General features: G+C 63.2%; 28 protein-coding genes and 1 pseudogene (1 of these 29 only partly in view). 11 read left to right on the top strand and 18 right to left on the bottom strand.

The annotated features are described in order from the left end of the window. The 3 genes in view from BMW76_RS28960 to BMW76_RS28970 are tightly spaced (at most 30 nt apart) and all read left to right on the top strand, a layout consistent with a single transcriptional unit that may run on beyond the window. Positions 1-226, top strand: partial view of an ABC transporter permease gene (locus BMW76_RS28960; protein ID WP_090871501.1) — the 3' end only. It extends 764 nt beyond the left edge of the window; the window shows 226 of its 990 coding nt (coding positions 765-990); the start codon falls outside the window, past its left edge; the stop codon is at positions 224-226. 22 nt (positions 227-248) lie between these two features. After that, a complete protein-coding gene (locus tag BMW76_RS28965; RefSeq protein WP_090871503.1) occupies positions 249-1070 on the top strand; it encodes an ATP-binding cassette domain-containing protein in 822 nt (273 codons plus the stop codon). Between the two features lie 30 nt (positions 1071-1100). Beyond that, positions 1101-2324 (top strand): ROK family transcriptional regulator, encoded by a 1224-nt coding sequence (locus tag BMW76_RS28970; protein WP_090871505.1) that lies wholly within the window; start codon positions 1101-1103, stop codon positions 2322-2324. Here the strand turns inward: BMW76_RS28970 and BMW76_RS28975 are convergent. Then, a complete protein-coding gene (locus BMW76_RS28975) occupies positions 2318-5419 on the bottom strand; it encodes a transglycosylase domain-containing protein (protein ID WP_090871507.1) in 3102 nt (1033 codons plus the stop codon). The genes BMW76_RS28970 and BMW76_RS28975 overlap by 7 nt on opposite strands. Positions 5420-5761: 342 nt before the next feature. Between BMW76_RS28975 and BMW76_RS28980 the strand changes: the two genes are divergently transcribed. Together BMW76_RS28980 and BMW76_RS28985 are read left to right on the top strand one after the other, a co-directional pair. Continuing rightward, positions 5762-7039, top strand: coding sequence for an NAD(P)/FAD-dependent oxidoreductase (locus tag BMW76_RS28980; RefSeq protein ID WP_090871508.1), 1278 nt, complete (start codon positions 5762-5764; stop codon positions 7037-7039). Between the two features lie 116 nt (positions 7040-7155). Further along, on the top strand, positions 7156-7848 hold the full coding sequence (locus BMW76_RS28985; RefSeq protein WP_090871510.1) for a TetR family transcriptional regulator: 693 nt from the start codon (positions 7156-7158) through the stop codon (positions 7846-7848). 734 nt (positions 7849-8582) lie between these two features. Here BMW76_RS28985 and BMW76_RS28990 read toward each other — a convergent pair. The 3 genes from BMW76_RS28990 to aroQ all read right to left on the bottom strand — a co-directional run bounded on the left by BMW76_RS28990 (position 8583) and on the right by aroQ (position 11314). Continuing rightward, complete coding sequence (locus BMW76_RS28990; RefSeq protein ID WP_090871512.1) at positions 8583-9941, bottom strand: MFS transporter; 1359 nt, start codon at positions 9939-9941, stop codon at positions 8583-8585. Positions 9942-10004: 63 nt separating this feature from the next. Beyond that, on the bottom strand, positions 10005-10859 hold the full coding sequence (locus tag BMW76_RS28995) for a shikimate dehydrogenase (protein ID WP_090871515.1): 855 nt from the start codon (positions 10857-10859) through the stop codon (positions 10005-10007). Continuing rightward, on the bottom strand, positions 10859-11314 hold the full coding sequence (gene aroQ / locus BMW76_RS29000) for a type II 3-dehydroquinate dehydratase (RefSeq protein ID WP_090871517.1): 456 nt from the start codon (positions 11312-11314) through the stop codon (positions 10859-10861). The genes BMW76_RS28995 and aroQ overlap by 1 nt, the downstream gene beginning before the upstream one ends. A gap of 448 nt (positions 11315-11762) precedes the next feature. On the opposite strand from aroQ, the gene BMW76_RS29005 reads away from it, so the two are divergent. Further along, a complete protein-coding gene (locus BMW76_RS29005) occupies positions 11763-12101 on the top strand; it encodes a hypothetical protein (protein ID WP_090871519.1) in 339 nt (112 codons plus the stop codon). 160 nt (positions 12102-12261) lie between these two features. Continuing rightward, positions 12262-12573: a hypothetical protein gene (locus tag BMW76_RS42045; protein ID WP_090871520.1), complete on the top strand. Its 312-nt coding sequence runs from the start codon at positions 12262-12264 to the stop codon at positions 12571-12573. A 49-nt stretch (positions 12574-12622) separates the two neighbouring features. Here the strand turns inward: BMW76_RS42045 and BMW76_RS29015 are convergent, their stop codons facing one another. From BMW76_RS29015 to BMW76_RS29040, 6 genes are all read right to left on the bottom strand, one after another. Further along, complete coding sequence (locus BMW76_RS29015) at positions 12623-12958, bottom strand: hypothetical protein (RefSeq protein ID WP_090871522.1); 336 nt, start codon at positions 12956-12958, stop codon at positions 12623-12625. Between the two features lie 83 nt (positions 12959-13041). Continuing rightward, the gene (locus BMW76_RS29020) at positions 13042-13818 is read right to left on the bottom strand and encodes an AraC family transcriptional regulator (protein WP_090871524.1); all 777 of its coding nucleotides are present in this window, start codon (positions 13816-13818) and stop codon (positions 13042-13044) included. A 205-nt stretch (positions 13819-14023) separates the two neighbouring features. Further along, the gene (locus BMW76_RS29025; protein WP_090871525.1) at positions 14024-15352 is read right to left on the bottom strand and encodes an FAD-dependent oxidoreductase; all 1329 of its coding nucleotides are present in this window, start codon (positions 15350-15352) and stop codon (positions 14024-14026) included. Then, the gene (locus BMW76_RS29030; RefSeq protein ID WP_090871527.1) at positions 15349-15621 is read right to left on the bottom strand and encodes a 2Fe-2S iron-sulfur cluster-binding protein; all 273 of its coding nucleotides are present in this window, start codon (positions 15619-15621) and stop codon (positions 15349-15351) included. The genes BMW76_RS29025 and BMW76_RS29030 overlap by 4 nt, the downstream gene beginning before the upstream one ends. After that, positions 15614-16735, bottom strand: a complete 1122-nt coding sequence (locus BMW76_RS29035; protein ID WP_090871529.1) for an NAD(P)/FAD-dependent oxidoreductase — start codon at positions 16733-16735, stop codon at positions 15614-15616. The genes BMW76_RS29030 and BMW76_RS29035 overlap by 8 nt, the downstream gene beginning before the upstream one ends. After that, a complete protein-coding gene (locus BMW76_RS29040; protein WP_090871531.1) occupies positions 16732-17709 on the bottom strand; it encodes a 4-hydroxyproline epimerase in 978 nt (325 codons plus the stop codon). Before BMW76_RS29040 ends, BMW76_RS29035 begins: the two co-directional genes overlap by 4 nt. Positions 17710-18056: 347 nt before the next feature. Between BMW76_RS29040 and BMW76_RS29045 the strand changes: the two genes are divergently transcribed. Then, on the top strand, positions 18057-18962 hold the full coding sequence (locus BMW76_RS29045) for a dihydrodipicolinate synthase family protein (protein ID WP_090871532.1): 906 nt from the start codon (positions 18057-18059) through the stop codon (positions 18960-18962). Positions 18963-19090: 128 nt separating this feature from the next. Here the strand turns inward: BMW76_RS29045 and BMW76_RS29050 are convergent, their stop codons facing one another. After that, positions 19091-19813, bottom strand: a complete 723-nt coding sequence (locus BMW76_RS29050; RefSeq protein ID WP_090871534.1) for a response regulator transcription factor — start codon at positions 19811-19813, stop codon at positions 19091-19093. 263 nt (positions 19814-20076) lie between these two features. Here BMW76_RS29050 and BMW76_RS29055 point away from each other — a divergent pair, with 263 nt between their 5' ends. Beyond that, positions 20077-21384 carry an MFS transporter gene (locus BMW76_RS29055; protein ID WP_090871536.1) on the top strand — a complete coding sequence of 436 codons (1308 nt, stop codon included), beginning with the start codon at positions 20077-20079 and terminating at the stop codon, positions 21382-21384. A 182-nt stretch (positions 21385-21566) separates the two neighbouring features. Next, the gene (locus tag BMW76_RS29060) at positions 21567-23063 is read left to right on the top strand and encodes an MFS transporter (RefSeq protein WP_090871538.1); all 1497 of its coding nucleotides are present in this window, start codon (positions 21567-21569) and stop codon (positions 23061-23063) included. Between the two features lie 138 nt (positions 23064-23201). On the opposite strand, the gene BMW76_RS29065 is transcribed toward BMW76_RS29060, so the two are convergent. Together BMW76_RS29065 and BMW76_RS29070 are read right to left on the bottom strand one after the other, a co-directional pair. Further along, positions 23202-23474, bottom strand: coding sequence for a hypothetical protein (locus BMW76_RS29065; protein ID WP_090871540.1), 273 nt, complete (start codon positions 23472-23474; stop codon positions 23202-23204). Between the two features lie 148 nt (positions 23475-23622). After that, on the bottom strand, positions 23623-24060 hold the full coding sequence (locus BMW76_RS29070) for a DoxX family protein (RefSeq protein ID WP_090871542.1): 438 nt from the start codon (positions 24058-24060) through the stop codon (positions 23623-23625). A gap of 311 nt (positions 24061-24371) precedes the next feature. On the opposite strand from BMW76_RS29070, the gene BMW76_RS29075 reads away from it, so the two are divergent. Further along, positions 24372-25094 (top strand): DeoR/GlpR family DNA-binding transcription regulator, encoded by a 723-nt coding sequence (locus tag BMW76_RS29075; RefSeq protein ID WP_090871544.1) that lies wholly within the window; start codon positions 24372-24374, stop codon positions 25092-25094. 777 nt (positions 25095-25871) lie between these two features. Here BMW76_RS29075 and BMW76_RS29080 read toward each other — a convergent pair. The 5 genes and pseudogenes from BMW76_RS29080 to BMW76_RS42630 all read right to left on the bottom strand — a co-directional run bounded on the left by BMW76_RS29080 (position 25872) and on the right by BMW76_RS42630 (position 40033). Next, entirely contained in the window at positions 25872-27623 is a 1752-nt protein-coding gene (locus BMW76_RS29080) for a ShlB/FhaC/HecB family hemolysin secretion/activation protein (RefSeq protein WP_090871546.1), read from the bottom strand. A gap of 103 nt (positions 27624-27726) precedes the next feature. Next, positions 27727-29751 (bottom strand): acyltransferase family protein, encoded by a 2025-nt coding sequence (locus BMW76_RS29085; protein ID WP_090871548.1) that lies wholly within the window; start codon positions 29749-29751, stop codon positions 27727-27729. A 1459-nt stretch (positions 29752-31210) separates the two neighbouring features. Next, on the bottom strand, positions 31211-31540 hold the full coding sequence (locus BMW76_RS42620; RefSeq protein ID WP_322789310.1) for a hypothetical protein: 330 nt from the start codon (positions 31538-31540) through the stop codon (positions 31211-31213). Beyond that, positions 31537-35121 (bottom strand): annotated as a pseudogene (locus BMW76_RS42625) (hemagglutinin repeat-containing protein). The gene BMW76_RS42620 and the pseudogene BMW76_RS42625 overlap by 4 nt, the downstream one beginning before the upstream one ends. Continuing rightward, positions 35057-40033: a two-partner secretion domain-containing protein gene (locus BMW76_RS42630; RefSeq protein ID WP_322789311.1), complete on the bottom strand. Its 4977-nt coding sequence runs from the start codon at positions 40031-40033 to the stop codon at positions 35057-35059. Before BMW76_RS42630 ends, BMW76_RS42625 begins: the two are co-directional and overlap by 65 nt. Positions 40034-41117: the final 1084 nt, after the last annotated feature.

Raw genomic sequence — 41117 nt, forward strand, 5'->3', positions numbered from 1 at the left:
GACGGAGAACCTCGACAGCATCACGGCCGTCGTGCTGGGCGGCACGAGCCTCTTCGGCGGACGCGGCTCGATTGCGGGCACGCTGCTGGGCGCGCTGATCGTCGGCGTGTTCCGCAATGGCTTGACGCTGATGGGCGTGTCGTCGGTGTACCAGGTGCTGATCACCGGCATTCTCGTGATTCTCGCCGTCGCCGCCGACAAGCTGTCGCGCCGTGGCGCACGTTGATCGTTATCTGAAGGAGACTGTCATGTCGGCAACCCCCTCATCCGCCAACACCACCACCCGCGCCGCCAACGGCAAGACCCCCGTTTTGCAGGCGCGCGGCCTGATCAAGCGCTACGGTCACGTTACCGCGCTCGACGGCTGCGACTTCGAAGTGATGCCCGGCGAAATCATGGCCGTGATCGGCGATAACGGCGCAGGCAAGTCGTCGCTGATCAAGGCGCTCTCGGGCGCACTCGTGCCCGACGAAGGCGAACTGCTGCTCGACGGCAATCCCGTCAATTTCCGCAGCCCGATCGACGCGCGCCAGCAAGGCATCGAAACGGTCTACCAGGATCTCGCCGTCGCGCCGGCGATGAGCATCGCCGAGAACCTGTTTCTCGCGCGCGAACTGGTGAAACCGGGCTGGCGCGGCAAGCTCTTCAAGATGATCGACAAGCGGCGCATGCTCGACGAAGCGACCAACGCGATGAAGGATCTGCAGATCGGCATCCGTTCGATGCGCCAGGCCGTCGAGACGCTCTCGGGCGGTCAGCGCCAGGGCGTCGCGGTGGCGCGCAGCGCGGCGTTCGCGCGCCACGTCGTGATTCTCGACGAGCCGACGGCCGCGCTCGGCGTGAAGGAAGGCAACATGGTGCTCGAGCTGATTCGTCGTGTGCGCGAGCGGGGCCTGCCCGTGATCCTGATCAGTCACAACATGCCGCATGTGTTCGAGATCGCGGATCGCATCCATATCCAGCGGCTCGGACGGCGCGCCGCGCTCGTCAACAAGAACGACATCCACATGTCGGATGCCGTCGCGATCATGACGGGCGCGAAGCAGGCCGACGTGCGCGCGATCGCATGACGAATGAGCACGAGTAACCAGATACCGTCGATGGATACGGGCACCCGTTCACCGCTGAAGCGCACGGTCGGATCGAACCAGGTCGGCATGCGGCAGTTCAACGAGCGGATCGTGTTGCAGGCGATCCGCTTGCATGGGCCGCTGCCGAAAGCCGACGTGGGCCGGCTCACGCGTCTGTCGATGCAGACCGTGTCGATGATCGTCGAGCGTCTGATCGACGACGGCCTGCTCGAAAAACAGGCGCGCGTGCGAGGGCGCATCGGGCAGCCGTCGGTGCCCATCGCGTTGCGCGCGGAAGGCGCGTACACGATCGGTGTGAAGGTCGGGCGGCGCAGCCTCGACGTGCTCGCGATGGATTTTCTCGGACGCGTGTGCTGCCGCGAAGTACAGGAGTACGCGTATCCCGATCCGCGCACGCTCTTCCCCGCGCTCGAGAGCAAGCTCGCGCGCGTGAACGACGTGCTCGGTGCGCGGCGCGAGAAAGTGGTCGGCATGGGCGTCGCGGCGCCGCTGTGGCTCGGCGGCTGGCGCGACTTTCTCGGCGCGCCACACGAGGCGCTCGACGCATGGAACGAGATCGACATCCGTGCGCGCATCGCATCGATGACAGGCCTGCCCGTCGAATTCGCGAAAGACACGACGGCCGCCTGCGCCGCCGAACTCGTGATGGGCCAAGGCCGTGGCATCCACAACTTTCTGTATCTGTTCGTCGGCACGTTCATCGGCGGCGGGCTCGTGATCGACGGACGTCTGCACGGCGGTCCGCACGACAACGCGGGCGCTGTCGGGTCGATTCCGATCATGGGTGGCAGCGCGCGTCAGCCGGCGCGGCAACTTCTGCATGCGGCATCGGGCTTCGTGCTCGAAAAGCTGTTCGTCGATGCGGGCGCGCCCGCGACGGCCGCGCACGATCATCGCGCGTTGTCGGCGGACCTGTGGCGCCTCACCGAGCAGTGGCTCGACACCGCGTGCCCCGCGATCGCCGGCGCGTTGACGAATGCGGCGGCGCTGCTCGATCTCGAAGCGGTCGTGATCGACGGCGAAGTGGACCGGCAACTGGTGCGCGAAATCATCCGGCGCACGGAACGCGTGCTCGACCGGTTCGAATGGGAAGGCATCGTGCGTCCGCAGTTGCTCGAGGGCACGATCGGCTCGGACGCGCGCGCGATGGGCGGCGCGATCCTGCCGCTCTACGCGCACTTCGCGCCGATGCACGAACTCTTTTTGAAGCCGGCCACCGACGTCGGCTATTGAGCAAGCGGCGCGGCGCCCTCATCCGGCGACGCGCCGCCCGCGACTTTCGGCGCTGTGCTGTCTTTCGATGCAGGCTCGTCGAGCAACGGCTGCAGCGCGGGCGCCATCGACTTCAGCAACTGCACGGCGAGCGCGCTCGTGAAGTCATAGCGCTTCGCATACGGCTCGTGCACGACGGCCGTCAGCGTGCCGAAGAAGCGGTCGCCGATCGCGAACACGAAGGTCGCCGTGCGGTTGACCTTGCGCGACTCGATCAGCCTGCGGCCCTTCGCGTAGATATTGAGGCGCTGGTCGCCCGTGCCCGTCTTGCCGTAGACCTCCATCGTCTTGCCGTCGGGGAACGTCATGCCGCCCGCGAGACGCCTCGCCGTGCCGCCCGTGACGACATCGCGCAACATGCCCTGCACGACGCGCGCGATATCCGGCGACACCGCTTCGTTCGGCTGCGGCGCCGCGTGCACGAAGCGCGTTTCATACGGCGTGCCCTTCGCGAACTCGAGATCCGCGATGCTATGCGTCGGCGCCTGCTCGCCCCGGTTCGCGATCACGCCGATCAGTTGCGCGAGCGCCGCCGGCCTGTCGCCCGACGCGCCGATGGCAGCCGCATACGACGGCGTCAGATGCGCGAACGGATAGCCGAGCGCCTGCCACGACTTGCCGATCGCGTCGTATGCATGCTGCTCGACCATGCGGCGGATGCGACGGTCCTGCGTCGCGTGATAGCGCGTCTTGAAGAGCCACTTGTACGCGTCGGCGCGCACATCGCGGCTCGCGTCCATCACTTCGTTCGCGCTCGCAGCGGGATGCACGCGCAGATAGTCGACGAGCCACAGCTCCAGCGGATGCACGCTCGAAATATACGCGCGGTCGTTCAGATTGAACTTGTCGATGCCGTACTTCACGTAGAGTTGCGCGAGCGCGTCGTCGGGCGGATTGGCCTTCGGCGTGTTCTTCAGCTGCGCGCGCATCTGCTCGTTGAACCACGCCTGCGGCGCATCGGGCCGCACGCTGCGCAACACGGTCGCGAGCTTGGGCGGCGACTTGCGCACGCCGCGCAGCAGGATCGCGACCATCTCGTCCTGCGTCTTGCCGTGATACTTCGTGTAGAAACGATTCATGTACACACGGCTTTCCTGATCGGCGAAACGCGTCAGGTACATCTTGCGCGTATCGGGATCGTCGAGCCATTGCGACGACGGGCCGGATGTCCTGATCGTTTCGTAGTGGACGATGTCGCGCATCAGCCGCACGAACACGAGATTCACCGAATGCTGGAAGGCCTGGTGCACGGTGAGGATGCGCGAGTTTTCCTCGGCCTCGAAGTTCGTGAACGCCTGCGCGCCGCCGCCCGTGTAGAACAGCTCGCCCGCGTTCGCCGAGTACTTGCGCTCGACGGACGCATCGAGCATCGCGGAAAGCGAGCGGTCCTTTGTGTGCATCAGGTAATCGACGGCCCAGCGCGTCAACGCGTCTTCGCGTTCGGGCTTCACGGCGCGCAATTCGTCGACGCTCATCTGCCCATAACGCTGATTCAATTCCGTCACGATCTGCAGATACGTGATCAGCGTGCGCAGCTTCGCCGTCGAGCCCAGGTTAAGGCGCGCGCCCGAGTTGATGTCGAACGGACGGTTGACGCTGTCCGTCTGCACGCGCAGCAGGTTCTCGCCATCACGCTTTTCGAACAGCGTGAAGCTGAACGCAATCTTGGACGGATCGTCCTTCGGCTGCAGCATGTTGAAGCCGTACAGGCCCGCTGCCTGCGCGCCGTCGCGTGTCGCCGCGTCGGCGAGCCGGTCGCTGACGTCCTGCTGAACCTTGTCGTTCATCGTCGACGTGACGCGCACATCGAGGCGGTCGAGGTCATACAGATTCGACACGCCGAGCGACGACATCAGATGCGTGCGCAAGGACGTGACGGCCTTGCGCGCAACGTACGAATCCAGGGACGTCGCGAGCTTGCCGCGCGTCAGCACGAGTTGCTGCGAGAGCGCCGCGTCGCGCAGTTGCGCGCCGATCACGCCGTTCGCGGCCAGCAGGCGCAGGTAACTTTCCGTCAGCGCATTGAGTTCGGCGTTGTTGCGCAGCAGGAAGTGCGACGGCCCGCGCTGCGCGATCATCAGCGACAGCACCTGACGGAATGCGAGGCCCTGCCCGGCGAGATTGTCGGGCGTCGATGGCGCTTTCAGCACGCGGTTCACCTCGTCGAAATCGCGGCCGTACCACGCGGCGAGCCCGTCGCCGATCCCGTTGATCTCGCCGATGCCCGGCTGCGCCGCGAGCGGCACCGAGTTCAGATAGCGCACGACGATCTGCTCGCGCGCGGGCATCGTGCGCGGACCGTCGAGATACGCGCGCACCGACGCCGATGCGATCTGCCGCAGCTTTTCCTGCGGCGTCGCCGTGCGGCCGCCCGGCGAGTGGCGGAATTTCTCGATCTGCGTGGCGAGCGTGCTGCCGCCGGGCTGCGCCTGATGCCGGTTGAAGAACCGCATGCCCTGATCCATCAGCGCGCGGCTAAAACGCGTCCAGTCGATCGCGGGATTGCGGTTCGGCTGGTCGGCGTCGAGCAGATGCCGGTCTTCGATGAAAAGCAGCGCCGACACGACGACGGGCGGCACCGACGCGAAATCGTCATAGACGCGCGTCGGATACGACGAGCCGAACAGGTGCGCGCCCGTCGAGTCATAGAGCATCAGCCCTGCCTGATCCTTTTCTTCGTAAGGAATGAAAAGGCCGTCGTCCGCGAGCGAAGCCATGCGTTCCGAATCGCGCGCCTGTGACGCGACCGAGAAACCGCGCTCTTTCAGGCGGCGTTCGAACGCCGGCAGCAGCGCGTAGCCGAGGCGGATGTCGTAGGGGCCGTCGGTGGGAAAACGGATGGTGTCGCTCGGGCCTTCCGAAACGGTAAAACCGACGTCGCGGGTGAGCTCGGAGAGGTAGCGCGCCTGCAATCTTGACGTGTCCATTTCGATCTGGACAAAGCGCACGCCGATCGCGACGGCCACGAGAAACGCGGCGAAAAAGAGCCACTTGAACCACTTCCAGACGGACGTGGTGCCGATTACGCGTAGCGGAAACCGTAGTGGCCGGTTCATGGCGGCGTCTCCTTGCAGATGCCTGACCACAATAACCTCGACTGATATCAGTCTACCCGTAAAGCGCTCTTGCGAGGGGTCGGCAGTGCGACGACTTCGTGAAGTGAGTACGCCGCGCAACATAGCTGTCATGGGCGCGCAATGCAGCCGCCGTTTTCGGCGCGCGGAAATGGCGACGCGGGATTCACGAAACATCGCGTGCGATCCTTGCGGGCCGATGCCGGCGCAACATCCGCTGCTTGCGACAGCGCACAACCGCCCGCGTCGACCGCTTCGGTATACCGAATATGACGCGCGGACGAATTTGAGTAACATAGCCGCGCACCTGACTCTCAACGCCCTATGCAGAGCTACTACGAAGCAACCGTCGAGCGGCCCGCGCGCCCCGCATCGGCCGGCAATCTGAGCGCGAACGTGTGCATCGTCGGCGGCGGACTGGCGGGGCTGTCGACGGCACTCGGGCTCGCTGAGCGCGGCGTGCGCGATGTCGTCGTGGTCGAGGCGAACCAGGTCGGCTATGGCGCTTCCGGACGCAACGGCGGCTTCGTGTTCGGCGGCTACAGCCTCGATTGCGCGGATCTGCTGAAAATCCTCGGACCGGCGCGGGCGCGCGAACTCTACGCGTTGACGATCGATGCCGTCGAGCTGATGCGCGCGCGCATCCGGCGTTACGCGATCGCCTGCGACGCGACGGATGCGGGCGTAATCCTCGCGAACTGGTTCGACGATGCGGCGCGGCTCGACAGCCAGCGCCGTCTGATGAAGGAATCGTTCGGCGTCGAATGGGAGACGCTGAGCGCCGCCGAACTCGCCGCGCGACTGAAGACGTCGCGCTATCACGGCGGCCTTTTCGAACGCAACGCGTTCCACTTTCATCCGCTGAAGTACGTGCTGGGCGTCGCGCGCGCGGCGGAACTGGCGGGCGTGCGCATCTACGAGAAGTCGCCCGTGAGCGCGCTGCGCAGGCAAGGCGCGGGCTTCGTCGTCGAGACGGCGCAAGCGTCCATCGACGCGCGGCATGTCGTGATGGCGGGCGGCGGCTATGCGCGCAACGTCTATCGGCGCGTCGAGCGCGCCGTCCTCCCGATCGCGACCTACGTGATGGCCACGGAGCCGCTCGGCGCGCGTCTGTCCGAGGCGATCGCCTGCCCTTCCGCCGTCTACGACACGCGCTTCGCGTTCGACTACTACCGGCCGCTGCCCGACGCGCGCATCCTGTGGGGCGGGCGTATTTCGATTCTCGAGCGCGAGCCCGACGAAATCGCGCGCCTGCTGCGCCGCGATTTGCTGAGGGTCTATCCGCAACTGCGCGACGTTCGCATCGAACACGCGTGGGGCGGCCTGATGAGCTATGCGCGGCACAAGATGCCGCAGATCGGCCAGAGCACGGATGGCGTCTGGTACGCCGTCGGCTTCGGCGGACATGGCATGGCGCCGACGACCGTTTCCGGCGAGTTGCTCGCGGCCGCCATCGCGGGCGAGCGCCCCGTGCCTGAAGCGTTCGCGACGTTCGGCCTCACGCGCACATTCGGTGCGCTGGGGCTCGCCGCCGCGCAGCTGACCTACACGGCGATGCAGACGCGCGATGCGCTCGCGGACCGTCCTCGGCGTGCGTTATGACATGCGCGGCGCGGCTCGCGCGCATGCGCGGCAATGATGTTGCACATGCCGCCAGGCCGCGCCGGACGGCATTTTCGACATGCTAGAATGAATCGTCATCGCCGCCGGAATACACAATGAAAAAGGGAAGCCGAGCTATTGCGCCCGAGCCAGTCGACACCCCCAAAGAAATCTCCGAACCACGGCGCAAATATGATCCCGAAGAGACGAAGCGCAACATCCTCGAGGTAGCGACGCAGGAGTTCTCGTCGATGGGACTCGCGGGCGCACGCGTCGACGCGATCGCCGAGCGCACCAACACCACGAAGCGCATGCTCTACTACTACTTCGGCAGCAAGGAAGGGTTGTACGAGGCCGTGCTCGAAAAAGTGTATGGCGACATCCGCTCGCTCGAGCAGGATCTGCACGTGAGCGATATGAGCCCTGTCGAAGGCTTGCGCAGCCTCGTCGAATTCACGTTCGACTATCACGACAAGCACCGCGACTTCGTGCGCCTCGTGACGATCGAGAACATTCACGGCGCTAAGTACATCGAGCAGGTGAAGACCTTCAAGAGCCGCAACGCGAGCGTGATTCGCACGATCGAAGATCTGCTCGCGCGCGGTGTCGCGTCGGGCGACTTCCGAGATGACATCGATGCGATCGATCTGCACTTGCTGATCAGCTCGCTGTGCTTTCACCGGATCGCGAACCGGCATACGTTCGGCACGGCGTTCGGGCGCGATCCCTCGCATGCGAGGCTGCGGGCGCGGCATCGCGCGATGATCGTCGATGCGACGTTGAGGTTTGTGAAGCGGAATGACGCTTAGGGTCTTTTTGGTCTGCGGCGTTGATTGGTTCTTTTTGGCGTGCCGCTGGCATCCGCGATGCGCCTCGCGGCGCGGGGGTTGCCCCTGTGCGGGGCGGCACTCACTTTCTTTGCCGCCGCAAAGAAAGTAAGCAAAGAAAGCGGGCTCACACCGCCAGTGCTTGACCTTTACCCACGGGCTCTCAACGTCCCGTGTTTCGAGCGACGGCATGCTGGCCAATGCGCGTTGCCAACGCACGGGTTAAATGCCTCACCCGCTTCATGCACTCGTGGCATGGCCAAGGGTATCGAACGTTCCAGCGCCGCATGCCGGTAGTGAATCAGGTTGCTGTGTCGTAAAGGGCAACGCCCGCACTATGCGGGTGTGTCGCATAGCGAGGGTGTCCTGTGCGGCGCGAATGCCTACACACAGTTTGCCGCATAGGGGCGTGCGAATATTCGATATCGCGTGCTTCAGCACGGGTACATGAAGCAGGTGAGGCGCTTAAACAGAACGCTGGCAACACTCATGGGCCAGGATGCTGTCGTGCGAACGATGGGGACGTTGAGAGCCCGTGGGTAAAGGTCAAGGACTGGCGGTGTGAGCGGCTTTCTTCTGCCTACTCTTCTTTGCCGCGGCAAAGAAGAGTAGGTGCCGCCCCGCACAGGGGCAACCTACGCGCCGCCAGGCGCATCGCGGATGCCAGCGCAAAGGCAAATCAACGAAAAGCGTCGCAGACGAAAAACAAAAGAACATCAGTCGTGCAGGACGATCCGCTTGATATCCCCAACGATAAAGATATACGACAGCGCCCCAACCAGCGCGACCACGCCGATAAACACCAGCGCGCCCACGAAAGAACCCGTCGCCGACACGATGAAACCCACCACCAGCGGCGTCACGATGCCCGCCAGGTTCGCGGCGAAGTTGAAGATCCCGCCCGTCACGCCGAGCAGGCCGTCGGGCGCGATATCCGACACCAGCGTCCAGCCGAGCGCCGCCATGCCCTGCGCGAAGAACGCCACCGACAGGATCACGATCACCGTCACGTTGCTCTCGACGTAGTTCGCGAGAATGATCGTCGACGCGAGCAGAAGACCGGCGATGATCGGAAGCTTGCGCGCCACGTTCGCCGACACGCCACGGCGCAGCAGCCAGTCCGAGAACGTGCCGCCGAACATCACGCCGATCGAAGCCGCGATGAACGGCATGATCGCGAAGAAGCCGATCTTGAGCCAACCCATGTGACGCTCGGTAGCGAGGTAAGTCGGGAACCAGGTCAGGAAGAATACGAGCGTCGAGTTGCCCGCGAACTGGCCGAGACAGATGCCCGTCAGTTGACGATGCTTCAGCAACTGCCCGATCGTGCGCCAGCTGAAGCCGCCGTTGTTACCGGTAGCAGCCGTTGCTTCCTTCGATGCCCTGCGATGCGTCAGACCGCCGCCCGCTTCGATGTACTCCAGCTCGGCCGCGTTCGCACCCGGATGATCGCGCGGCTCGCGATAGAAGCGCCACCACACGAGACCGAACACAACACCCACACCGCCGACGACCCAGAAGAGCGAGCGCCAGCCGAACGCGCCCATCAGCGCGAACAGGAACGGGCTGAAGAACGCGAGTCCGATGTATTCGCCGACGGTGTAGGTGCCCGTCGCCATCGCGCGCTCGCTTTGCGGAAACCACGTCGCGACGATGCGGCTGTTGGTCGGAAAGCACGGCGCTTCCGTGACACCAAGCCCGAGTCGGCACGCGAGCAGCGCGCCGACGTTGTGCACAAAACCTTGCGCGAGCGTGAAGCACGACCACAGCGTCATCGACAGGTAGTACGTGATCTTGCTGCCGAAGCGATCGAGAAACAGTCCGCCCGGAATCTGCGACGCGACATAGCTCCACGAGAACGCCGAGAACATCACGCCCATCAGCGCGGCGCTGATGCCGAGTTCCTTCGTCAGTTGCGGTGCGGCGATGCCGAGCACCGTGCGGTCCAGGTAGTTGATCATCGTACCGATCGCGAGCAGCGCGAGGATGCCGTAGCGCGCCTTCGAGCGGCGCGCGGTGGCCACGCTCTTCGGCGGGGCGGCCGATGCGTCGGGATGTTGAATCGATTGCGGCATGGTTGTCTCCGTGTCCAGGGCAGGACCTGTCGTGGTGCGTAGTAGTAGTGCGCGTGGCGCGTGTCAGCGGTTCAGCAGCGACTGCAGGTGCGCGTACATCCGTTCCGGGTCCGGCTCGCGGCCCGTGAAGATACGGAAGGCGTCGACGGCCTGATAGACGGCCATGCCGCCGCCGCTCAACGTGCGGCAGCCCACTTCTTCAGCGGCTTGCAGCAGCGCCGTGCGAATCGGGAAATAGACGATGTCGGCGACCCACAGCGCGCGATGCAGCAGCTCGGCGGGCAACGGCATGCCGGGCAGCTTCGCCATGCCCGTCGGCGTTGCGTGAATGAGGCCCGTGGCCTGTTCCATCGCGCCCTGAAGGAACTCGCCAGCGCTCACCGTCGCGGCGGGGAAGCGCTCCTGCAATTCGGCGGCGAGCGACTTCGCACGCGCGCTGTCGACGTCGAACACGGTCAGTGCGCGCGTGCCCATCATCAACGCCGCGTGCGCGACGGCCGCGCCCGCGCCGCCCGCGCCCAGTTGCACGACGCGGTCGAGATTCGCGCCCGGCAGCCCGCGCTGAAACGCGCGCGCGAAACCGGACCAGTCGGTGTTGTGGCCGATGCGCTTGCCGTCGCGCAACAGCACCGTGTTGACGGCGCCGAGCGCGCGGGCGTCGTCGGAGAGTTCGTCGAGCAGTGGAATGATCTGCTGCTTGCACGGATACGTGACGTTGAAGCCGTTGAAGCCCATCCGCTCGGCGGCGACGATCAGCTCCGGCAGCGCGGACGCGTCGAGCTTCAGCGCTTCGAGATCGATGCGCCGGTAGACGTATTGCAGGCCGAGCTGACGGCCCTCTTCTTCGTGCATCGCGGGGCTCAGCGACCCGCCGATGCCCGAACCGATCAGACCCACCAGATACGATTGCGTGCTCATTACTTCACCTTCTTCGACTTCAGGATTTCTGCCATGCGCTCGAGCGCGAGCACATAGCCTTGCGTGCCGCAGCCGCAAATCACGGCTTCCGCGACGGCCGACACATACGAGTGATGCCGGAACGACTCGCGCTTGTGGATGTTGGAGATATGCACTTCGATCACGGGCTTCGCAATTGCAGACAGCGCATCCGCGATCGCTACCGACGTATGCGTATAAGCGGCGGGATTGATCACGATGCCGTGCTGCGTCTCGCGCGCTTCATGGAGCCAGTCGATCAGCTGATGCTCCGCGTTCGACTGACGGAAATCGATCGCGAGATCGAGCCGTTCGCCCGCCTCGCGGCAACGGCGCGCGACATCGTCGAGCGTTTCTGCGCCGTAGATAGTCGGCTCTCGCGTGCCGAGCAGGTTGAGATTGGGTCCGTTCAGGACCAGCACCGACGCAAAGCTCATGACTGACCGCTCCACAAAATTGACTCTCCGTGCGGAAAACTCAAACCGCCCTCAACGACGTTGTTCCGCAACGTGAACCGAAGTTTGCACCTGTATCCGGTGCGCGTCTTTTGGGGTTTTTACTAAATTTGTACGATCTAGTTAGTTTTAAATTTAGTCGCATAACACGTTATTTTTCATGTGTTTCTCGTGAAGCAGACGGCGAATAGTAGTAACCAAGTGGTGCGAAAGTGATAGAACTCGGATAGCTGGAACGCGCTCGAAACGGCGTTTGCGGCCGGCACGGCGAGCGCTTTCGCACAAGGTCCGCATCACCGCCGCAGCCGACGGAAAGCCTGGCATGGGGCTTGCACCGATATAATTTCCCGAATGTTTCGCGGCATTTCGCCGACGGGCGCGACAGTCACGCCGTGCATCGGACACGCAGCCGCCAACGCGAAGGAGAGTTATGAGGAAGCTAGCCGTCACCCTGTCCATTCCGCTGTGTCTCGCCGCCTGCGCGGCATATCAGGCGTCGCACAACCCGGATGCCGGCGATCCGATGAAAGACACGATGACGGACCGCTCGACCGACGACGTCATCCGATGCATGACCCAGGCGGCGGCAAAGCACGACACGCCCGTCAAGGCCACGCCGATTCCGCAAGGCCAGATGCTCGATTTCGGCGATTCCAACATCGTCAAGGTCCGCACCGATAACGGCGGCACGACGTTCCGCTATTACGCGGGCAAGCGCAACACGTCGAATCTGTGGATCGAAGACGCGAGCAAGGAATGCGCGCCTTAAAGGCGCCTTACGGCGTTGAGTGGCCGCCACGATGTAACCCGATGAAACAACTTCGCCCGCCCGGCAAAGGCCGCCCGGCGGGGACTTTAAGAATCGTTTAAGTCTTGGCGGTCACGATTCGTCTTCGACACTGACCCGCGTTTCGCACAAGGTGCCCTGGATGGATTACTTCAACGACCGTAACGACCTGACCAAGCGCCGCGCAGCCGGATCATCGGCCGCGCCGGCGCACGCCGCCAACACGACGACTGCGCCGAAAAAGTCGACGCTTCTGCGCCGGCTTTTGAGCCCACACGAGATCGCCACGCTGCTGTTGTTGCTGCACGCGCCCGTCGCCGCGTTCGCGAAACCGGAGCTTCCGGTGCTGCAGGAAGCAGGTCTTGTCGAGACCGTCTCCACCGATGCGGGCGAATCGCATGTCCGTCTGACACCCGAAGGCAACGCGATCCTGCGCGGACTCGGTTTCCGCTAATCGTCTATTGCAGCGCGCCGCGCCACTCGCGCCTCTCGCGCCGCGTGATTCACGCCTGCCATACGGCATAACCCGTTTCACGCAATCCGATCGCCAGTTCGACTTCCATGTCGCGCGCGCCTTCGTATGGCATCGGGTTGAACACTTCATACAATTCCGGCATCAGCCTCAAGCCGTAATCGCGTACGTAGCGATTCGACTGGATGCCCGCCTTGTGCCGGTCGAAGCGCAGGTCCGGGTCCAGCCCCGTCATTCCCACATACACGCACGGACGTTCGAAACGATAGTCGGGATTCGCGCGACGAAAGCGCGCGTCGTTCCAGACGGTATCGTCGAGCGCCACCACGTACACGTAGTAGCGAAGCTTTTGACGGCGAACAGGCATCGTTTGCTGAATCTTTCTTCTGAGCGCGCGCTCCACTAGACGCGCATGCGGCCGTTCGTGGCAGGCGTTGGCGCGATTGACTGCTAGTTGCGTGAAGTGCCGTGCAACAGCATCCGGTATTCGGTCGGTGTCACGCCGACCGTCGCCTTGAACTGACGCGTGAACGCGCTGTGATCGGTGTAGCCGCACAACGCCGCGACATCCGTCACCTTGTCGTGTGAGACAAGCAGCGACGTCGCCGCATCGAGACGCGTCTTCAGCAGCACCTGACGCGGCGTCAGATGAAACACCTTGTGGAAATACCGTTCGAGCTGCGCCACCGACATATCCGCCATCGCCGCCAGATGCTTCAGGTTCAGCGGCTGCACGTAGTTCTCTTGCAGATACTGGACGACCGTCGCGAGCCGGCTGTACGCCGGGTGGCTGCTTTCGTCGGCGCGCAGGTCGCGCGAGATACCGGCCAGACCGACCACGCGCCCCGCCGCATCGCGCAACGGCTGCTTGCAGGTCAGGCACCAGCCTGGCTGCCGGCCCGGATACAGATGCAACTCCAGCTGATCGACCATCTGACTGCCGACATGAATCACGGCCTTGTCCTGCGCCGTATAGATGCGGCCGAAGCGGCTCGGGAACACTTCTTCCGCCGTCTTGCCGAGGAGCGCCTCTTTCTCCTTGAATCCGCAGCGCGACACGAGCGTGCGATTGACGAGCGCGTAGCGCGCCTGCGCGTCCTTCACGAAGAACACGATGTCGGGCATCGCGTCGAAGACGGGTCCGAGCAGCGCGAAATGCGAAAGCATCCCGGCGAGCGACGCGTCGCCCGGATCGAGCGCGTCGAGCGTATATGCGAGCGTGTTCATCGTGCGGGTTCCGTGCATGAACTGCGGTGAACGGTGGATGTCGGACGTCGGCCCCGGCAAACGCTCGCGGGGCTGGTCGATTATAGGGCGGCGCGATGCGCGTGAAGAAATTCGCTTTGCGGGTTTGCAGGCGGTTCGTAGTCTGATGTGTGCCCGATATGTGCGTACGGAGCTTCCGCTCAGCGCGGTCGATGATGGCGGCTTGTCAGTCGGCGGGCGTATGTGTGTCGGCGGCCAGCATCAACGTGCCGATCTGCGCGGGACTGATGGGCGGACGCGTCTGCGCGACCTGCCAGCCGAACAGCGTTTGCGCGGCCGCGCCGCACACGCGCCCCTGACACGCGCCCATGCCGCAGCGCGTATGCAGCTTCGCATCGCGCCAGTTCGCATGCACGCGGATTTCTCCAATCGATACGTCTTCGCAGCGGCACAGCAGCGTCTCGTCGCTGGGCATCGCGCGCGCGAATTCGCGCAACGCGAATGCCGTCTCGACGCGCCGCGCGAAATCACGCCAACGCTTGCGCTCTTTCACGAGCGCGTCGACGAGCTTCTGTTCGCCGACACCCGTCGCATGCAATCCCGCGAGCCGCCCTTCGACGTGCGCAAGTTCCATCCCGCCGACACCCGTGCATTCGCCTGCCGCGAATACGTCATCGACGGATGCGCGCTGCGAATCGTCGACGATGATCGCTGCGTCGCCTTCCGTCGCACAGCCCAACGACTGAGCGAGCGACGTGTTCGGCACGAGCCCGTAGCCGCAGGCGATGCGATCGCAATCGACCGATATGATCCGCCCATTGGCTCGCTCGATGATCGCGCGCTCGACGCGTCCGTCACCTTGCGCGGCACGCACGGCGCCCGACGTCAGATAGCGCAGACCCGCGAAGCCGCGCGTCAATTGCGCCGCCTGCCAGAGCTTCGCGGGCGTGGCCGCAAGCGACGCGCCGAAGCGCATCACGGAGGCCCACGACGCCTGCTCCACGACGGCGACGATCCGCCCGCCCGCCGCGCGCGCGGTGGCCAGCGACGCGAGCAACAATGGACCGCTGCCCGCGATCACGATGCGTTCGCCGCGCACGGGCACGCCGCCTTTGATCAGCGCCTGCAGGCCGCCCGCGCCCGTCACGCCGGGCAGCGTCCAGCCGTCGAACGGCAGCAGCCGTTCGCGCGCGCCCGTCGCGAGAATCAACCGCTCGTAGCCGATGCGCGCGCCGCCGTGTTCCGCCGATTCGATCAGCAGACAGCGTTCGTCGAGCGGCGCGACGACGCGCGTCGATTGCAACAGCGTCATGCGCGCGTTCGAATCGCTCGAATCGTTTGTATCGGCAGCGCGCATCGCACCTATCGCCTGCAAATGAGCGGTCAGCGCCTTTGACGGCGGATGCATCGGCCCATTGCGCCACACCTGCCCGCCCGCGCGCGGATTGTCGTCGAGCACGGCGACGCGCGCACCCGAGTTCGCGGCCTCGCGCGCAGCAGCGAGACCCGCAGGCCCCGCGCCGATGACGACGACATCGAAGTGCGCGTCGCTCATCGCCGCCTCGCCGTCTGAATGATCTGGCCGTCGCGGCACAGCGTCTGACACGCGAGCACATGCGCGCGCCCGTCGACCGTCACGCGGCACTCGTGGCAGATGCCCATGCCGCACAACGCGGCGCGCAACTCGCCCGTCACCGATGCGCGCGTCCCGTTCATGCTCGCGCCGCAGACCGCGAGCGCCGCAGCGACGGTGACGCCCTGTTCGACATCGACAGACTCGCCGTCGATCACCACACGGATGCGTGGATGTTGTGCATCAGACATGACAAGCCTCGAAGCGCGCGGGCAGGAATGGATCGGCGGCAATCGCGGCGGGCGTCTGCGTGATCTGCGCGGCCAGCAGTTGCGCCGTGCCGAGCGACGTCGTCACGCCGAGCCCTTCGTGTCCGACGGCGAGCCACACGCCAGGCGCGGCACTTCCGGCGGGCCCGATCAACGGCAAGCCATCCGGCGACGCCGCGCGAAATCCCGTCCATGCGCGCAAGCCGTTGAGCGCGGGCAATTCGGGCAGATAACGCGCGGCGCGCTTGAGCATCTGCGCGAGCACGGGCATGTCGACAGCTGGATCGGTCGTGTCGAACTGGCGCGACGAGCCGATCAGCAATTGCCCCGTCGGACGCGGCTGCGCATTGAACGCGACCGACGTGCCCGTCGCGTGATGCGCGCTCTTGATGTAGCCAAGTTCGAGCAGTTGATGTCGAATGAAAACGGGGTAGCGGTCCGTGATCAGCAGATGGCCCTTCTTCGGCTGCAACGGCAGCCCCGGCACAAGCGCCGCCGCCTGCAATCCGTTCGCGACGACGACATGCGCGCACACGACGCGCTCGCCATTGGCAAGCGTGACTTGATGACCGTCGAGCGCTGTCACGCGCGTATCGAGCCGCACGTCGATCAATGCTGCTGCCGGCGACTGCGTGAGCAGCCATTGCGCGGCGGAAGGCGCATACACGATGCTGTCGTCCGCGATGAGAAGGCCGCCTGCCATGCCCGGTGCAAGCGATGGCTCGCAGTCGTACAGCGCGCGCGCATCGAGAAGATCGGCCGCAACCTGTTGCGCGGCGAACGCCGCTTGCATCACGCGCGCGGCATCGAGTTCTTCGGCATCGGCGGCGACCCAGAGCGTGCCGCAACGCGCGAACGCATCGCGTGCGCGCAACCGCGGCGCGAGAGCGAGCCACAGCTCGCGCGAATAACGGCTCAACGCGCATTCAGCGGGCGAGTCGTTCATCACGACGATGTGCCCCATGCCCGCCGCCGTCGCGCCGCCGCCGATGCCTTGCGCGTCGAGCACCGTCACGCGCAGACCGCGCGCCGCGAACTCCGCCGCGCACGCTGCGCCGACGATGCCCGCGCCGACGATCACCACGTCGGCCGTCATACCGTGCGGATGCCCCACGCGAACGGATCGTGCTCGTCGAAACACAGACGGCTTTCGGCCATGATGTGCGCGTGCCCCGTGATGGTCGGAATGACGGCGTGGATGTCGTTCTGCGCGCCGCCGTCGACGCCAGCCTCGGCGTAGCTCGCTTCGAACACGCTGCCGATGATGCTTTCCTGCCGCCACACCGCGCCGGCCGCGAGCTTGCCGTCGGCGGCGAGGCACGCGACCTTCGCGCTCGTTCCCGTCCCGCACGGCGAGCGGTCGTACGCGTTGCCGGGGCACAGTACGAAACTGCGGCTGTCGATACCTTCACGCGAGCCCGGACCGAACAGTTCGATATGGTCGATCAGCGCGCCGTTCGCTCCGGTGATGCCCGACGCGGTGAGCGCATCGCGGATCGCCGAGCTGAAGCGCGTGAGTTCGGGAATGTTCGACGCGTCGAGCGCGCGGCCATGATCGGCGACGAGGAAGAACCAGTTGCCGCCCCACGCGACGTCGCCCATCAGCGCACCGAAGCCCGGCACGTCGACGCGCACATCCTTGCAATGCCGGTAAGCGGGTACGTTGCGCACCGACACGCTGAGATCATCATTGAGCGTCGCCTCGACGATGCCGACGGGCGTGTCGATCAGATGCCGTCCCGGCCCGATGCGCCCCATATGCGCGAGCGACACGACGAGCCCGATCGTCCCATGTCCGCACATGCCCAGATAGCCGACGTTGTTGAAGAAGATCACGCCCGCCGCGCACTCCTTGTGATCCGGCTCGCAAAGCAGCGCGCCGACAACCACATCGGAACCGCGCGGCTCGGTGACGATGCCCGCGCGCCAGTCGTCGAAGCGCGCGCGAAACACGTCGAGCCGTTGCGCAAGCGTGCCGCCGCCGAGATCGGGGCCACCGGACACGACGAGGCGGGTTGGCTCACCGCCCGTGTGCGAATCGATTACGTTCAGGGTTTTCATGACGCTCATGGTAGGAATGCGGCACCGTGCAGTCTTGAAACGGCTGCGCGTGGATTGTGACGATTTCGGCATAGCCCGCGAAATGCCGGTCGCGTGTTTGACGCGTAGTCGGCTGATCCGTTGAACGGTTATCGGCATGTGCTCGCGCCGCGTTCCGAAGCGGCATCGTTTGCATGTGATGCTTTGGCGGTGCGATGTGGATCACAATCATGACGCGACAGATGCGCCCTAAATCACGGATCGCTGTCGCACAACCATTGTGCTGAAATCGTCACGCACGACGCGCGATTCGCGCAAGACACCCGGATATTTGCTGCTTACACTGCACTGGACTCATCACTTTCAGGAGAGCAGTCGTGGCGCACATCTGGGAAGGCGTATTGCCCGCAGTCACCACCAAATTCAACGCGGATTTCAGCATAGATCGCGCAGCGACCCGCAAGAACATCGAGGCGCAAATCGATGCGGGCGTCGACGGCATCATCGTGTGCGGGTCGCTTGGCGAGGCGTCAACGCTCTCGCTCGACGAGAAGCTGCAAGTGCTCGACGTGGCCGTCGAGGCATCGCGCGGCCGCGTGCCCGTGCTGCTGACGATCGCCGAAAACAGCACGCTCGACGGCTGCCGTCAGGCCGAAGCGGGCGCCAAACACGGCGCAGCGGGCTATATGGTGCTGCCCGGCCTGCGCTATCTGTCCGACCGCCACGAGACGCTGAACCACTTCCGCATGGTCGCCGACGCGAGCCCGCTGCCGCTGATGATCTACAACAATCCGCTCGCCTATGGCGTCGACATGACGCCGGAGATGTTCGCCGAAATCGCCGACGAGAAGAAGATCGTCGCCATCAAGGAATCGTGCGGCGACGTGCGGCGCGTGACGGACCTGATCAATGCAGTCGGCGACCGCTATGCGATTCTGTGCGGCGTCGACAATCTGGCGATGGAAGCGATGCTGATGGGCGCGCACGGCTGGGTCGCGGGGCTCGTCTGCGCGTTCCCGCACGAGACGGTCGCGATCTATCGGCTGCTGAAAGCGGGACGGCTGGAGGAAGCGCGCGCGATTTATCGCTGGTTCGCACCGCTGCTGGCACTCGACGTGTCGGCGAAGCTCGTGCAGAACATCAAGCTCGCGGAAGCGATCGTCGGCCTGGGCACGGAGCCGGTACGCCCGCCGCGCCTGCCGCTCGCGGGCGATGAACGCAAGGCCGTCGAAGCGCTGATCCGTCATTCGATCGAAACGCGGCCGGCGCTTCCGAAACTATAAGCGAGAGCGTCTGTAACGACGTAAGCGGCGCGCGAAGTCGACACGCACAGACATCACGCAAAAGCCGCGCACAAAAAAATGCAGCGGCCGAAGCCGCCGCATGAACCACGTGCAATGCCCGCGTGCGATCAGGCCGCTTCGGCGTGCTGCACGACGGCTTCTTCGTTGCGCAGATGCAGCAGCCGATAGCCGCTCTTGTACACGGGCTGCAAACGGAAATCGTTGTGCTGGTCGATTTGCAGCAGCAGGCGCAGACGCGACACATGGCTGTCGATCGTGCGCGTCACTTCGCGAAACTCGCGTCCCCAGACCATCGCGAAGATGTGATCGCGCGACAGCACGCGGCCGATGTTCGAAAAGAACAGCGACGCCAGCCGGTATTGCGTGCCCGACAGCTGCACGGGCGTGCCGCGCAGCGTGACGAGCTGGCGACGGGTGTCGAAGTGATAGTGCCCGACATCGAAGCTGTCCTTGCCGTACCGTTCCGGATAAGCGCGGCGCAGCAGCGCGGAAATCCGCTCGCGGAATTCCGCGTGACGTGTGGGCAACGTGACGTAGTCGTCGGCGCCGAGCATGAACGCGCGCACGACGCTTTCTTCCGAGTCGTCCTTCGACGCGAACACCACCGGCATCCTCTCGCCGCCGACCGAGCGGACCGCCTTCAGCACGTCCGTGCCCGACAGACGCAGCGCGTGCCAGTCGAGCACGAGCACGTCGATCGTCGAACGGGCCAGCACTTTGGACAGCGCGAGGCCGTCGTCGTAAAGCATGCAGCTGTGACCGGCCTGCACGATGATCTTTTCCAGCATTTTGCCCTGCACAGGGTCACGCTGAAGAATGGCGATACGCATGGTGGTTCCCCGACAATTGATCACGGATCGCGATTCTCATCAGGCGCTGCCATTAAGCCCATAAGACTTGTCCGAATTTGCAAAGATTCTGCGACAAATTACATGTTGTAAAATCGCGCGCTGGCCAGATTCGTCATCACGCCGCCTTATCCGGGCCGGCGTGCCGTGTCCCGTGCGCTATCCCGCACCGTCGCACTCCCCGCCTGACGACCGCCGTACTCCGCGCGCAACGCGCGGCTTTTCTCTTTCCATTACGACAGGCAATGCAAGCAACACAACTGGGTAGCCCACACGCCAGGGATATCGCGCACGCGCGTCCCTTGACCCGCCACGACTACAAGACGCTCGGCCTCGCCGCGCTCGGCGGCGCGCTCGAGTTCTACGACTTCATCATCTTCGTGTTCTTCGCCCCGGCGATCGGACAACTGTTCTTCCCGCAATCGATTCCCGACTGGCTGCGCCAGTTGCAGACGTTCGGCATCTTCGCCGCCGGCTATCTCGCCCGGCCGCTCGGCGGCATCGTGATGGCGCACTTCGGCGACCTGCTCGGGCGCAAGCGCATGTTCACGCTGAGCGTGCTGCTGATGTCGCTGCCGACGCTGCTGATGGGCGTGCTGCCCACTTACGCCAGCATCGGCATCATGGCGCCCGTGCTGCTGCTCGCGTTCCGCGTGATGCAGGGCGCGGCCGTCGGCGGCGAAGTGCCGGGCGCATGGGTGTTCGTCTCCGAGCACGTGCCGCAGCGTCACGTCGGCTATGCATGCGGCACGCTGACGGCGGGTCTCACGGCAGGCATCCTGCTCGGATCGCTGGTCGCGTCGGCCGTGAACCGCCATTTTGCGCCCGCCGATATCGCCGCTTTCGGATGGCGCATTCCGTTCCTGCTCGGCGGTGTGTTCGGCCTGTTCTCGGTCTATCTGCGCCGCTGGCTGCACGAGACGCCCGTGTTCGCCGAGATGAAGCAGCGCAAGTCGCTCGCCGGGGAAATTCCGCTGAAGGCTGTGCTGCGCGATCATGGCCGTGCCGTGATCGTGTCGATGCTGCTCACGTGGATGCTGTCGGCCGCGATCGTCGTCGTGATCCTGATGACCCCGACGCTGCTGCAAAAGCAGTTTCACATCGCACCGTCGACGGCCCTCTTCGCCAACAGCATCGCGACGCTGTGCCTGACCATCGGCTGCGTGCTCGCCGGTTCGCTCGCGGGGCGCTTCGGCGCGGGCCGCACGATTTTCATCGGCTGCGTCGCGCTCGGCATTGCGTACTACGCGCTCTTCCAGCAACTCGCCGTCGATAGCGCGATGCTCGTGCCCCTCTATGCAATCGCGGGCCTGTTCGTCGGCGTGATCGGCGCGGTGCCGTTCGTGATGGTCAATGCGTTTCCGCCCGTCGTGCGCTTCTCGGGTATTTCGTTTTCGTACAACGTCGCGTATGCGGTGTTCGGCGGCCTCACGCCGATCGTCGTGTCGCTGATGATGAAGTCGAATCCGATGGCGCCCACGCTCTACGTCGGCGCGCTGTGCGCAATCGGCGCGCTGACCGCTTGCTTCGTGAAGCGAGACGCGGCGCGATAAGCCGCATGCAGTGGCGTGCGTGGGCACGCCACTTGCGCCCATCGGCCGGCCGCATCGATAAAACAATCCACACTTCGGGCCGCTCCGAAACGTCGGATGGTGCGGCAGTCCTATCATCGACGCATGGAAATTTCTGTCGACGGGAGCTGGCGCTCTATCGCTTGCTCCGCGCCCCATGCCAAATGACCCACACACCTCGCTTCACGCCGACGCTCGCGCGCATCGTCGCGACAGTCAGCATCGGCTTCGTCGTCACGCAACTCGACGTGACGATCGTCAACATCGCGCTGGCGCAGATCGGCTCTGACCTGCACGCGAACGTCACCGGCCTGCAATGGATCGTCGATGCGTACACGCTCGCGTTCGCGGTGCTGATGCTGTCGGCGGGCGTGCTCGGCGACCGCTTCGGCGCACGGCGTCTGTTCGCGTTCGGCCTCGGTCTCTTTGCGGCGGCATCGCTTGCGTGCGGATTCGCATTCGACGCCTCGACGCTCGTCGCCGCGCGCGCCGTGCAAGGCATCGGCGCGGCTGCGATGCTGCCCAATTCGCTCGCGCTGCTCAACCAGGCCTGCGGCCATGATCCGAAGCTGCGCGCCCGCGCGGTCGGCTTGTGGACGGCGGCGGGCGCCGTTGCGATTGCGGCAGGCCCCGTAATCGGCGGGCTGCTGATCGCCGCGTTCGGCTGGCGCGCGATCTTTCTCGTGAATCTGCCGATCTGCGCGCTGGGGCTCTTCGCGACGTTCGCCTGGGTGCCGGCTTCGCGCTCTGCTTCACTGCTGTCGCGCGATGCGGCACACGACCACCCGGCCCTGCGCGGCATCGATCCATCGGGTCAGATACTCGCGATCGTCGCGTTGACGGCATTCACGGGCGCCGTCATCGAATGGCGGCCGCTCGGCTTCATGCATCCCCTCGTCGGCGGCAGCTTCGTGCTCGCGCTGATCGCAGCATGCGCGTTCATCGTCAGCGAGCGGCGCGCCCATGCGCCGATGCTGCCGCTCGCGCTCTTTGGCAACCGCACGTTCAGCGCGGCCGTGCTGTTCGGCATCTGCGTGAACCTGACCTACTACGGCGTCGTGTTCGTGCTGAGTCTCTATCTGCAACACGCGCGCGGCGAGACGGCGCTGCAGGCGGGCCTCGCGTTCCTGCCGCTGACGGGTGGCTTCCTGATTTCGAACATCGCGAGCGGCTGGGTGGTCGGGCGGCTCGGCGTGCGCGTGCCGATGATCGCGGGCGCGATCACGGCCGCGCTCGGCTACGGGCTGCTGCATTTCGCCGATGCCGCGTCGCCGCTCTGGACGCTGCTCGTGCCCTTCCTGCTGATTCCATCCGGCATGGGCCTCGCGGTGCCCGCAATGACGACGGCCGTGCTCGCCAGCGTCGACGCAAAGCGCGCGGGCACGGCTTCGGCGGTTCTGAACACAGCGCGCCAGGCGGGCGGCGCGGTCGGCGTCGCGCTGTTCGGCGCGCTCGCGAGCGCGGCAGCGGCGACGAGTACCACGGGCGCGGCGCACATCGTCAGCGGCCTCAAGACATCGACGCTGATTTCCGCGTGCCTGCTGCTGATTGCGCTCGTGCTGGCGTGCCTCGTGCATCCGCAACCGCATGCGCATGCGCATGCGCACGGCCGACCACGCAACGCTGCTGCCGGCGCGCGGCCCGTGAGCGTGAACGAATGACAAACGTGCGACCGCTGCCCGGCCCAAGCGCGACCCGCGGACGGGCCACGCACGACCCAAACACAGCGCCTAAAAGCACAACACCCACGATGCACGCGCATCGTGGGTGTTGCAATGTCCGGCGAACCGTGAAACGCGCTACAGCGTAGCTTGCTGAATCACGCCTGTTTCAAGCGCTTTCTCGATGAGCCCATCGCTCTGCGCCTTGCTGATCGCATCGGCGATCTGCTTGTCGGGATCTTCCATATCCGCCTTGAGCGAGCCGATCAATCCGGCTGCATCGAAAACGACGAGTGTCTCCGCTGTGTCGGCCCGGCTGATGATCACGCGGTGGTGCATCGGCCCTTCGCCGAGACTCGCGCAAAACCGCATGACCGTGCCGCCGATCGTATGGTCGAAAGCTTGAATCATTGCGTGCTCCTTTAAGTCGAACAGGCTTGTCCGGATGCTGCATCCGGGACTGATGCAGGAATGATGCCCGCTCCCACCCGGTGCCGCGAACCGGCCGTGGCATGAACCGGCCCGTCGCAACGCTTCGCGCCCCCTGCGCGCGCAACGATCACAGGCTGCTGCTCAGGCCGCCCCTCGGCGCGCGCGCGCCGTCGATGCTGATCCGTCCCGCGCCCGTCACGCACAACAACAGGAAGCCGCCCGCGATGCCGACGTTCTTCCAGAAATGGATGACCATGTCGCGCTGCACCGCTGCGTCGGTGATGTTCCAGAAATCGTGCCCGAGGATGGCCGTCGCCATCGTGTACACGGCCATGAACAGCCCTAGCGCGCGGATCTTGAAGCCGACCACCAGAAAGATGCCGCCCAACACCTCGACGGCCGTCGCCACGGGCGCGGCTATCTGCACGAGCGGCACGCCCTTCGCGTGCAGATAGCCGACGAAGCCCGCATACCCGATCAGCTTCATCACGCCGCCCCACAGAAAAAGTGCGGCAAGCATGAGCCGGGCAAGAAGAATTACGCCGGAATCGACGGGACGCGTCATGGGTGTGGCTCCTGAATTGAATAAGCAGCAGACCGACCGGCAAGTCATCAGTTCCCGGGCGCTGCAGTCAGAATAAGTGCAATGTTCGGGTTTTCCAAGGCGAGAGATTAGGCGGAGTCCGCCTTAATTCCTGGGTTTGCGTGCGCAGAGCAACGACTGAAATGCAGACGCGTCGCAGACCATCAACGGGCAAATTCCTCGACCCGTCGATGCATGCATTTGTTATAATCCTCTCAGCAAATCGAACAAAATCTAACGCGCGTTTTCACCGCCGTCCTGCGCCATCCCACTGCGTTAGCGAGACCTTCGCCATGCTGAAAACCGAACGTCTGCGCATGCTCGCCGATGCGCTGGCCAAACAGAACGTAATGCGGCTGCGCGACGCGGCGACGCTGCTCGGCGTGTCGGAAATGACGGTGCGGCGGGACATTGCGGCGAGTCCGGACCGTTTCACGTACCTGGGCGGCTACATCGTCAGTGCGACGGACGTGCCCAACACGGCCGGCTATTCGCTGGAACAGGAAAAGGACCACTTTGCGCAGGCCAAAGCGGAGGCGTCGGCTGTCGCGGCGAAGCTGATCGGCAACAACGAGACGCTTTTCATCGATTGCGGCACGACGCTCACGACGCTCGCCCGCCTGATTCAGAACGACATGCATGTCACGGTCGTCTGCTATTCGCTTAACGTCGCGGAAATTCTGCGGCGCAAGCCCAACGTGCGGATGATCCTGCTGGGCGGCGTCTATGTGCCGTCATCGGATTCGTTCTCTGGCGACGAGAGCATCGAAGTGCTGCGGCGCATGGGCATCAACAAGGCGTTTATCTCGGCGGGCGGCGTCGACGAGGCGCGCGGCGTCACGTGCTGGAACTTTCACGAAGTCGCGCTGAAACAGGCGGCGATGGCGAGCGCGGTGGAAAGTCATCTCGTCATCGACAGCAGCAAGTTCGGCGTCGTGAAGGCCGTGCGGTTTTCGAAGATCGAAGACTTTACGTCGATCATCACCGAGAAGGGGCAGGAAGTGAGGAAGCGTTAGTTTTTTGTCTGCGACGCTGTTTTGTTTTTTGCGTTTTCGCGGGCATCCGCGAATGCGTTGGTTTGCTTTGCCGTTTGCGGGCATCCGCGAATGCGTTGGTTTGCTTTGCCTTTCGCGGGCATCCGCGAATGCGTTGGTTTGCTTTGCCTTTGCGGGCATCCGCGATGCGCCTACCGGCGCGTAGGTTGCCCCTGTGCGGGGGATTTACAGACTCCGCGCAGGAGCGTAGAAGTACGTGCAAGACCGTACGTCATTGATTGAAAAGACTTTATGGTCCGTACAGCTCCGTGTCAGTTCGCGGTTGTCCGTACCGGATTTCACCCACGGATTACCCACGGGACCCACAGGATACCCACGAACAGAAAAACACGGTGCGCCTCCGGGCGCATCGCATGCACCAGTGCTCATGGAGCGCGACGTTATATCCCTTCGTCTGCCATTCGTGCCCTTTGGCGCAACTGAACCGGTACGTCGCGGACATGCCTCTATAGGTGTCGGCAAGACAGGTTCCGCCTCGCGATGCCGCCGCCGCTTTCAGGCGTGCCAAGCCTTCCCGGTCGCGCAGAGCCTCACTCAAACGGTGGCTCGAACACGCACGGCACCAGGTTCCCTGAACAACGTCGTGCCCTTTGGCCAGCCAGCGATGACCGGCCACGCATTCCCATTCATACCTTGCCAGGATGCCGACGTAGACATCAGCGAGACACCTGCCGCCGCGCTGGGCGGCCGCGGCGCGAAGGCGTTCGAGTCCACGCGGGTCGAGGACGGTCATGGTGGTCAGAACTGCGCGGTCATCTGGAAGCCAACCGTTACGCGTGCAGTCTGGAATCCAGCCGGTCTGTAGATGGGTGTGCCCGCGAAGAGGTCATACGAGAAGCCTGCATACTTCGCCGGCACTCCGCCGCGAATGCCAATGACCGCGCCCGCGAGTTGCGTGCCCGCCAGAAACGCCGTGTTCGGCCCGAATACGCGCCCGTAGTCGATCCCCGCATACAGAGCCTGTCCCGTCTGTCCGATTGGCCATTGCAATTCGTTGCGCCAGTAAAAGCCCTTCTCGGCCGCGAGCATCGTCTCGCCGTCGAAACCGCGCACCGTGTATCGGCTGCCGATGGTCAGGTCGTCGATAAAAAACAGCGTGTCGTTCGTGTACTGGCCGTGAAAGGTCGTCACATAGCGGAAGTGCTGTGAAGCAATGGCGAACGGCACCGACAGGTTCGCGTCGAGCACGACCATCTTGTACAGGTAGGTCGGGCGCGGCTTGCTGTCGTCGGTTGGGGAATACAGCGTTGGGTCAGGGTCGCCCGTTGCGCCGAGGTCGTGAATGCCCTGTCGATACGCAAGCGTGCCGTCGAACTGCGAAGCGCCGAAGTAATGGCGATCAGTCAGTCCCGCCTCCATGAATGTGTTGTTGCGGTGCTGGATCGGCATGGTCGTGCCGTCGATGAAGCTCTCGCCGAAGCGCTTCGACAGTTGCAGCTCCATGCCGAATACGTCGTTCTGGCCGCGCGAGAGCACGCGAGCGAGTCGGAGAGCGGCAGTCTGCGCATTGCCGCTCGACACGAACATCTGGTTCACGCCCGCGATGTTCTGATAGTAGGTGTTCGTGTTGCCCGACAGTGTCGCGGTCCAGTAGCCCCACGGCACGGAATACGAGCCGTTGAAGCCGTGCGAGCCAAGTGTCTTGTTGCCGAATGACAGGTCCTGATTTGCGCCGAGCGCGAGCACGTCGTTTAGCCCGAGTGGATCGTCGAGGCCAACGCTGATGTTGCCTTGCCACTTGCCCGTTGCCTTCGTGCCGCTGTTGTCGACGGAGGCGACGAAGCTCCAGGGTTTCGCGCGCTTCACTGAAATGACGACATCGCTTTCGCCTGGTGCTTCTATCGGTTCGATCTTCATGTCCACGTCCTGCGATGCGACGCGCTTCATCTGCTCCAAGCCCTGTTCGAGGTCGCGCAGGTTCAGCAGGTCGCCGTCGCGTGCGGGAAACGCCGACTTCCATGTGCCGCGTGTCTCCGGGTCGGCAAAGCGCAGATGCCGAACGACCCCAGGCACGAGCGCAACTTTCAGCGCCCCCGTCGATACGTCCTGTTCGGGCAGCAGGACGCGCGTCGTCACATAGCCGCGCGAGAGAATGATCTGTTGCAGACCCTTCGTGAGCGTGTCGAGTCCGGCCTTGCCAATGCATTGCCCTTTGTAGTGATCGAGCCATTCGCGCGCGAACGCGAAAGGGTCGAGCGGTAGGGTCGATGCTCCCCGTTTCCGGATTGCATCGGGCAGTGTCGCCGGTACGTCGAGCGCGAACGTGTCGATACGGAAACACGGCGATTCAGTCGGCAGTACGGGAAAGTCTTGGACCGTCGGTGCCGCCGAGCGCACGGCTGGAGCGTTGACCGTCTGCGCGCGCTGCTGCGCGTCGCGTTGCTGCTGTAGCTGCTGGTTCTGTTCGGCGTTCGCGCGTGCGGCGGCGGCCGTGTCTGCGGGCGTCGGTCCATCCGCGGCATATACCGCCCGAACTCCACCATGATTCACTAACCCCACGATCGCACCTGCAATGAGAGTGAGTCTTCCCCATCTCCAGTTCTACTGTCATTTGCTGCCGGAATATTCACGGTCCTTCTTCTGATATTGCGTTTCACTTCCAGGTGCTTCCTTCGAGTTGGGGCAAGAGTTGATCGGCGATCAGCCTGTTGGCCGAATCGGAAATGTGATCACCGTAGCTGTAGAGAAACTTTCCGTCGCGCGTGACCGGACAAACGCCTTTCTTCATGTCGCACAGCACGGGCGCAGGATCGTAGATCAGCATGTCGGGATGCATCGCGTGGAGCTTCGCGATATCCGCGCGATACTCCGCAGTCGCAGCCAGATGTTCGCCATACGTGATCGCGCATTTGCTCGCGAACGAACCTGCATGATCGACGCTCAGGATGGTCTGCACAAACCTGTAACCCATCAACTTGCGACCCATACACTCGCGCGGATCTGGCAGTGTCGGGTTGTCCATCACCAGTGCGACCTGCTTGCCCGCTTTTTGCAAAATCCCGATTGAGACGTCGAGCCCGTCCAATGCGGCGGATTGAATCGGGTTACGCGTTCCCGCTGCCGCATATTCCGGGCCGACGAGTACGCGCGCCGCTGCCGCAAGCACCACTAGCTTGATATCGTGATTGGCAATGATCGCCCGCATGGCCACGCGGTTCGCGCTCGCGCATTCGTCAGGATCGTCCTTCGCATAGGATGAGATACGGACAACGCCGCTCATCGGGGCGCAGCCGGTACGGGCAATAAGGCTCCATCGGCGATCCAGTGTCGATTCGCGCAACAGGCCCCAGTAGAGCGCATCGGCCTTGCTATCTCCCCACACGACGGCCGAGGGTGTCTCTCTTCGATCCGACGAACAGAACTGGAACAGACGCCGCTGACTCGCGGGCACCCCACATTCGGGTTTTACGAACTCGTGTCCGGCGCCGAGGGTCGCGGAAGTGACGTCCGCAGTCAGGCTGTAGCCTTTGCGGAAGCCAAGACCATCGCGAACATACGTCATGCCGCCGATATAGCCCATCGCAATGAGCAGCACACACGGAACGGCAACCTTCGACCAGTGCTGTTTGCCGAACCGGACAGGCTTCTCGATAGCGACACAGCTCAGCCACGCGAGCGCAACCGACAATGCAACCGCTGCGGCGCGCACATGGGGCTCTGGCGGACCACCTGTAAGGATTGTGGCGAATGAAAGCAGTGGCCAATGCCACAAATAGAGCGGGAAACTGATTTTGCCAATCCAGACAAGAGGCGGGAAACCGAGCACCCGGTCGTTGAACATCGTGTTGCGGCCAGAAATCAGCAAGGCAGCACCCACGACGGGAAGCAGCGCCCACCATCCGGGAAAATCCGTGCCGCTGTTCAGCCCGAGCATCGCTGCCGCGCAAAGCGCCAGTCCGGCGACAGACCTCCAGTTCTCGCGATATGTATTAACTGCCAGTTGTGTCTGGTTCGACCAGGCAAGCAGTGCTCCCGCAATGAGCTCCCAAAAGCGGCTAAATGGTGAAAAGAATGCCGCAGCCGGGTGATGCGATACCAGCGCGATGTTCACGCCGAACGAAATGATCCCACCGGCTACGATAAGCCCTAAAAGACTGAGACGACGACGATATGCCATCGCCAGCATTAACGGCCAGATGATGTAGAACTGCTCTTCAACCCCGAGCGACCACAGATGCAGCAACGGCTTGGTTTGGGCCGCAGTGTCGAAGTATCCGGCCTCGTTCCAGAACGCCAGGTTCGCGACGAAGCATGATGCTGCCAATATGTGCTTACCGAGCTGCTTGTATTCGTCCTTGAACAGGGAATACCAGCCGAGTGCGTAGACCGCGATAAGCACTGCTATAAGCGCCGGAAAAATGCGCCTGATTCTACGAACGTAGAACCTGCTTATGCTGAATGCTTCCGCTTCTAGCTCGGAAAGCAAGATGTTCGTGATAAGAAAGCCCGAAATCACAAAAAAAATATCGACGCCGACGAATCCGCCGCGAAGCAAACTCGGGAACGCGTGAAAGACAACAACCGCTAATACCGCCACAGCGCGTAGGCCGTCGATGTCGGGGCGGTATTTTGCTGCATCACGAGTTGTTGTGATTCTGGACGTGATAGTACTCATCATTCGGTCTTATTTTGGAAAATCGCTCATGAGATTTATGTCCGACATGGTTATTCATATAATATGCATACCTAATTAGATGATGTATGTTCAACGATTCTTTATCGGCCTCGATGGAGGTGGCGACGTGTTCGCTAGTTCATTGGCCTATGGGTGTGACATAGGCAACTCGCACCAAATGAACGACTGACTCGCGAGTCACAACTGAGGCTGTTAGGAAACTTCATCAGTCTCATGCTTATTTTCATTCTTCCGGTGTTCCTTTATTCTTTGCTACAACTTGGCATGCTCGCATTTAAACTGTGATCTTCGCGAGAGCAGTTGGACTCCCCACTGCGACAAGGCCGATTTGAGGATCATGAAAGAAACCTGTTCGCTAAAATGCAATGCCTTCTTTTCAATCGTCTCTAGTCCTCGTTGCATTGCCCCGACAATCCCGACGACAGAGGAATGTCGTGCTCCCGCCCGTTAGGTAGAACAGCAATGTACGTGCATGAATGAGGTGTCATTGTGAGTTGCACAAGCGGAAGGGTGGATTTTTCGAGTCGAACAGCATCGAAGAATTTCAATTTCCCGTCACGTTCAACCGCGCATTCAAAGCGGTCTGATATCTTCTCAAAATCGATAACTCGCATCTTGAGCGTATTGAATCTGCCTGTAGCGCACGATCCTCGTGTCCGCCTGCCATACCGTGCGCCTCTAATCAGCCAGATACCGTAGTCTCCTGGTCGCTGTGCCACTCGTGCGACTACAAGGTTCAAGACTTCCAAGAATGAATCAATGTTGGCAGTTCGGTAGCTCGTCCACTCGGCCGCCGCAAGTGCGACGCCGCCACGGAATGCCTCACGCTTCAACGCAACGAACTCATTGTTTGAACAGGTGTCAAGGCTCGACTGAACCTGCCAGTAGGATCGCACTCCGGATTCTCTCAATGACGGAGATTTCTATGCTACGTCTCCGGCTTTGAACGAGATGACACCGTTATTCAGCAGGCTTGTGTAATGACCTTCGAAAGTATTCAATGTCCACTGCACCCAGTCCGGATTAAAATCGGACCCCGGAGTCGTAATCAAACGAGCGCCTAAATCGAATTCGAAGATGCACGAACAATCCGCCTCGTCATATCGAACAGACTCCAAAAATTGACCAGTCAAGTCCTCGAAGGGTGCTCTCATGTCATTTGCAGGGGCACTGTCGTTTACAACACTCTCCCATGCCTGCAATTTCCACGCGCAGTCCTGTATCAGGAGGGTCCACTGCCCATATAAGACAGCGTGTCGCCGTCGAGTACGGTGAATTTGTTCTACCGACGCGTTCGTGCCAACTTGCAACGGGCCGAGAGACTTAAGGCGAGGCTCACCGAATTCAATAAGAAAACAACTTCCATGAGTTTGATGGATTCCCCACGCCATTTTCCCAACTAACGGCGCGAAAAGTCTTAGGATCTCATTCATTTCCAGTCCTACTTGTTGAACAACATTTTTGCTTCTTGCATGATTTCGTGATATCCCATCTGTTGCCCGCCGATCCAGCGATGGAGTTCCTCAGCTTGGTCGGCAGTCAACTTCAAAGCGACTGCAACAGCTCTAGTTTGCCTATTCTGCGCTTGATTATTTCCTGGTGTTCCTGTTGATCCGTTATTTTCTGTTTCAATCTGTGCTGCGCCGGTCGCAGTCGCGACACTAAGTCCGCTGGAGCCTGCGATGCCCGCAACCAGACTGCTAACAATGTTCGTCCTCGCATTTCTTTCTTCAGTCGTCAGATTGTCGGCCGGACCAAGCAACGTGTTCAATACTGAACTCGCAGCCGCACCCATCGCACCCGCGCCGCACCCCTGACCGCTCGCCGCTGCGCCCGCGCAGCCGACGATCGCGTGCAGCGCAGCGCGCGCCGTATCGCTGTCGAGAGAATCCGCAATCTCTTGACGCCGTTCGCGCCGAGTTCCTGGAGATACGCAACCGTCGCGCCCTGCGCTAACTGACCCAAGCCGCCCGTCACGTTGCCACCTGCCGCCACGGTGAGTGCCGTCAGCACCTGACGATAGCTGCCGCTGGGCCCCCACTCGGCATTCAACTGGTCGGCCTGCTGCTGTGCCGCTGCGCGCTGTTCCGGCGTCAGGTTCGGATCGCTGGCGGCTGCCTTTGCTGCATCAGCTTCCTTCGCACGGTTGTTGACGAACGTCCCGACCTGATTCACAAGCTGGCTTGTGATATCAAACCCCGCCTCGATCTTGTCCTTATCGAAGATCGGCGCAAGCGTCGCCTGCGTGCTCGTTGTGTCGCGGCTGATACTCGCGACTGCTTCATCCGCCGTTTGCCCGGTCAGTTGCTGCTGCTTCGTGCTGTCGGTAATGTTGATCGCGCCGCCACTGATCGCGCTCTTCGTCGTCGAACTCGCGTCGCCCGATGCACTCAGCGCGACAGGAGGTGCCATCGAAACACCGCCCGCGCTCGGTAACCTCGTGCCCGGAACGGGATTGACGTTCGTCGCCGTGCCGCCCTGTGTCTTGCCGATATTGCCGCCGTAGCCGCCGCTGATACCAACCGACGAGCCGCTATACGACGCGTGATTCTCGATATCGCTATGCGTGAGCGTCGCCGTTGTGAGGCTGTTCAGACCGTTATCAACGGCCGTATCGCCGCTCGCGATCACGCCGCCTTTCAGGTCGGTGTTGCCTTTGACATTGACCTGGAACCCGCCGTCGCCGGCCTTGATGCCCGACTGCTCAGTCACGCTCGCGTAGTCGCTCTTCAGCTTGTTCTGGCTGAAACTGGCTGACACGCTCGAACTGCCCGCACAGATGGGCGGCACGCACACGCTCACCGATACGCCGCCGCTGGTCTGCTTCGAATCGTAGCGACTGGTGTCCTGAAGACTCGCGATGTTCAGGTTCCCACCGACATCGGCGACAACCCGCTGGCCGTCCGCCACCGCACCCTTGAGATTCGTATCGCCGCCTGATTGCAGCGTGAGCGAATCGCCTGCGTTGACGTGCGTATTGGTCCACGTTTCATCCGCGCCATTGGCGTGCCCCTTCGTGCCCGACACGCCCGCCTGGAACGAGATGCCATTCTGCTGCCCGACACCGACCGTCACGCCGATGCTCGCGCTCGAACCGCTGTTCGTGCTCTGCTGGCTGTCGGTATTCTGCGCAGCCTAGAGATTGATGTTGCCCTGCGCATTGAGCGTCGCGTTGTTACCGGCGGTGATGTCGCTGCCGGTCACGTTGATATTGCTGTTCGCGCCCGCGCCCGCCGCAGCGATGTTGACGTTGTGCCCCGCGCTGACCGTGCTGCCTGCCGCCGTCGTCGATGACTCCGTCGAACTGCTGTTACTGTGGCTGGTGCCGAGCGACACGTTGACACCGACGCCCCCGAGATGGCTCGGATCGCTCGCCACGGCATCATAGGCGTTCTTCCCGGCGAGCCCCGTCGTCGCGGCCGCCAGTGCGTTCAGGCGCACATCGCCCTTGGTGTGCTGCACGTCCTTGCGCATCTGGTTCGCGGTCTGTACAGCCGCGATCACGGGGCTGCTCAGACCCGCCGTGATGCCCGTCTGGCTGAACGACTGCTGCTCGTTCTGCGTCGCGGTGTTCTTCGCCGCATCGATCGTGACCGTCTTGCCCGCCAGATTGACATCGTTGCCCGCATGCAGGGTGCTGCCCGTCACATGCAGGTCGCTACCGGACGCGACACTCAGGCTGCCGTTCAGCGAGCCGACCATGCTGCCGTTGTTCGTGACCTGCGTTGCCTGCTGCGCATCCGTCGTCTTGCGTGTGCCGATGCTGTAACCCTGCAAGCCGCCATCAAGCTGGTTCAGCGAATTCAGCCCCGACAGGAAGCCGTATTCACGCTTCTCGTAGTCGCTCTGCGTGCTCTGTGTGTCCTGCGACGTGGTGATATTCACGTTGCCCGTAGCGGCAAGCTTCACGTCGTTCGTGCCAACGACGTTGCTGCCCTGGACCGTCAGATCCTTGCCCGAGCGGATATTGACGGTATCGCCCGATACGGTGCTCGCCACGCCGATGTTCGCCTGCGATGCCTGCATCTGGTCCGTGGTCGACCCGTGAACGAAGCTCCCGCGCTTCGATTCCGTCGCCGTGTAGCTGTCGTGTTCCTCGCGGGCCTCGTTGATCGCGACGTTGCCCGTAGCCGCGATGTTCGCCGCGCCCGTATCCGTCGACAGGGACGAGCCGGTCAGCGTCACATTGCCTTTATTCGCATCAGTGCTGACTGCCGCAAGCGTGCCATTACCACCCGCCTTGAACGTCGTTCCAACCGCCTGTTCGTCGTAGGTGCGGTCGACTTCCTTCCGTGTGTTGTCATCTGTCGCGACGTTGTTGTACAAGGCGGTATTCGTGACCGTCGTCGCCGTCAGGTTGCCGCCCGCCACAACCGCCATGTCGCTGCCCGCGCTGACCGCAGCGCCCTTGAACGTCATGTCATTGCCGCTTTGCATCGCGAGGCCGCCGCTCGCGCTGATGCCGCTCGTTTCGTTCAGCGTGCTGTTCGCTTCCCAATGATGGTTTGCGTTCTTCGCCACCGACTGCGACGTCTGCGATTCAACCGTATCGACGTTGATATCGTGACCGGCCGCGATCAGCGCATTGCCGCCCGCGCTGATATTTGCGCCATGCACGTTCAAGTCGTGGCCCGCCGCCACGATCATGTCACCCGTCGATGCAATCGTGCCCTGTGCCCCGAGCAACGTTTGCGATACCTTGCTGTTGCCAGCCGACGAACCCACGCCGACCTTATCGACAAGTGTCGTGTTCACGATGTCGTGCCCAGCAAGCACAGCGACACGATTCCCCGTGATCTGGCCGGACGCGTTGACCACATCGTTCGTCGCCGAGACAACCGTCGTCCCGTTCGCGCCGCTGCTGCCGATCTTGCCGCCCCGGTTCACGATGTCGGTCGCGCTGATCACCGTCTGCGAGCCGCCCTTGATGACGCCCGAATTGATAGCGCTGCCTGTCGCGTGAATCTCCACGTCGTCGGCGGCAATCAGTGCGCCGGTCGGTTGCAGATCGTTCGCGTGCGTGTGCGCGAGATAGACGACAGGCGCAAGCACCTGTTGCGTCGTGCCGTCCGGCAGCGTGACGGTCTGGTTGACTAGCCACACGATATCGCTCGTGAGCGCATCCATCTGTGCGGCTGTCAGTGCCATGCCCGGTTCGAGACTGAATTCCTTCGCGACGTTCACGCCGTTGGTCATCAGCGCGCGGTATTCGTCCTCGTTGCTCGTATAACCTTGCAGATAAACGCGGCCCGTCAGTTGCGTCACCTGATTGCGAATCATCTGCTCTTCATACAGACCATCGCCCAGGCGCTTCTCCACCTTCGACGGATCGTAGCCTAGTTGCCCGAGCATGTAGTCGCTCGAAATGAAGTTCGTATAGCTGGTCAGGCGCGGATCGGTTGCGATCAGGTACGACGCACCGGGCGCCGTGTTGAACGTTATACAGCCCGCTCTTCGGCAACGTGATGTTCAGCGCGCCCGTTGCGCCCGCGACCGACTGCGGCGCATTGATGGTCTGCGTCTGGCCCGTCGCGAGATTGACGGTCTGCGTGGTGCCGCCCGTCACGCCGCCTACGGCCCCGTTCGCGCCTAGCGTGCCGCCCGTTGCGCCCGTCGCCGAATTCGCTGCCGCGACGTTCGTGTTGTTGACGTTCGTCGCGTTGATCTGCACCGCGTTGTTCGCGACGATCGTGCCGCCCGTGCCGCCGACCGCAACCGGCGACAGCACAATCGACGGCTCGACTACCTGGCCCACGTCGCGCGTGATGTCCTCGTTCCAGGCGTAGGTCGAGACGATGTCCTGTCGCTGGTACTGGTAGAGCGTCTGTCCTGTGTTGTTGACGGTCGTCCCACCATAGGTGCCGCTGCTGCCACTGTCGAGCGTGCCGTTCTGCTCACTGCTGCCAATCTGGATCGAGCCGCCCGCTGCAATCGCGCTATAGGCGTTGTTCACCGTGCCGACGTTGGCCAGCACCATGTTGCCCCCCGCGACGAGTTGCGCCTCCTGTGCCTGCGTCCCCGTCGTCTGGTCCTGCTGCGTGGTGGTCGTCGTGTCGCGTGCGATCTCGACGCGCTGGTAGCCGTGGTGTGCGTCGTTGCGCGTGGGGTACTCGGTCGCGGGGTCGTAGTTGACGTTCGGGTTGTAGCCGTCCCAATAGCTGACGGTAATCGAGCCGTCAGCGTTGGTCGTGATCGAGTTGTAGTAGATGGTCGTCGGCTGGCCGTTGATGTTTACGACCACCACGCGGTCAGTGGCGTTGGGGCCATTTGTGGTCGGCACGACATCGGCGCTGCTGTACGTGGCGTTCACGGGCCCCTGGTAGCCGTAATCCCAAACTGCCTGCGTACAGGACGAGTGGTTGTCGGCGTTCGTCGTCGCACAGGCCATGTACTTGTCGCGCTTGGTCTGGTGGACCGTCGCAACGTCCGTCTGCACCGTCGTGACGAGCGGCGCGGGGCGTGTGTTGGTCAGCGTCTGCGTCGCGACCTCGGTGTTGCCTTGCGCCTCGATGGTCGACTGGTCGTTCGTCAGCGAGTTCGAGCGATTCGCGAGCAGACCGTTGGCGTCGCGCGTGCCGTCTGCCGCGATGTTGATATCGCCGAGGCTGAAGATCGTCGCGCCGCCCGTGTTCGTGATGTCGCCGGGTGCGTACAGATTAACGGCCGTCGCTGCGGCGATCGCCGCCGCTGCGCCCGTGTTCGCGATCGAACCGGCGTTCAGCGTGACCGTATTGCCGATTACTGTCGCGGTGTTGGTCAGTGACGCGCTGTGCGTCGTCACCGAATCGCCTTCGATGCGGCCTTCGTTCGTGATCGCGTTCTGCGCATTCACCGTCGTGTTCGACGAGTTGATGTCCGCGCCCGCCTGGTTGTCGACGTTCGCGGCATTCACCGTCAGCGCGTTGACCGCGCCGAGCGTGCCCTGGTTCGTGAAGTTGCCCGCCGTCGTGAACGTCAGGTCGTGGTTCGCCTGGATCACGTTGGCGGCGTCGAGCGAGTAGTCGCCGTTGACCGTGACCGTGCCGTCGTTGCCCGCGATGATACGGCCGTCGCCTGTGAGCGTATTCGTCGTGACGCTCAGGTTCTGGTCGCTGCCGATCGCGCCGTTCTGGTTCGCGAGCGTGCCCGTGCTGATCGCGACGCTGCCGCCGCTGCCCTGGTCGTTGCCGATGCGGCCGCTCGTGTTGTCCAGCGACGCCGTGTTGAGTGCAACCGCACCGTTGCCGTGGATCGAGCCGCCCGCATTGATGACAGCCGCGCTCGGTGCGTTGAGCGTGACGTTGTTCGCGCCCGAAAGCGTCGCGTTCGTGTTGTCGGCGAGTTGCGCGACGTTCAATGCCAGGTCGTGGCCCGACAGCACCTGTGCGCCGTTCGTGTTCAACAGCGTCTGCACGTTCACCGTCACGTCGCCGTTGCCGCCGATGGTGCCCGCGCCCGCTGTTCCGCCCGCATTGCTGTTCGTGATGGCGCTCGCGCTGATGATCGTCGCGCCCGTGCCGGTGTTGGCGATGCGTCCGTTCGTGTTGTCGAGCGATGCGCCCGCGACGGCGAGCGTCGCCGTTGCGCCGTCCGCTTCGATCTGTCCGCCCGTGTTGTCGATCGCGCCTTGCGCCGACGCGATTACGTTACCCGCGCCCTGAATCAGGCCCGCCCGGTTGACGAGCGCGCCGCCTGACTGCACGGCAGCGAAGCCGCCCGCGACGACCGTGCCGCCCGAGTTGTCGATGTTGCCGCCCGCAACCGACACATCGCCGTTGCCGCCAATCAGCCCGCTGTTCGTGTTCGAGATCGCGCCGCTTGCCGCGACTATCGTTGCGCCTGTGCCGCCGTTGGCGATCGTGCCACCGTCGTTGGCAAGCGACTGCGCCGAAACGCCCAGCGTGCTGTTCGCCTGAATCGTTCCGCCCGCATTGGTCAGCGTGCCCGTGTCGGTGACCGATACCGTCTGCGCGCCGACGTAGCCGCCCGCGCTGTTGTCGAGCGACGCAACGTCGAGCGTGGCCGTCGATTGCCCCGCGAGCGTGCCGCCGCGATTCGATGCCGCGCCCGCATGAACGTTCAGCGCACCGTTGGTCGCGATCGTACCGGCGTTGTTCGACAGCGCGGCCACGTTCACCGACAGCGTGCCCGTGCCCGCGCTCGCAATCGTGCCGTGATCGTTGACGAGTGCAGCGGGCGAGAGCGTCAGGTCCGTGGCATTGGTCTGGAGCATGCCACTCGTGTTGTCGAGCGTGCCTGTCACGTCGACGGTCGTCGCGCCCGTGCCCGTCTGCGTGATGCTGCCGCCGTGATCGACAAGATTCGTCGCGTGCAGTGCAAGCTGGTCGGCGCTGGTCGTGCCGCCGCTGTTGTCGAACGTTGTCGCCGTGAGCGTCGCAAGACGTCCGGCCGCGATCGTGTTGGCATTGGTCAGCGTTGAGCCTGCTGACAACGTCACATTGTTGTTGGCCGCGAGCGTTCCGCTGTTGAACAGCGTCTGCGTGGCGCTCGCAATGAGCGTCTGTACCGCCGTGATCAAACCGGCGTTCACGAGCTGGCCGGTCTGCAAGGTCACGCTACCGTTGCCGCCGATTGTGCCGCCCGCGCCGTTGTTCAGCAGGCCGCCTGTAGATACGTTCAGGCCGTCGCTGTTCAACGAAGCAATCTGACCGCCCGTGTTATCAAGCGAACCCCCGTGCAGCGTCTGTGCGCCCGCCGCCTGCATCATGCCGCCCAGGTTCGAGACCGCGCCCGCGACGTTCGCCTTCAGCGCGCCGCCCGACACGATCTGTCCGTTGCGGTTCGACAGCGCGCCCGCCGTGAGGGTCTGCGCGCCGGCCGATGACAGCGCGCCGTTGTCATTGGTGAGCGTGCCCGTTGCGCTCGCGTTGAGCGTCATGCCCGCTGTCGTCGTCGCGCTGGCGAGGTTCAGGTCGCCGCTGCTTGCCGTCAATGCAAGCGCGCCGTTCGTCGATGTGTTGCTGCCCGCGAGACTGACCGACGTGCCCTGAATGGTCGCATTGCCGCCCGCTGCGTTGCGGCCGGTTGCCGTGACTGTGCCGCTTGCGGAAACGGACAGGTCGCCCGCGTTCGCAATCGTGCCGTCGCCGTTAACGCCCGCGCCGAGCGTGCCCGTCGATGCGATGCTGCCCGCGCTGACGGTCGTGCTCTGTTGTGCGGCGAGTGTGCCGCTGTTGGTGAGCGCACCCGACGTGTTCACGCTGACGTTCTGCTGCCCGTAAGTCGTGCCGCTGTTGTCGATGCCATCGGGCGCGCTCGCCGTGATGTTACCGCTTGCGTTCGTCTGTCCGGCCAGTACGAGCTTGCCCTGTGTCGTCAGGACCAGGTCGCCCGCCTGCGCTGCGAGCACGCCCCTATTCGAAACACCGACACCGTTCTCCGTGCCCACCAACCAGATACGGTTTGCGTACATGCCGCCCAGATTGCTCACGTCGATGGACGCACCAGGCGCGGGGCAGTTACCCGCAATGGGCGTAGCGTTCAGTGACGCGTAGTCGACGTTGTTCGAGCCCGTGATGACGTTCAGGTTCTTCGCGTAGATCGCGGCGTTGACCTGTACGGCACGCGCCAACAGATCGACCTGATCGACGTTCGACGCATTGAACCCCGCACCCTGTACGGTGATGTTGCCCTGGGTCACATTGAACCCCGACACGGAACCGTCAGGTGCGAAGTTCGGCGTGCCGGTGGTCAGGACCGCGCGCGAGGTGTTGATGAAGCCCGCACCGTCTAATAGCAGCCCATTGGGATTCGCAACGATAACCTCGGCGCTGTGGCCTGCAACTTCGAGATAGCCGCGCAATTGCGACGGCGAATTGCTGTTGACCTGGTTGACGATCACGCGCGCCGAGTCGTTTGGGCCGTAGTTCGGATTGCCATTCACGTAGCCCGCAAGCTGTGTGTTCGTGATCGTCGGCGAATTGTTCAGTATCGCGCCCCGGTTCGATACGTCGAACTGGTTGTAGGTGTTCATCGACACGCCCGAGCCAGAGGGTTTGTTGATATTCACCTGCGGGATACCGTTCAGCGTTGTAATGACGCCCGGTGCGTGCGCGCCACCCGGCACGATCTGCGCGAACGCAAGCAGGGGCGCGACGGCCATCAGCAGCCCGACCAGACTGCGACGCGGTGAGCGTGTTTGCTTTCCTGATGCGCGGCCCGCGCGTGTCTCGCCAGATTTTCCCGTCGACGTGGCGCTTTCCTCGACGGCGACGAGCATTCCTCTCAAACGGCTGAACACCAGCCGGTAAGTATTCTTGTTCATTATTATTCGTCTTGCTAATTAAAGAAGCGGTAAACCTAGCCGAAGACCCGCGTCATTTCTGTCAAGGTGTGTCAGCGCTCGCTCGGGCGCAACACTTCGCGATAAATCGAATTTCTCTGATTGCGGCGCGCGAACTATCCGCGTATCAGACAGGCGAAAAAAAGCCCGCTTTTTGGCGGGCTAGAGATACCGGCTTTTCGGGGCGAACGCCGGTAACGCATGCGCAGCTCCAAGACCTTTACCGCGCAACGTTCCGGCAATGTATGAGACACGCGTCCCGGCGGTCGATCAGAAAACTCCCAATCTGAAAGGCCATGTAAAGTATCGGTTTCCAAAGGTGGGATTCCCTGCGTGCAGCAGGAACGAACCGATGTGCTATTCGGCTCAGATCGGGGCGGATTAACGTGTCGCCTGGGAGTGGGGTGAGCGGTTCGGTCGCCTCCCAGATCTCTCGCCCGACCAATCCGAAGGTCGTCCTCCGCGAGTCGCCCAGGTTTCACCCACAAAACACCCACGGCGCGGTCGACTACCCACAAAGGAAACGGGGAGTGGGCGCGAACCCTTATTCCGTAAGGGTTCCCGAGAATCAGGGTTTACGAGTAAAATGCCCCTGTGCGGGGCGGCACCTACTCTTCTTTGCCGCGGCAAAGAAGAGTAGGTAGAAGAAAGCCGCTCACACCGCCAGTGCTTGACCTTCACCCACGGGCTCTCAACGTCCCCATCCTTCGCGCGGCAGCACATGTGGCCCACGTTCGTTGCCAGCGCCCTACCTGAACGCCTCACCTGCTTCATGCACCTGGACTGTGGCTCGCGACATCGGATATTCCTGCGCCCCTTTGCGGCAAACTGTGTGTAGGCATTCGCGCCGCACAGGACACCCTCGCCACGCGATGCGGCGCCAAGTGCGGGCGGCGTCCTGTACCGTATAGCAACCTCATTCACTACCGACATACTGCGCTAGAACACTCGATGCCCTTGGCCGTGCCACGGGTGTATGAAGCGGGTGAGGCATTAACCAGTGCGTTGGCAACGCGCATTGGCCAGCATGCCGTCGCTCGAAACACGGGGACGTTGAGAGCCCGTG

The sequence above is a fragment of the Paraburkholderia diazotrophica genome (assembly GCF_900108945.1).
Lineage (GTDB): Bacteria > Pseudomonadota > Gammaproteobacteria > Burkholderiales > Burkholderiaceae > Paraburkholderia > Paraburkholderia diazotrophica.

What these genes read in the sequence shown, in the direction of transcription:
- BMW76_RS28965 (WP_090871503.1), top strand. Translation starts at nt 249, where the DNA reads ATGTCGGCAACCCCCTCATCCGCCAACACCACCACCCGCGCCGCCAAC.
- BMW76_RS28970 (WP_090871505.1), top strand. Translation starts at nt 1,101, where the DNA reads ATGGATACGGGCACCCGTTCACCGCTGAAGCGCACGGTCGGATCGAAC.
- BMW76_RS28975 (WP_090871507.1), bottom strand. Translation starts at nt 5,419, where the DNA reads ATGAACCGGCCACTACGGTTTCCGCTACGCGTAATCGGCACCACGTCC.
- BMW76_RS28980 (WP_090871508.1), top strand. Translation starts at nt 5,762, where the DNA reads ATGCAGAGCTACTACGAAGCAACCGTCGAGCGGCCCGCGCGCCCCGCA.
- BMW76_RS28985 (WP_090871510.1), top strand. Translation starts at nt 7,156, where the DNA reads ATGAAAAAGGGAAGCCGAGCTATTGCGCCCGAGCCAGTCGACACCCCC.
- BMW76_RS28990 (WP_090871512.1), bottom strand. Translation starts at nt 9,941, where the DNA reads ATGCCGCAATCGATTCAACATCCCGACGCATCGGCCGCCCCGCCGAAG.
- BMW76_RS28995 (WP_090871515.1), bottom strand. Translation starts at nt 10,859, where the DNA reads ATGAGCACGCAATCGTATCTGGTGGGTCTGATCGGTTCGGGCATCGGC.
- aroQ (WP_090871517.1), bottom strand. Translation starts at nt 11,314, where the DNA reads ATGAGCTTTGCGTCGGTGCTGGTCCTGAACGGACCCAATCTCAACCTG.
- BMW76_RS29005 (WP_090871519.1), top strand. Translation starts at nt 11,763, where the DNA reads ATGAGGAAGCTAGCCGTCACCCTGTCCATTCCGCTGTGTCTCGCCGCC.
- BMW76_RS42045 (WP_090871520.1), top strand. Translation starts at nt 12,262, where the DNA reads ATGGATTACTTCAACGACCGTAACGACCTGACCAAGCGCCGCGCAGCC.
- BMW76_RS29015 (WP_090871522.1), bottom strand. Translation starts at nt 12,958, where the DNA reads ATGCCTGTTCGCCGTCAAAAGCTTCGCTACTACGTGTACGTGGTGGCG.
- BMW76_RS29020 (WP_090871524.1), bottom strand. Translation starts at nt 13,818, where the DNA reads ATGAACACGCTCGCATATACGCTCGACGCGCTCGATCCGGGCGACGCG.
- BMW76_RS29025 (WP_090871525.1), bottom strand. Translation starts at nt 15,352, where the DNA reads ATGAGCGACGCGCACTTCGATGTCGTCGTCATCGGCGCGGGGCCTGCG.
- BMW76_RS29030 (WP_090871527.1), bottom strand. Translation starts at nt 15,621, where the DNA reads ATGTCTGATGCACAACATCCACGCATCCGTGTGGTGATCGACGGCGAG.
- BMW76_RS29035 (WP_090871529.1), bottom strand. Translation starts at nt 16,735, where the DNA reads ATGACGGCCGACGTGGTGATCGTCGGCGCGGGCATCGTCGGCGCAGCG.
- BMW76_RS29040 (WP_090871531.1), bottom strand. Translation starts at nt 17,709, where the DNA reads ATGAGCGTCATGAAAACCCTGAACGTAATCGATTCGCACACGGGCGGT.
- BMW76_RS29050 (WP_090871534.1), bottom strand. Translation starts at nt 19,813, where the DNA reads ATGCGTATCGCCATTCTTCAGCGTGACCCTGTGCAGGGCAAAATGCTG.
- BMW76_RS29055 (WP_090871536.1), top strand. Translation starts at nt 20,077, where the DNA reads ATGCAAGCAACACAACTGGGTAGCCCACACGCCAGGGATATCGCGCAC.
- BMW76_RS29060 (WP_090871538.1), top strand. Translation starts at nt 21,567, where the DNA reads ATGACCCACACACCTCGCTTCACGCCGACGCTCGCGCGCATCGTCGCG.
- BMW76_RS29065 (WP_090871540.1), bottom strand. Translation starts at nt 23,474, where the DNA reads ATGATTCAAGCTTTCGACCATACGATCGGCGGCACGGTCATGCGGTTT.
- BMW76_RS29070 (WP_090871542.1), bottom strand. Translation starts at nt 24,060, where the DNA reads ATGACGCGTCCCGTCGATTCCGGCGTAATTCTTCTTGCCCGGCTCATG.
- BMW76_RS29075 (WP_090871544.1), top strand. Translation starts at nt 24,372, where the DNA reads ATGCTGAAAACCGAACGTCTGCGCATGCTCGCCGATGCGCTGGCCAAA.
- BMW76_RS29085 (WP_090871548.1), bottom strand. Translation starts at nt 29,751, where the DNA reads ATGATGAGTACTATCACGTCCAGAATCACAACAACTCGTGATGCAGCA.
- BMW76_RS42630 (WP_322789311.1), bottom strand. Translation starts at nt 40,033, where the DNA reads ATGAACAAGAATACTTACCGGCTGGTGTTCAGCCGTTTGAGAGGAATG.